This is a genomic window from Flavobacterium sufflavum (assembly GCF_004016525.1).
Taxonomy (GTDB): Bacteria; Bacteroidota; Bacteroidia; order Flavobacteriales; family Flavobacteriaceae; genus Flavobacterium; species Flavobacterium sufflavum.
In genome coordinates this window covers 1-57,671 of record NZ_SACJ01000009.1, presented here as the reverse complement: position 1 = coordinate 57,671, position 57,671 = coordinate 1, and the positions used below count along the sequence as shown (strand labels likewise).

The 57,671-nt window shown below is 35.4% G+C and carries 46 protein-coding genes and 1 pseudogene; 31 read left to right on the top strand and 16 right to left on the bottom strand.

Annotated features, from left to right (window positions below; translation table 11 throughout):
- Window positions 1-32: 32 nt before the first annotated feature.
- The 7 genes from EOD40_RS13525 (at window position 33) to EOD40_RS13495 (ending at window position 5,477) form a co-directional block, all read left to right on the top strand.
- Window positions 33-422, top strand: coding sequence for a nuclear transport factor 2 family protein (locus EOD40_RS13525; protein ID WP_128196414.1), 390 nt, complete (start codon window positions 33-35; stop codon window positions 420-422).
- Window positions 423-471: 49 nt separating this feature from the next.
- On the top strand, window positions 472-1,053 hold the full coding sequence (locus EOD40_RS13520) for a Crp/Fnr family transcriptional regulator (RefSeq protein WP_128196412.1): 582 nt from the start codon (window positions 472-474) through the stop codon (window positions 1,051-1,053).
- A 140-nt stretch (window positions 1,054-1,193) separates the two neighbouring features.
- Window positions 1,194-2,201 (top strand): zinc-dependent alcohol dehydrogenase family protein, encoded by a 1,008-nt coding sequence (locus EOD40_RS13515; RefSeq protein ID WP_128196410.1) that lies wholly within the window; start codon window positions 1,194-1,196, stop codon window positions 2,199-2,201.
- 156 nt (window positions 2,202-2,357) lie between these two features.
- Entirely contained in the window at window positions 2,358-2,720 is a 363-nt protein-coding gene (locus tag EOD40_RS13510; protein WP_128196409.1) for a DoxX family protein, read from the top strand.
- A gap of 5 nt (window positions 2,721-2,725) precedes the next feature.
- Window positions 2,726-3,610, top strand: a complete 885-nt coding sequence (locus EOD40_RS13505) for a pirin family protein (protein ID WP_128196407.1) — start codon at window positions 2,726-2,728, stop codon at window positions 3,608-3,610.
- Between the two features lie 81 nt (window positions 3,611-3,691).
- The gene (locus EOD40_RS13500; RefSeq protein ID WP_128196406.1) at window positions 3,692-4,615 is read left to right on the top strand and encodes a helix-turn-helix domain-containing protein; all 924 of its coding nucleotides are present in this window, start codon (window positions 3,692-3,694) and stop codon (window positions 4,613-4,615) included.
- Window positions 4,616-4,709: 94 nt separating this feature from the next.
- Window positions 4,710-5,477, top strand: a complete 768-nt coding sequence (locus EOD40_RS13495) for an SDR family NAD(P)-dependent oxidoreductase (protein ID WP_128196404.1) — start codon at window positions 4,710-4,712, stop codon at window positions 5,475-5,477.
- Window positions 5,478-5,595: 118 nt separating this feature from the next.
- Here the strand turns inward: EOD40_RS13495 and EOD40_RS13490 are convergent, their stop codons facing one another.
- Window positions 5,596-7,899 (bottom strand): DNA topoisomerase 3, encoded by a 2,304-nt coding sequence (locus EOD40_RS13490; RefSeq protein WP_128196402.1) that lies wholly within the window; start codon window positions 7,897-7,899, stop codon window positions 5,596-5,598.
- A 199-nt stretch (window positions 7,900-8,098) separates the two neighbouring features.
- Here EOD40_RS13490 and EOD40_RS13485 point away from each other — a divergent pair, with 199 nt between their 5' ends.
- Window positions 8,099-8,290, top strand: a complete 192-nt coding sequence (locus tag EOD40_RS13485; protein WP_128196400.1) for a hypothetical protein — start codon at window positions 8,099-8,101, stop codon at window positions 8,288-8,290.
- Window positions 8,291-8,293: 3 nt separating this feature from the next.
- Complete coding sequence (locus EOD40_RS13480; RefSeq protein WP_128196398.1) at window positions 8,294-8,566, top strand: type II toxin-antitoxin system YafQ family toxin; 273 nt, start codon at window positions 8,294-8,296, stop codon at window positions 8,564-8,566.
- A 131-nt stretch (window positions 8,567-8,697) separates the two neighbouring features.
- On the opposite strand, the gene hmpA is transcribed toward EOD40_RS13480, so the two are convergent.
- From hmpA to pcaH, 13 genes are all read right to left on the bottom strand, one after another.
- Window positions 8,698-9,897, bottom strand: coding sequence for an NO-inducible flavohemoprotein (hmpA, locus tag EOD40_RS13475; protein ID WP_128196397.1), 1,200 nt, complete (start codon window positions 9,895-9,897; stop codon window positions 8,698-8,700).
- Window positions 9,898-10,113: 216 nt separating this feature from the next.
- A complete protein-coding gene (locus EOD40_RS13470) occupies window positions 10,114-10,326 on the bottom strand; it encodes a hypothetical protein (RefSeq protein WP_128196395.1) in 213 nt (70 codons plus the stop codon).
- Between the two features lie 390 nt (window positions 10,327-10,716).
- A complete protein-coding gene (locus EOD40_RS13465) occupies window positions 10,717-11,304 on the bottom strand; it encodes a 5'-methylthioadenosine/S-adenosylhomocysteine nucleosidase family protein (protein ID WP_128196393.1) in 588 nt (195 codons plus the stop codon).
- A 300-nt stretch (window positions 11,305-11,604) separates the two neighbouring features.
- Window positions 11,605-13,137: a glycoside hydrolase family 43 protein gene (locus EOD40_RS13460; protein WP_196781451.1), complete on the bottom strand. Its 1,533-nt coding sequence runs from the start codon at window positions 13,135-13,137 to the stop codon at window positions 11,605-11,607.
- 91 nt (window positions 13,138-13,228) lie between these two features.
- Window positions 13,229-15,511 (bottom strand): NADP-dependent malic enzyme, encoded by a 2,283-nt coding sequence (locus tag EOD40_RS13455; RefSeq protein ID WP_128196389.1) that lies wholly within the window; start codon window positions 15,509-15,511, stop codon window positions 13,229-13,231.
- Window positions 15,512-15,638: 127 nt separating this feature from the next.
- Window positions 15,639-17,258 (bottom strand): phosphoenolpyruvate carboxykinase (ATP), encoded by a 1,620-nt coding sequence (pckA, locus tag EOD40_RS13450; RefSeq protein ID WP_128196387.1) that lies wholly within the window; start codon window positions 17,256-17,258, stop codon window positions 15,639-15,641.
- A 446-nt stretch (window positions 17,259-17,704) separates the two neighbouring features.
- Complete coding sequence (pcaF, locus tag EOD40_RS13445; RefSeq protein WP_128196385.1) at window positions 17,705-18,922, bottom strand: 3-oxoadipyl-CoA thiolase; 1,218 nt, start codon at window positions 18,920-18,922, stop codon at window positions 17,705-17,707.
- Window positions 18,923-19,159: 237 nt separating this feature from the next.
- A complete protein-coding gene (locus EOD40_RS13440) occupies window positions 19,160-20,506 on the bottom strand; it encodes a 3-oxoacid CoA-transferase (protein ID WP_128196383.1) in 1,347 nt (448 codons plus the stop codon).
- Between the two features lie 55 nt (window positions 20,507-20,561).
- A complete protein-coding gene (locus tag EOD40_RS13435) occupies window positions 20,562-21,740 on the bottom strand; it encodes a 4-hydroxybenzoate 3-monooxygenase (protein ID WP_128196381.1) in 1,179 nt (392 codons plus the stop codon).
- A gap of 4 nt (window positions 21,741-21,744) precedes the next feature.
- Window positions 21,745-22,872: a bifunctional 3-oxoadipate enol-lactonase/4-carboxymuconolactone decarboxylase PcaDC gene (gene pcaDC, locus EOD40_RS13430; RefSeq protein ID WP_128196379.1), complete on the bottom strand. Its 1,128-nt coding sequence runs from the start codon at window positions 22,870-22,872 to the stop codon at window positions 21,745-21,747.
- A gap of 19 nt (window positions 22,873-22,891) precedes the next feature.
- Entirely contained in the window at window positions 22,892-24,217 is a 1,326-nt protein-coding gene (gene pcaB / locus EOD40_RS13425) for a 3-carboxy-cis,cis-muconate cycloisomerase (protein ID WP_128196378.1), read from the bottom strand.
- Between the two features lie 27 nt (window positions 24,218-24,244).
- The gene (gene pcaG, locus EOD40_RS13420) at window positions 24,245-24,781 is read right to left on the bottom strand and encodes a protocatechuate 3,4-dioxygenase subunit alpha (protein WP_196781450.1); all 537 of its coding nucleotides are present in this window, start codon (window positions 24,779-24,781) and stop codon (window positions 24,245-24,247) included.
- 6 nt (window positions 24,782-24,787) lie between these two features.
- Entirely contained in the window at window positions 24,788-25,495 is a 708-nt protein-coding gene (gene pcaH / locus EOD40_RS13415; protein ID WP_128196376.1) for a protocatechuate 3,4-dioxygenase subunit beta, read from the bottom strand.
- A gap of 156 nt (window positions 25,496-25,651) precedes the next feature.
- Here pcaH and EOD40_RS13410 point away from each other — a divergent pair, with 156 nt between their 5' ends.
- Window positions 25,652-26,539 (top strand): helix-turn-helix domain-containing protein, encoded by an 888-nt coding sequence (locus tag EOD40_RS13410; protein ID WP_128196374.1) that lies wholly within the window; start codon window positions 25,652-25,654, stop codon window positions 26,537-26,539.
- Between the two features lie 86 nt (window positions 26,540-26,625).
- On the opposite strand, the gene EOD40_RS13405 is transcribed toward EOD40_RS13410, so the two are convergent.
- Entirely contained in the window at window positions 26,626-28,671 is a 2,046-nt protein-coding gene (locus tag EOD40_RS13405) for a glycoside hydrolase family 3 protein (RefSeq protein ID WP_128196372.1), read from the bottom strand.
- Between the two features lie 433 nt (window positions 28,672-29,104).
- Here EOD40_RS13405 and EOD40_RS13400 point away from each other — a divergent pair, with 433 nt between their 5' ends.
- The 21 genes from EOD40_RS13400 to EOD40_RS13300 all read left to right on the top strand — a co-directional run bounded on the left by EOD40_RS13400 (window position 29,105) and on the right by EOD40_RS13300 (window position 57,564).
- A complete protein-coding gene (locus tag EOD40_RS13400) occupies window positions 29,105-29,401 on the top strand; it encodes an antibiotic biosynthesis monooxygenase family protein (RefSeq protein ID WP_128196370.1) in 297 nt (98 codons plus the stop codon).
- A 26-nt stretch (window positions 29,402-29,427) separates the two neighbouring features.
- Window positions 29,428-30,723, top strand: a complete 1,296-nt coding sequence (hisD, locus tag EOD40_RS13395) for a histidinol dehydrogenase (protein ID WP_128196368.1) — start codon at window positions 29,428-29,430, stop codon at window positions 30,721-30,723.
- Window positions 30,724-30,758: 35 nt separating this feature from the next.
- Entirely contained in the window at window positions 30,759-31,499 is a 741-nt protein-coding gene (locus tag EOD40_RS13390; RefSeq protein ID WP_128196366.1) for an SDR family NAD(P)-dependent oxidoreductase, read from the top strand.
- A 26-nt stretch (window positions 31,500-31,525) separates the two neighbouring features.
- The gene (locus EOD40_RS13385; RefSeq protein WP_128196365.1) at window positions 31,526-32,281 is read left to right on the top strand and encodes a cyclase family protein; all 756 of its coding nucleotides are present in this window, start codon (window positions 31,526-31,528) and stop codon (window positions 32,279-32,281) included.
- A gap of 216 nt (window positions 32,282-32,497) precedes the next feature.
- Window positions 32,498-33,406, top strand: a complete 909-nt coding sequence (locus EOD40_RS13380) for a helix-turn-helix domain-containing protein (protein ID WP_128196363.1) — start codon at window positions 32,498-32,500, stop codon at window positions 33,404-33,406.
- Between the two features lie 202 nt (window positions 33,407-33,608).
- The gene (locus EOD40_RS13375) at window positions 33,609-36,959 is read left to right on the top strand and encodes a glycosyl hydrolase (protein ID WP_128196361.1); all 3,351 of its coding nucleotides are present in this window, start codon (window positions 33,609-33,611) and stop codon (window positions 36,957-36,959) included.
- 262 nt (window positions 36,960-37,221) lie between these two features.
- Window positions 37,222-38,961 carry a family 16 glycoside hydrolase gene (locus EOD40_RS13370; protein WP_128196359.1) on the top strand — a complete coding sequence of 580 codons (1,740 nt, stop codon included), beginning with the start codon at window positions 37,222-37,224 and terminating at the stop codon, window positions 38,959-38,961.
- Complete coding sequence (locus EOD40_RS13365; RefSeq protein WP_128196357.1) at window positions 38,958-39,269, top strand: Dabb family protein; 312 nt, start codon at window positions 38,958-38,960, stop codon at window positions 39,267-39,269. Before EOD40_RS13370 ends, EOD40_RS13365 begins: the two co-directional genes overlap by 4 nt.
- 772 nt (window positions 39,270-40,041) lie before the next feature.
- Complete coding sequence (locus EOD40_RS13360; RefSeq protein WP_128196355.1) at window positions 40,042-42,894, top strand: TonB-dependent receptor; 2,853 nt, start codon at window positions 40,042-40,044, stop codon at window positions 42,892-42,894.
- Between the two features lie 58 nt (window positions 42,895-42,952).
- Complete coding sequence (locus EOD40_RS13355) at window positions 42,953-44,194, top strand: MFS transporter (RefSeq protein WP_128196354.1); 1,242 nt, start codon at window positions 42,953-42,955, stop codon at window positions 44,192-44,194.
- 59 nt (window positions 44,195-44,253) lie between these two features.
- Window positions 44,254-45,636 (top strand): DUF1593 domain-containing protein, encoded by a 1,383-nt coding sequence (locus EOD40_RS13350; RefSeq protein ID WP_128196352.1) that lies wholly within the window; start codon window positions 44,254-44,256, stop codon window positions 45,634-45,636.
- A 58-nt stretch (window positions 45,637-45,694) separates the two neighbouring features.
- Window positions 45,695-47,128: a glycoside hydrolase family 1 protein gene (locus EOD40_RS13345; protein ID WP_128196350.1), complete on the top strand. Its 1,434-nt coding sequence runs from the start codon at window positions 45,695-45,697 to the stop codon at window positions 47,126-47,128.
- Between the two features lie 184 nt (window positions 47,129-47,312).
- Window positions 47,313-49,607: a glycoside hydrolase family 3 N-terminal domain-containing protein gene (locus tag EOD40_RS13340; RefSeq protein WP_128196348.1), complete on the top strand. Its 2,295-nt coding sequence runs from the start codon at window positions 47,313-47,315 to the stop codon at window positions 49,605-49,607.
- A gap of 32 nt (window positions 49,608-49,639) precedes the next feature.
- Window positions 49,640-50,518: an alpha/beta hydrolase gene (locus EOD40_RS13335; RefSeq protein ID WP_128196346.1), complete on the top strand. Its 879-nt coding sequence runs from the start codon at window positions 49,640-49,642 to the stop codon at window positions 50,516-50,518.
- Window positions 50,518-50,823: a DUF3861 domain-containing protein gene (locus tag EOD40_RS13330; RefSeq protein ID WP_128196344.1), complete on the top strand. Its 306-nt coding sequence runs from the start codon at window positions 50,518-50,520 to the stop codon at window positions 50,821-50,823. The genes EOD40_RS13335 and EOD40_RS13330 overlap by 1 nt, the downstream gene beginning before the upstream one ends.
- Before the next feature lie 13 nt (window positions 50,824-50,836).
- On the top strand, window positions 50,837-51,325 hold the full coding sequence (locus tag EOD40_RS13325) for a cupin domain-containing protein (protein ID WP_128196342.1): 489 nt from the start codon (window positions 50,837-50,839) through the stop codon (window positions 51,323-51,325).
- A gap of 265 nt (window positions 51,326-51,590) precedes the next feature.
- The gene (locus tag EOD40_RS13320; protein WP_128196340.1) at window positions 51,591-52,781 is read left to right on the top strand and encodes a multidrug effflux MFS transporter; all 1,191 of its coding nucleotides are present in this window, start codon (window positions 51,591-51,593) and stop codon (window positions 52,779-52,781) included.
- Window positions 52,774-53,544 (top strand): SDR family NAD(P)-dependent oxidoreductase, encoded by a 771-nt coding sequence (locus tag EOD40_RS13315; RefSeq protein ID WP_128196338.1) that lies wholly within the window; start codon window positions 52,774-52,776, stop codon window positions 53,542-53,544. The genes EOD40_RS13320 and EOD40_RS13315 overlap by 8 nt, the downstream gene beginning before the upstream one ends.
- Window positions 53,513-54,337: an SDR family oxidoreductase gene (locus EOD40_RS13310; RefSeq protein WP_231129631.1), complete on the top strand. Its 825-nt coding sequence runs from the start codon at window positions 53,513-53,515 to the stop codon at window positions 54,335-54,337. Before EOD40_RS13315 ends, EOD40_RS13310 begins: the two co-directional genes overlap by 32 nt.
- A gap of 451 nt (window positions 54,338-54,788) precedes the next feature.
- Window positions 54,789-55,400, top strand: a complete 612-nt coding sequence (locus tag EOD40_RS13305; RefSeq protein ID WP_128196336.1) for a helix-turn-helix domain-containing protein — start codon at window positions 54,789-54,791, stop codon at window positions 55,398-55,400.
- A gap of 133 nt (window positions 55,401-55,533) precedes the next feature.
- Window positions 55,534-57,564: a carboxypeptidase-like regulatory domain-containing protein gene (locus tag EOD40_RS13300; protein WP_128196334.1), complete on the top strand. Its 2,031-nt coding sequence runs from the start codon at window positions 55,534-55,536 to the stop codon at window positions 57,562-57,564.
- A 2-nt stretch (window positions 57,565-57,566) separates the two neighbouring features.
- Here EOD40_RS13300 and EOD40_RS18380 read toward each other — a convergent pair.
- Window positions 57,567-57,671 (bottom strand): annotated as a pseudogene (locus EOD40_RS18380) (IS982 family transposase); the annotation flags it as partial.

Sequence of the window (57,671 nt, the reverse complement as noted above, 5' to 3'; positions counted from 1 at the left end):
TGTTCTCAGGCTGTTCTTCAAATAGAAAGGCAATGACAAATCTTGATATTATAAAAAGTACTTATGAAGGAAAAACTTCAGAAGAAAACGGTAAAAATCTAGCGCAATATTCCGCTGAAAATATTTTCTGGACAGAAGCCAAAGGATTTCCATACGCAGGAACTTATATTGGATTAGAAGAAATTACCAAAAATGTCTTTAGCCGATTGGGAAGCGAATGGATTGATTATAAATTTACTCCTGAAGATTATGTTGCCAGTGATGATAAAGTGGTTGCATACGGCACCTATACTGGTACTTATAAAATCACAGGCAAATCATTCACAGCCAGAGTAGCTCACGTTTGGAAATTGAAAGACAGCAAAATAATCAGTTTTGAGCAATTTGTAGATAGTCAAACAGTAAATGATGCTATGAAATAAAAATCGTTTTTTTTTATACCTTGCATTGTTTTAATGAATCATCACACCAATGCACGAAAATCTATTAGCCTATATCAATCAACATATAGCTTCGCCACTTACAAGTGAAGAAGAAGCCTTAATTGTAGCCACTTTTCGCCCCAAAAAGTTAAGAAAAAAACAATATTTTCTGCAGGAAGGTGATGTGTGTAAATATGCTGGTTTTATTGTAAAAGGAGCTATGCGACAATACAGTGTAGATGATAAAGGAGTTGAGCATATTGTACATTTATTTATAGAAAACTATTGGGCAAACGACCGCGAAAGCGCTACGATGCTTACTCCTTCAAAATACAATATTGATGCGTGGGAAGATACCGAAATGCTCATTGTTACAAGAGCTGAGATGCTCGATTTGATGGAAAAAATTCCTGCTTTGGTACAAATGACAAGAGTTATGGACGAACGAAATGCGATTGCCAACCAACGCCGATTAAGTTCTACTATCAGTAACACGGCTGAAAAACGTTATGAAGAATTTGCTACTCATCATCCACAATTTATTCAGCGATTTCCACAACATCTTATTGCTTCTTTTTTGGGTATTACCAAAGAAACGTTGAGCCGAATCAGAAAACAGGGAACGAAATAAATTCCATTTAAGTTTTAACTTTTATAAAAACCGTTGATATATGTCAACGGTTTTTTTTATCATATCTCATTGTTGTGAGGCTTGCCTTTGGTGCAACTTTGCCTTATCAAAATCAATAAAAATATTTAAAAAATAAAACAATGAGTGATTTATCAAAAATGTCTAAAACGGTGGTTTTCCACGAAGCTGGAACTCCTGAAGTATTAAAAGTGGAACAAGTAAAAGTATCTTATCCTGGTCCTCAGGAAGTAAGAATTCAAGTGAAATCAATTGGTATAAACAGAGCTGATGCTATGTACCGCCAAGGAATGTACATAGAAAATCCTATTTTTCCGGCCCAATTAGGATATGAAGCAGCTGGAATTGTGGAAGCTGTTGGTTCTGAAGTTTCGAATGTATCAGTGGGAGATGTTGTAAATGTTATTCCTGGTTTTTCATTACATAACTATACTTCTTATGGTGAATATATCCTAATGCCAGCTTATGCAGTACATCAATATCCAGCCAATTTGTCTTTTGACGAAGCAGCCTCTTTGTGGACAAGTTACTCCACAATGTATGGGATGATCATAAATTCCGGAAAATTAAAATCAGGTGAATTTGTGGTTATTAATGCCGCTTCAAGCAGTGCTGGCCTTGCTGCGATTCAAATAACCAATTATGTTGGAGGAATTTCTATTGCCTTAACTACATCGGCAAAGAAAAAAGAAGCATTATTAAAAGCGGGGGCATCCCACGTAATTGTAACATCGGAAGAAGACATAGCCGCTTCAGTTTTGAAAATTACAAATAATGTAGGTGCTCATATAATCTTAGATCCTGTTGTGGGAGCTAAATTCAGTAATCTCTTAAGCTCTGTTGCCGAAAACGGAAAAGTATTTGTTTACGGTGCATTAAGTCACGAACCTGCAAGTTTCCCTGCTTTTGATGTGCTGATGAAAACTCCAACTATTCGGGGATATTCTGCAATTGAGGTTTTAGGCAATATGGAAGTTTTGATGCAAGCCATTGTTTTTATTGACAAAGGTGTAGCCGAAGGAAAATTAAAACCCATTATTGACAAGGCTTTTAATCTGGATGAAATTGTTGCGTCTCATAACTATTTAGAATCTAATCAGCAATTTGGTAAAATTGTAGTGAATATATAGTTTGATTATTGTTTGCATATACATTTTAATAACTTTTAAACCGTTGACATTTATCAACGGTTTTTTTTATCATATCGCATCGTTTTAGGGTTTGTTTCTGTTGCAATTTTACATCATAGAAATAAACAAAAATTAATCATCTAAAAATTAGAAAAAATGAACAAGAACAAAATTATTTATTGGACAACAACAGGAATTATTTCAGCTATGATGCTTTTTAGTGCATTCAGTTATCTTACTGATGCAAATATGAAAGCAGCATTCGTACATTTAGGATTCCCTGATTATTTCAGAATTGAACTGGCAATTCTAAAGGTTTTAGGAGCTCTAGCGTTGATACTTCCAATGGTTTCAGATAAAATTAAATCGTTCGCTTATTTTGGATTTGCACTAACATTTGTTTCTGCATCTATTGCACATTATGCAAGTGGTGACCCGATTTCTGCTGTTGTTACTCCTCTAGTTTTCTTAGTGATTTTAGGAGTATCCGATACTTTTTACGGTAAAATTAAAGCATAATTAAAATGAAAAAGCAAATAAGTTTTTCTGCCAAAGGACGTAGAGCCGATGTTGGGCCCTTAACCATTATGAGAATACTGCCTAATCGATATGCAAGCAAAGTAGGTTCATTTGTATTTCTTGACCACCTGCCTCCCATGTTGAAGGAAAAAGTACATCTAGGCGGAATGGGAGCTCATCCACACAGAGGAATTGCTACATTGAGCTATATTCTTCAAGGGCAAAATGAACATTTTGACAGTGCTGGAAATTATGCTAAAGTATCTTCAGGTGGTGCACAATGGATGAAAGCGGGTAATGGAATAATACACGATGAAAACCTGAACTATGATACTGAAACAGATAGCAAAATGGTGCATAGTTTCCAATTTTGGATTAATCTGCCTGCAAAAAACAAAGCTGAAAAACCTGAATATTTAGCAATACAAGCCATTGATGTTCCTAAAAAGGAATTAGCAAACGAAAGTGGTTTTATAAAAGTAGTCGTTGGGAATTATGAAGATTTGAGTTCACCGATTCCAAATTATTCTGAACAGTTTTTGTATCATATTCATTTGGAAGCAGGGAAACAATTTTCCATTAAAATGGCTGATAAAATTGAAGTAGCGGCATTTGTACCTTCGGAAAAAATTACGATAAACGATACAGAATTTGAAGCGGGAGAGTTTATAGAATTTGACAGAAAAGAAGGTGAAATTGAAATTAAAAACACCGCTCAAAATTCAGTTGATGTTCTATTATTTGGTGGTGAAGAATATACAGAAACTATAGTGGCAGAAGGTCCATTTGTAATGAACAGTCAGGAAGAAATAGTTCAGGCTTATCAGGATTTTTACGCTGAAAAATATGGTGAAATTAATTTAACAGCAAAAAATAAAACTTTAGAATAAAAGCTAATTGTTTCAAATTAATACAATTTCGTATCAATATCAAAAAAAGGTTTTACATTTGAATTTCGCAAATCGATTCACATGATAACCATCAAAGAATTTTACAAAGAGATTTTCGGAGATAACAATCCCGACTTAGAAGATATTCTTAATGAAAGTATCAATAAGGATATAGGACATTTCAATGTTTTTGATATTAAAAAAATGTACAAATCATCTAAGTTAAAACCTGAAATGCCTTATAATAAAAGAACTTATTACAAGATAAGTTTGATTTCAGGTAAAAATAAAGTAGAATATGCCGATAGAACTATTGAAATAGAAGAATTCGGAATTTTGTTTGCTTCTCCAAAAATCCCCTATAATTACACACCGCTGGACAATGAACAGTCCGGACATTTCTGCGTGTTTACAAAGGAGTTTTTAGCTAAATCAAAAATCGGATTTGAACTGGACAATCTTCCTATTTTTTCCAGTCAAAGTGATTTTGTCTATCAAATAACAGCAGCCCAGTTTGAAGAAATCAACAGAATTTTCAAAAAAATGCATCTGGAAATCAATTCGGATTACGCTTATAAATATGATTTATTGCGAAATTATTCGATGGAACTGATTCATTATGGTCAAAAATTAAAACCGATTACTCCGGTTGAAAACAATAAAACCGCCTCCTCCAGAATCACTTCCTTCTTTATTGAACTATTAGAACGTCAGTTTCCTATTGAAAACACAACACAAATTTTGATGCTAAAAACTCCAAAAGATTTTGCTGCCACTTTAGGCGTTCATGTCAATCATTTAAACAAAGTTTTAAAGGAAACCACGGGCAAGACAACGGGAGAAATTATAGCTGGCAGAATCAATCAGGAGGCCAAAGTATTACTGAAACAAACGCATTGGAACATTTCTGAAATAGCATACACACTGGGTTTTGAAGAGATTGCTCATTTTTCAAATTTCTTTAAAAAGAACAATAACCAATCTCCACTACTTTTCAGAGAATAATTGTTTGATTTTCGCAAACATCAATTTGATTATTACAAATGTCAAAACAGTAATAAGTAGCAATTTTGCATCGTAATCTTAAAACAACAGTACAATGACAACTCATTCAAACAAAATAGTCTTATTAACTGGCGGAAGTCGCGGACTTGGAAAAGAATCAGCATTACAATTAGCTAAAAAAGGTTTCGATGTTATTATCACTTATCAATCCAATAAAGCAGATGCTGAAAATGTAGTAAACGAAATTAAATCATTAGGGCAAAAATCGTCAAGTCTTCAATTGGATTTATCAAAAGTGAGTTCTTTCGATGGATTTGTTTCCAATTTAAAAGAAACTTTGGAGAAAGATTTTGGAAAAACTACCATTGATTCCCTTGTAAACAATGCGGGAACGGGATATTATGCTTCAATAGAAGAAACTACCGAAGAAGGTTTTGATGCCATGGCTACCACCCATCTGAAAGCACCTTTTTTCCTTACTCAAAAATTATTGCCAATGATTAATGAAGGTGGAAGTATCGTCAATACCTCCTCTGGTTTGGCACGTTTTAGCTATCCTAATTATGCTGCTTATGCCATTATGAAAGCGGGTATCGATTCATTAACGCGTTATCAGGCTTTAGAGTTTGGTTCTCGAAAAATTAGAGTCAATTCAATCGCTCCGGGAGCTATCGCAACCGATTTTGGTGGTGGTGCCGTGAGAGATAATCAAGCTTTAAATGATATGATTGCTAATGCTACAGCTTTAGGAAGAGTGGGGTTGCCTGATGATATTGGCAGCGTTATTGTGTTTTTGTGTTCGGATGATTCCAAATGGATCAATGCACAAAGAATTGAAGTTGCCGGAGGAATTCACATCTAAAATACCTCTACAAAAAAAATTCCGTATCAATCACATGGTACGGAATTTATTGTTTTATAATAAAATAGGTTTACACAAAAGTGTAAGTATTGGGTTCAAGACTTCAGAAAAATACTTATTAAACTCCTTCCTTCAAAATAGCATAAACCAGTTCCTTCGTTGGTTTCTGGTCTTTTAATTTTTCTCTAACTACATCAAAAGTAACTTTAAAATCACAGCCTGATTTATAATGGCTACAGCCATAGGCGGTGTTGCCTTTTATAATGGTTCCTTTTTGGCATTTCGGACAAGCTAATTCATCTGATGTTGGTGCAGATGTTGTCTTCGGGGCTGTTTTCTTAGGTTCTAATTTAAGTTGGAAATTTTCATCAAAACGAAGTAAACCTTCTACTATATCATCATTAATTTTAAAGTCTTTTAAATTGACTGTGGAGCCTTTTTGAAGCAATCGCAAATATTGGTTCTCTGATATTTTTTTGGTTCCAAAAGTAAAAGGCAATAGAAAATCGCAACCTGCTTTATAACCGCCACAACCATAAGCTGATTTTCCTTTTATCAATGTCGCTTTTTTACATTTCGGACAGGATTCAGCTTCCATTCCCGCCGCTTTCTTTTTCTCAACAGCAGCCACTTCTTTTTGAATACTTCCGGCATGCGAAATATTGGCACGGGTAGTTTCGCTCCGTACTTCATATACCAAAGCATCTACCATGCGTTTCATATTATTGATAAACGCAGCAGCAGTAAAAGTTCCTTTTTCAATATCCTTTAACTGCTTTTCCCAGGAACCCGTCAACTCAGCCGACTTTATCAATTCATTTTGAATGATGTCAATAAGCTGAATTCCTGTTGGTGTTGGTAGTACTTGCTTTTTATTTCGAACAATGTATTGGCGTTTAAACAACGTTTCAATAATATTGGCTCTTGTAGATGGTCGTCCAATGCCATTTTCTTTCATCAATTCGCGTAAATCCTCATCATCCACTTGCTTTCCTGCGGTTTCCATCGCTCTCAATAAAGAAGCCTCGGTAAACTGATTAGGTGCTTTGGTTTCTTTTTCTAAAAACGAAGGTTCGTGCGGGCCTTTTTCTCCCACAACAAAACTTGGCAATAAATCGGCTTCTTTTTCTTTGGCATTCGGATCTTCAAAAACAACTCTAAATCCCTTTTTTAAAATCTCTTTTCCGGTGGTTTTAAAAGTCACATCGGCTGCTTTACCAATTACCGTGGTATTGGCAACCAGACAATCGTCATAAAAAACGGCAATAAAACGCTTTACAATAATATCATACACCTGTTGCTGATTGTACGGTAAATTATTTTGTATTCCAGTCGGGATTATTGCATGGTGATCGGTTACTTTTTTATCATTGAAAACCTTTGGCGATTTTTTAATCTTTTTTCCTAAAAGAACTTCAGTCAATACACTGTAATTAGTCAACTTTTGAAGAATTCCGGGTACTTTAGGATAAATATCGCTTGGTAAAAAAGTAGTATCCACTCTGGGATAAGTAACTACTTTTTGTTCGTACAAAGTCTGAACTATTTTAAGCGTTTCATCAGCCGAAAATCCAAACTTGGTATTGCAATACACCTGCAATCCTGTTAAGTCAAAAAGCTTTGGCGCATATTCATTTCCATTCTTTTTTTCGACAGTAACAATTTCGAAATCACTTTCCTTTACTTTATCGGCTAAAATTTCCCCGTCTTCTTTTTTTAGAAAACGTCCTTCTTCATAACTAAAAAGTGTTTCTCTATACAAGGTTTGTAACTCCCAATAAGGTTGCGGTACGAAGTTTTCGATTTCTTTAAAACGATCCACAACCATTGCCAATGTTGGCGTTTGTACACGCCCAATAGATAATACCTGTTTGTAACCGCCGTGTTTTACAGTGTACAAACGGGTAGCATTCATCCCCAATAACCAGTCGCCAATGGCTCTGGAAAAACCGGCATAGTATAAATTATCGTAGTTGGTGGATGGTTTGAGGTTTTCAAAACCTTCTTTTATGGCTTCGGTGGTTAAGGAAGAAATCCACAGGCGTTTCACCTCTCCTTTATAATTGGCCTCATTCATTACCCAACGCTGAATCAACTCTCCTTCCTGTCCGGCATCCCCACAGTTGATGACCAATTCGGCTTTGTCAAATAAACTTTTTACAATTTTAAATTGCTTCTGAATACCCGCATTCTCCACTACTTTAGTTTCAAATTTTTCGGGAAGCATCGGAAGGTTATTCAAATCCCAACTTTTCCAATAGGGTCTGTAATCGTTGGGTTCTTTTAAGGTACATAAATGACCAAAGGTGTAGGTTACGGCATAGCCATTACCTTCATAATAGCCATCATGCTTGGTATTCGCTCCCAAAACGGATGCAATTTCACGTGCTACACTGGGTTTTTCGGCAATACAGACCTTCATTTTATCTTCCTGATTTAAGGCCGCAAATTAGGAATTTCAAAATTGGAAATAAAGAGAAATCATCAGGAGTTATGAACCACAACTTTTACAATAACCACAACAAATCCACAACAACAGCCGAAGCTTATACTAATTTTGCTTTTGTCAAGATTTTTAATTTGGAATATTTTATATCTTTGTAGTATTAAAAATTTATCTTATGGCCACAATAACATTATCTTATGATGCTCGTAACGTTATCGCAAAAAAAACTATTGCATATATACTCTCGTTGGGCGTTTTTAAAAAAATTGAGAAAACGGCAATTGATTTATCTTTAGAAGATGTAAAAAAAGGACGTGTTACTACTTATAAAAGTACTAGTGACCTTTTCAATAAAGTTTTAGGTTAATTAATGTATAAAATTTCAGCAACTAAGCAATTTGAAAAAGAATTAAAACTTTGCAAAAAAAGAGGTTACGATATGTCTAAACTAGAAGCTGTAATTTCTATTTTAGAAAAAACAGGAACTCTACCTCAAAAATACAGACCACATAAATTATCCGGGAATTATGATAATTGCTGGGAATGCCATATTAAAGGTGACTGGCTTTTAGTTTGGTTACAAAACGACAATGAACTTACTCTTTTATTTATCAATACAGGAACCCACAGCGACTTATTTTAGTCGCTTTTTTATACCAACTCTACGAAGTTTCCAAACTTCGTTACACACGCTAAGTATTAACCCTTTCAGAGTTTTGAACTCTGAAAAGGTTAATTTTTTTTTAAAACTTATTTATAACTAGCAACTAAATTTTAATTTAAAGAAACAGATTGAGGACCAAATTCTTCATAAAAAATATTCGATTTATCAATATTAAAACCAACTAATGATTCATAATGCGCTTTGATAAAAGGAGCCGGACCACATAAGTAATAATGGGCATTTTCCAGTAAAATGGCTTCTTTACATTTTTCCAAATCGACTCTTCCTTTTATAATTCGATTACTCTCATTATCATCCAAATCTTCATTAAAAACATAGCTTTCTAACCAGTCTGATTCTTCTTCGATAGTTTCTACAACTTCTTTAAAAGCATGAACAGCATTATTTCTACATCCGTGAATCCAAACGGTTTTGTTTTTCGCATTCTTTTTATTGGTTTCCAGCATACTCAACAATGGAGTCACTCCCACTCCGCCACTTATTAAAACAATTGGCGCATCAACATCCTGCAATGAAAAATTCCCTGCCGGTGCCGATACATTTACCGTGTCTCCTTCTTTCATTTGGTGTAAAGTATTCGAAACCATGCCTTCGGGCTGAGTTTCCAAAGCAGTTTCTTTTTTGACAGATATTCTATAATAATTTGGATTAAATGCTGTAGAAAGACTGTATTGTCTAGGTTGTAATAATCCCAACTGTTCTACAAAAACCTGCACACTTAAATATTGTCCAGCAGTGTAAGTTACAATTTCTTTTCCATCCGTTGGATACAAATAAAATGATTTGATTTCATCTGATTCGTTAACGATTTCTTTGATGGTAAAATTTCTCCAACCGTTCCAGGCTCCTGTTTTTTCTGTATTTTTAATATAGAATTCGGCCTCTATACCAATCATTATTTCTGCCAATTCATTATACGCAACAGTCCAGGCTTCTACTAATTCCGGCGTGGCTACATCTCCTAAAACTTCCTGTATCGAAGCAATTAAATGTCCTCCTACAATGGCATAATCTTCGGCCTGAATATTTAAACTTACGTGTTTATTTCCAATTCCTTTCAATACATTAATCAATACCGAAGGATTATCAATGTGCTCTGCATAAGCCAGAACAGCTCCTGCAAGGGCATGTTTTTGTTTGCCATTAGCCTGATTTCCCATATTAAAAACGGATTTTAATTCGGGATTGTGTTCGAACATTCGCTTGTAAAAATAGGCCGTGAGAACTTCACCTGAAGATTGTAAAATGGGGATAGTAGCTTTAATTAATTGTTTTTGTTCAATGTTCATAATAGAAAATTTAATTTTTTCCAAAATTAACTTAGAACGATAATTGACTTTTATGATTTGCATCATAAAGCCATACAAATTAACCTTAAATCATTTGCCAATTTAATTCGGAAATAACAATAAATTCCATTTCCCGGATAGGATGTTCTTGACGGAATTTCTTTCCAATGCTACAATAGTGCCAGAAAGAAGCAGCGTTTGAAGGATACGGAATTTTCAAAAGCAAAATAGATTCCAGTTTTTGATTTTCTTTCCAATACAACTGATTAATACGCCATAAACATAATTCATCACATCATAAATTCTAAACTGAAGTTTAAAATCCGCTCTTAGATCTTCATCATTGGCAAAACAAACGGAACCAGCCTCAAATTCATCTTCGATAAATGGAGTTTCAATTATTTTTTCTATTGTTTTTAAAACTTCCATCTTCATTTTTTTAATTATTAACGACAATAAAATTTATCCTCAAAAACGGTTTTCGATAACTGACAATGACGTTTTTATTAAAAGTGAAATTATAGGTTTAATAATTTTCTTTTTTGCTTGATCAAAAAAGAAACAAAAAAATCAAGTCTTACGCTTCCTCGTCGGTCAAATTAGTTTTCGAATACTAAAAGAAAATAACTCGCTACGCTCAAACAGATTTTCTTTTTACGTATTCTTCAAACATTTGACACTCGACTGCGAAAGCTAAGGACAATTAAAACTCACAAATAACAAAAGTTTTATTTTTAATTAAAAACAAAGTCAACGTCATTTATATTGTCTTTTTGGAATAAAATTAAGTCTCGAACTGACGTTTTTGATTTACAATTATTAGTTGTTAATTTGAAGAATTTCACCAAAAGCAACAGAGGCTTTGTGAACCAGAACCGTCCAGTCATCGGCTGCGTTGTCATCGGCACCGTCTGAAATATATTTGAGACATAAAAACGGAATCTTTTCTTTCATGGCAATGGTTGCCAGAGCATAAGCTTCCATATCCACAACATCATATTTCGTTTCGGTATGTCCCATCTCAAAATTATCTCCCGTACCGCAAATTCCCGTAGGAAGACTTTCCATTGGCAAACCATATTTCAATAACGATGGCACGTCCGAAAAAGGTGTTTCATAAAGTTCGAAACCCAAACCTGTTACATCCATATCGCGTTGTACAAATTGCGTACAACAAACAACATCCCCTTTACGGAACTGACTGCTTCCGGCAGAACCTAAATTCACAATTAAATCCGGCTTTTTTTGATGAATCGCCTTAGTCAACTCATAAGTAGCATTCACCTTCCCTATTCCGGTAAACAACTTATTTTGAGCATGAAAAACTTCACCTGCTTCCATTTCTAATGCAAATACAAAAAGGACATTTTCCAGTGAATATTTATGGTTTTGATTAATTGCTATCATCGGTATGGGTTGATTTATTATGTGATAAAGAACTTTTAAATAAAGTCTATCAAATTTTCGTCGGCAAAATTACAAATTATACCAATTGTATTTATTATTTAATCCATGACGTTCTGGTATAATGCCGATATAGTATGAAAATAGTCCTCTTTTTTTGGAGGGCTATATTGAATACATAATCAGTATTATAAAATCAACCTGAAAATTAAGCTTTAAATAAAAAGGCGAACCCAATTTCTTTACAAAATCAGGTTCGCCTTTTTGAAATTTATGACAATTCAGTTTTAAGAACTAAAGCGATTATTTTGAACTATTATTAGTATAAACAAAGCTATCAAAATCGGCAGCTGTTTTAGATTTTACACCATTGCCACTGGCAAAAAGGCCAATATACAAACCTGTAAAACCACCGGCAGTTTCAGTACTTAAAAAGCGGCTATCAACTTTTCCTAATATGGTAACGGCATCTTTTCCTTGGGAGAAACCAAATTCATAAAATTCCTGAGTCCCCTTAATAATCAGATTTACAGCACCGTCTTTAAGAACAATTTGTTTTGCAACAGCATTAATTTGTCCAATATTATAAGACAAAACCAGTTCGCGTTGCTTTCCTTTTTTTCGAATCGAAAGTTGGTAATGATACAAAGCCTCTTTAAACAAGGTGATTCCAGCCTCTTCATTGGCTGTTTTTGGATTAAAATCCAAAGATGTAGTGGCTGTAAAATCAAACAAATTTTGTCTGCGACCTACAAATGTCACTCCGTTATTTTGGCTCAATGATTTCGCACTTCCATAAAGTCTTAAATAGCCTTTTCGCTCCGAAAGTGAATAATTTCCTTTTATGGGATTGTTCAAATAATTCCAATCTAAACCTAATTTATCCGTATTGAAATCTTCATTCTGATTGTAATTTTCAGCTTTTACTTTTCCCGGAAGTTGATCTACTTTCATGTCTACAGAAATAGTTCCATTAGTATTTACCACAGGCCATTTGTCTTTTTCCCAAACCACAGGCGCCAGAAAAGTTTCTCTTCCCAGAGTTTGATGGTTGTTCAAAGGTCTAAAACCCAATGCCACCATAAACCAGGAACCATCATTAGCCTGAACTAAATCGCCGTGACCAACACCCTGAATCGGATTAGACGCTCCTTTTGCATTGGCATGAGACAAAATAGGATTAGCCGGATTACTTTCAAAAGGTCCCCAAATATTTTGACTTCTCCCAATAGTTACCCCGTGTCCATACTCCGTTCCTCCCTCGGCAATCAGCAAATAATAGAATCCGTCTTTTTTATAAATATGTGGTCCTTCAGGATATTTATTCCCGGAACCTTTCCAAATACTGACAGGTTCTGAAAGCAACTCTCCCGTTTTAATATCTATTTCTGACATCATAATACCATTTTGTACCGGTCCCCAATTTTGGGCAGAAGTGATATATACTTTTCCATTATCATCAAAAAACAAACTTGGATCGATGCCCGGAGTTTTTATCCAAACAGGATTAGACCATGGACCGGCAGGATTTTTGGCAGTGACATAAAAATTTCCCTTGTCAGAAATATTTGTCGTAGTCATATAAAACAAACCATTATGAAAACGAATTGTAGGCGCAAAAATCCCTAAAGTGGTTTGGGCATTCGCCAAAGGCAATTGTTCTTCCCTGTCTAAAACATAACCAATTTGCGTCCAATTGACCAGATTTTTACTTTGAAAAATGGGCACACCCGGAAAATAGCCAAAACTACTGTTGACCATATAAAAATCATCTCCCACTTTACAAATACTCGGATCAGGAAAAAACCCCGGTAAAACGGGGTTTTTGTATTCCACTTGAGCAAAAATTGAGATTTGAAAAAAGAGCAATAATGCGACAAACTGAAGCTTTTTTCGAAAGCTGTTTTTATTGTGAATAGCCATATTATTAAGCTTTTCTTGTTTTTTCACGCTCCTGGGCATCAACTACAGCTACAGCTGTCATGTTCACGATTTCGTTCACGCTTGCACCTAATTGAAGAATATGAACAGGCTCACTTAATCCCATCATAATAGGCCCAATAGATTCAGACTTATTCAATTCCTTCATCAATTTATAAGTGATGTTAGCCGATTCTAAATTTGGAAAAACAAGCGTATTTACTTTTTTACCTGCTAATTTTGAAAAAGGAAAAGTCTTTTCTAACAATTCGGTATTCAAGGCAAAATCGGTTTGAATGTCTCCATCCACTACTAATTCAGGATTGTTTTCATGCAAAATGCTAACTGCTTTTCTAACTTTAGCAGAATTAGGATGAGTTGATGAACCAAAATTAGAATACGAAAGCATCGCAATAACAGAATCAAAACCAAAAGTGGTAGCAACATTTGCCGTCATTTGGGCAATATCGGCTAATTCTTCTGCTGTTGGTTCGATATTAATAGCTGTATCAGCTAAAAACATTGGTCCTCTTTCGGTTGCCAAAATATTAACCGTAGCCACTTTTTTCACATTAGCAGCTCTTCCAATCACTTCAAAAATAGGTTTTACAACCGTAGGATAGGCTCTGGTATAACCCGAAATCATTCCGTCAGCATCACCTTCAAGAACCATCATCGCCCCAAAATAATTGCGCTCTCTCATTTTTGACTGAGAACTGTATAAAGTGGCTCCACTTCTTTTTCTGTTGTTCCAATATTTCTCAGCATATTGTGTTCTTTTGTCCTTAGATTCAGCATCTTTGGAATCAATAATCACAACATCGGCATTAAAGTCCAACTCTTTTTTAAGTTCTACAATAGTTTCTTTATTACCTAATAAAATAGGTATGGCAATTCCTTCTTCATAAACAATTTGGGCAGCTTTTAAAACATCTAATTGATCAGCTTCGGCAAATACAATCTTTTTAGGATTTGTTTTTGCTCTATTGTGAAGCATACGAACCACCTTATTATCATTACCTGAACGCAATAACAATTCTTCTTTGTAATTATCCCAATCTTCAATTGCAATTCGGGCTACACCTGAATCCATTGCCGCTTTAGCAACAGCCGGAGGAACTGAATAAATCAATCTTGGATCAAAAGGTTTTGGGATGATGTAATCTCTACCAAAAGCCAGACGCGTTTCGCCATAGGCAATATTTACCTGTTCAGGAACAGATTCTTTTGCTAATTCGGCCAAAGCCTTAACAGCAGCCATTTTCATAGGCTCGTTAATTTTTGTTGCTCTAACATCCAGTGCTCCTCTAAAAATATATGGGAATCCCAAAACATTATTCACCTGATTAGGATGATCTGAACGTCCTGTTGCCATGATAATATCTTTTCTGGTTTGCACCGCCAGTTCATAAGCAATCTCAGGATCCGGATTTGCCATAGCAAAAACAATTGGATCTTTTGCCATAGACAATAACATCTCCGGATTAACAACATCAGCAATAGATAACCCAATGAAAACATCGGCATCGACCATCGCTTCTTCCAGGGTATCAATCTTTCTGTCTGAAGCAAATTCTAATTTCTCCCCCGATAAATTTTCTCTGTCACTTCTAATTACACCTTTACTGTCTAACATCACAATGTTTTCAGCACGGGCACCAAAAGCTTTATATAATTTAGTACAAGAAACAGCCGCAGCTCCAGCTCCACTGACTACAATGCGTACTTCTTCTATTTTTTTATTGGTGATTTCCAAGGCATTCAATAAGGCAGCAGCCGATATAATTGCAGTTCCATGCTGATCGTCATGCATCACCGGAATGTCCAATTCTTCTTTAAGCCTTCTTTCGATTTCAAAAGCTTCAGGAGCTTTGATGTCTTCCAGATTAATTCCACCAAAAGTAGGCGCCATGATTTTTACCGTTTCAATGAATTTATCCACATCCTTAGTGTCTAATTCAATGTCGATACTGTCAATGTCAGCAAAAATTTTAAACAATAACGACTTTCCTTCCATTACGGGTTTAGAAGCTTCAGGACCAATATCTCCCAATCCTAAAACAGCAGTTCCGTTAGATATTACTGCAACTAAGTTTCCTTTGGCGGTATATTTATAGACGTTATTGACATCAGCAGCAATTTCTAAACAAGGTTCAGCCACTCCTGGAGAATAGGCCAATCCTAAATCACGTTGGGTAGCATAAGGTTTTGTAGGCACTATTTTTATTTTCCCGGGTTGCGGTTCAGCATGGTATAGTAAGGCGTCTCTTTTTAATTTTTCTTTACTCATAAATTCAATTATAAAATTTAATAAATTGTAATTCTAATTTGTCTTTTGATTGTGTAATAATTATTAATCATATAAAAATAACCATTTTAAAAATGCCTCCCAACATTTAAAAAATAGTTTCTCTAATTTAGAACAATACTGGTTCTAATGTTGGTCCCGAAACCACTAAACGTTTTCCTTCTTCGGTATCAGTGTAGCGTTCAAAATTCTGGATGTAACGGGAAGCCAAATCTTTTGCTTTTTCTTCCCATTCATTAACATCAGTATAAGAATCTCTTGGATCCAAAATTCCTTCACTTACATCTGTTAAAGAAGTAGGTACTGTTAAATTTAAAAAAGGTATTTTTCGGGTAGCTACTTCATTGATTTCACCGTTTATGATGGCATCAATAATAGCTCTGGTATTTTTAAGCGAAATTCTTTTTCCTGTTCCATTCCAACCTGTATTTACCAAATAGGCTTTTGCACCATGCTCTTTCATTTTACTGATAAGCGTTTGGGAATATTTCGTAGGATGCAAGGTCAAAAATGCTTCTCCAAAAGCGGGTGAAAACGAAGGTACCGGTTCGGTAATTCCTCTCTCAGTCCCTGCTAATTTTGAAGTATATCCACATAAAAAATGGTATTGCGCCTGATCTTCATCTAAAATAGAAACCGGAGGTAAAACCCCAAAAGCATCTGCCGAAAGATAAATAATTTTATTGGCATGTCCGGCTTTTGAAGGCAAAACAATTTTATTAATTTGGTATATCGGATAAGAAACTCTTGAATTTTCGGTTATCGAATGGTCGTAATAATCAACTTCGCCATATTCATTTACGATAACATTCTCTAATAAAGCATCTCTTTTAATGGCTCGCCAAATATCGGGTTCGTTTTGTTCGCTTAAATCAATCACTTTGGCATAACATCCGCCTTCATAATTAAAAACTCCATTTTCATCCCAACCGTGTTCATCATCACCAATTAAATAACGTTTAGGATCTGCCGAAAGCGTTGTTTTTCCTGTTCCCGAAAGACCAAAGAAAAGGGCAACATCTCCTTTTTCGCCCACATTTGCCGAACAATGCATCGATGCTAATCCTTTTAATGGCAAATAATAATTCATCATGGCAAACATGCCTTTTTTCATTTCTCCACCATACCAGGTTCCACCAATGATTTGGATTTTTTCCGTTAAATTGAATACTACAAAATTTTCAGAATTTAAGCCCTGTACTTCCCAATTTGGATTGGTCACTTTAGAAGCATTCATCACAATAAAATCAGGCTCTCCAAAATTTTCTAATTCGTATACCGAAGGCCTGATAAACATATTGGTTACAAAATGGGCTTGCCAGGCCACTTCCATCACAAAGCGAACTTTTAAACGGGTATCTTCATTCGCACCACAAAAAGCATCCACTACATATATCTTTTTAGAAGTAGAAAGTTGATTCAAAACCAATCCTTTCAAATCATCCCAGACTTCTTTGTTCGTTGGAAAATTAACGTTATCATCCCAATAAATGGTGTCTTTTGTAACCTCATCAAGCACTATATAGCGATCTTTAGGAGAACGCCCTGTAAAAACTCCTGTCTTTACGGCCACTGCTCCTGTATCAGTTACAGCTCCTTTTTCATATCCTTTACTACTATGTGAAACTTCGGCCTGAAACAACTCGTCATAAGAAGGGTTATAACATATTTCGTAATCACCTGTAATTCCCAAATCATGTAAATCCTGAATAACTTTTATATTTTTCATGGTATTCAATTTTTAAAAACGTATTATTTTATTATTCTAAACCCATTGGGTATAATTAGTTTTTGATGATAATTTTGCGTCAGTTCGAGTGTTTTTTGCGTAATGAAATGAAGCAAAAAATGTATCGAGAACAGTTTTTAATAATAAATTTTCTTATTCTCGAAACTATCCCTTTCAAAAATGGGATCACTACCAATGACGTTTTTATTAAATGTGAAATTATGGTTTACTAATTTTCTTTTTTGCTTGATCAAAAAAGAAACAAAAAAATCAAGTCTTACGCTTCCTCATCGGTCAAATTAGTTTTCGAATACTAAAAAAAAATAACTCGCTACGCTCAAACAGATTTTCTTTTTACGCATTCTTCAAACATTTGACACTCGACTGCGGAAGCTAAGGACAACTTAAACTCACTAAAAACTAATTACACCCAACAGCATAACAACCTACTTTATATTTACATTTTCGATAATCACGGCATATCCCATTCCCACACCAATACACATGGTACAAAGTGCATATCTCTTATTTTGTTTTTGAAGTTCAATCGTAGCGGTTTGTAAAATTCGGGTTCCTGACATTCCCAGTGGATGCCCTAAAGCAATAGCACCTCCATTTGGATTGATTCTAGGATCATTATCCGCTAAACCTAAAGCTCTGGTACAAGCCAAAGACTGCGCCGCAAAAGCTTCGTTTAATTCTATAATATCGATATCTTCTAATGTCAGACCTGCTTTTTCAAGTGCTTTTTGAGTAGCGCCAACAGGACCAATCCCCATAATTCTAGGCTCTACTCCCACTATTGCCGAAGCTACAATTCGGGCTTTTGGAGTTAAATTGTATTTTTTTATCGCTTTTTCAGAAGCCAAAAACAAAGCCGCCGAACCATCGTTCAAACCCGCGGCATTTCCTGCGGTAACGGTTCCGTTTTCTTTCTTAAAAACAGCTCGAAGCGTGGCTAATTTTTCTAAAGTGGTATTTCCCTTTACAAATTCGTCTTTATCAAATACCGTTATATTTCCTTTTTTATCAGCCAATTCAACAGCAACAATTTCTTCATTTAATCGTCCGTTTTGTTGCGCTGCAAAAGCTTTTTGTTGGGAATTGTAAGCAAATAAATCCTGATCTTCACGACTTATATTATACATTTCCACCAAATTTTCAGCAGTAACTCCCATCGCATCTGTTCCATACATGGCCTGCATTTTCGGATTCACAAAACGCCATCCAAAACTGGAATCAAACATTTGGGCATCGTTACCAAAAGGCTTTGAAGTTTTAGAAATCACCCACGGGCTGCGGGTCATGTGTTCCATTCCTCCTGCAATCATAATCTCGGCATCGCCTACCTGAATACTTCTTGAAGCATCAATAACGGCTGACATTCCCGAAGCACAAAGTCGGTTGACTGTTTGAGCGGGAACCGTAAAAGGTAATCCTGCCAATAATGACGCCATTCGTGCCACATTTCTATTGTCTTCTCCAGCTTGATTATGATTTCCAAGAATTACCTCATCAATCATTTCAACGGGTATATTAGGATTTCTTTTCACCAATTCCTTGATGGTTAAAGCCGCTAAATCATCGGCTCTTAAAGTGGATAAACTTCCTCCAAAACTCCCTATTGGCGTTCTGATTGCATCTATTATATATGAATGGTTCATGTCTTTATAGTTTGTTTTTTAATCTGAGTATAAAATGCTATTCTATTTTTACAGCTAAAAAATGTTTTTCAATTCTAAAAACCTTTGCAAAAGATACTTCATTATAATTAGACTGAATATTAAACAAAGGTAAATTTTAGTAGCGTATCTAGATATTCAAAAAAGATGCATTACTATTCAAAATAATGCATCCTTAATTTATTTCGTGTAAAAAAATCGTTTGAAACCCCTTTACTATTAATCTAAATCAATCCTGAACTGTGCCGTTGTTTTTGATTTTATTTCTTCCAATGAGCTTCCCGGCATAATTTCGATCAAAGTCAATTGACCCGCATTAAAAGAAAATACGGCCAAATCAGTAATAACCAAATCCACTACAGCCGAAGCCGTAAGCGGTAAAACACATTTTGGGACAATTTTAGAAGAACCATCCGGATTAGAATGTGTCATCGTGATAATTAATCGTTTGGCTCCTTTTGCCAAATCCATTGCGCCACCAACGCCCAAAAGTGGTTTTCCGGGAACAGCCCAATTGGCTAAATTCGCCGACTCGTCCACTTCTAAACCTCCCATGATAGCGGTATCCACATGTCCTCCGCGAATCATCGCAAAGGAATCGGCACTATCAAAATAACTACTTCCTTTAAGAGCCGTCACAGGAATTTTACCTGCATTAACCGGATAATCCATCGCCCCTCCTCCATCAGTAGGAACAGGCCCCACACCTAACATTCCGTTTTCGGTATGCAAAATAATGCCGTGTTCATCGGTAATTAAATCGGCTACCAAGGTTGGAATTCCAATACCTAAATTCACCACATCTCCTTTTTTCAATTCCGCCAATGCACGCTTAGCCATATTCATTCGGCTTTCATCCACTTTTTTAGAAGCCGAAACCGAAGCCGAACTTCCTAAGTCTTCTAATGTAATTTTAGCTTCCACCAAATAATCCACAAAACAACCTGGCGTATGAACAAATTCAGGTGCAATCTCACCTACAGCGACAATTTCCTCCACTTCGGCAATCACTAAATCAGCAGCAGTAGCCATAGCTTTATTAAAATTATTCTCGGTCATTCGGTATTGCAAATTCCCGGCAGTATCGGCTCTCCAGGCACGAATAAATGCGACATTTCCTCTAATTCCTTTGATAAAAACCTGTTCTTCGCCATCAATAATTTTGGTTTCCCGGCCATTAGCTATCAAAGTCCCGGCTGAAGTTGGCGTATAGAAACCACCAATTCCCGCACCTCCGGCTCTGATTGCTTCGGCAAGAGTTCCCTGTGGCAATAATTCATAATCTACTTCACCTGTTTGTGCCGCTTTTACCGCATCAGGATTGGAAGTAAAAAAAGAACCAATCATCTTTTTCAATTGACCGTTTCGCAGCAATCTGCCTCCGCCAATTCCAGCTTCACCCGTATTGTTTCCGATAAAAGTGAGCTCTTTTGTTCCAATTTCGGCCAAAGCATGCATCAGATGAACAGGATTCCCAGTCATACCAAATCCTCCCTGGAGTAAAATATCTCCCTCTTTCACCATCTTGGCTGCTGTATTTAAATCTATTATAGGTACTTGTTTCATTATCTTATTGTAATATTTAAAAATAGAATTGCAATTATTTCAAAAGCTTTGTTGATTATACAAAGGCTTCAAATGGCAATCCAACATAATTTTCGGCAATGGTTTTTTGATAGGCTTCTGACATTCTCAAATAATCAAACTTCGATTTTTGCAACTTGCTTTCAAAAGTTCCTTCTTCAGATTGTTTATGACATAAATACGTCATGAAATTGGAGAAATCCTGAGAACGCCAAACTCTGGCTAAACATTTTTGGGTATAATTAGTCAAGTCTTCCTCATTCCCCGATTGATAAAATGCGATTAATCCTTTCGCCAAATTATTAATATCGGCAATAGCCTGATTCAATCCCTTAGCACCTGTTGGCGGAACAATATGAGCCGAATCTCCCGCTAAAAACAAACGACCAAACTGCATATTGTCAATCATAAAACTGCGCATTGGAGTAATACTTTTTTCGAAAATTTCTCCTCGGTTTAAGGCAATTCCCAAACGTTTTTCTAATTGATCCCAAATCTTTTCATCTGACCAATTTTCGATTGAATCATTATTATCAACCTGCAAATACAAACGAGATACTACAGGAGAACGCAAACTAGCCAAGGCAAAACCTTCATTATGATACGCATATATCAATTCGTCATAAGTAGGAGCTGCATGTGCCAAAATCCCTAACCAACTAAATGGGTATTCGATTTTGTATTCTTTATAGGAATCCTTTGGTAGAGTCTTGCGGGCAATACCGTGAAAACCATCACAACCGCCTACAAAATCACAAGAAATAGTTTTCTTTTCACCATTATGTGTAAAATGAATAATTGGTTTATCAGTTTCCACTTCAGCAATTTCAGTAGCATCGGCTTCAAACAAAACAGGAATTCCACGCTCTTCACAAGACTGGATTAAATCCTTAACCACTTCTTGTTGCGCGTAAATAGTCACCTGTCTTTTAGTGTGTTTTTCAAAATCGATATGCTGACTCACTCCATTAAAATTAATGTAGCATCCGTGATGTACCAATCCTTCTTTATGAAGCCTTTCTGCAACACCTAAACTGTCAAAAACCTCTACGGTATTGTGTTCTAACAAACCAGCTCTAACACGATTCTCTACATAATCACGAGAGCGATTTTCAATAATTATTGACTTTATCCCTTGTTTTTCAAGCATCAATGCTAATGTAAGCCCTGATGGACCTGCACCTATAATTCCAACCTGAGTCTCTAAATTTTTCATCTCTTTAATTAATTTTTAATTCTTTAAACACTTCTTCCGCTGTATGAATGGCTTCATTGGCAGCCGGCAATCCACAATACAATCCCGATTGCATGATTACTTCTTTAATTTCATCTTTCGAAACACCATTATTGAAGGCTGCTCTAAGGTGCATTTGTAATTCTGCTTTTCTGTTCAGCGCAATCAGCATCGCAATGGTAATAAGGCTTCGATTGTGTTTGGATAATCCGGGTCTGGTCCAGATTTCACCCCAGGCATAATTGGAAATAAATTGCTGAAACTCTCCATTAAATTCGTTGATATTATTACTCGCTCTATCCACATGGTCATTTCCTAAAACCGTGCGTCTCACATGCATTCCTTTTTCGAAAGTGGTAGTTCCAACTATAAATTGAATCAAAAGAGAAGCAAATTGCTCTGGCAATTCTGTAGCCGACAAATGTCTGGCTGGAAGAATAGTAAGCTCCGCATCTGGAATGTGTTGAGCTAAAAATTCGGCATGGTCTACATTAGTCACCGCATCTTCATCACCAGTAATCACTAAGACTTTAGAAGTAATTTTATCTAAATCGGCTCTAAAATCAGCATCTCTTACCGCAGCACAACAATTAGAATATCCTAAGACATTGCTGCTCAAAAACATCTCCTTGGTTTCAGAAACCCGTTTGGGATTGTTAGCACGAAAATTTTCGGTAAACCATCTTTCCATCGTCGCATCAACAATCACTTCCATTCCTGATTTTTTAATGGTTTCCATACGGGAATTCCAAGTTTCCGCATCGCCAATTTTTGCTGCTGTATTCGCTATTATTATTTTCGAAAATCGTTCCGGATGATGTATTCCTAGCCATTGCCCAATCAAACCTCCCATAGAAAGTCCGCAGAAATAGGCTTTTTCAATTTTTAATTGATCCAATAAATCAATAACATCCTGCCCTAACAATTCAATTGTGTAGGGATTTTCAGTAATTTCGCTCCCTCCAAGACCACGGGTATCATACTGCAATACCTGAAAATAAGGCAACAGAAATGGAATGAGTTCATCCCACATACTCATATTAGCACCCAAAGAATTAGAAAAAACTAAAACGGGGCTGTTTGGCGTTCCTGATATTTTATAGTGTGTATTCATTATATTTTTGTAAAACAGATTATTTAAATCGAACGATTTCGTACTGCTTTAAAACTTGGCGCACTAATTCTAAACTTAAACCGATGGAATTTTTAGGATTGAATAATTCGTCTAAATCATCGATTTCAATATTCATTTCGAGAATAACTTCTTTTAAATGTTTCTTTTCCTGAATAGCGTTTTTACATGCTTTTTCTATCAACTCATGCGCAGCAGACTTGCCTATTTTTTTGGCTAAAGCCAAACTTAGATTTTCGGCATAAATCAAACCATTGGTTAATTCCAAATTAGTAAGCATCTTATTTTTATCTACTTCCAGTCCTTCAATTAAACCAATACTTTTCTCAATTGAACCCGCAGTTAATTGCATGATTTCGACCAAAACTTCCCATTCAGAATGCCATAAACCTACAGAACGTTCGTGCTCTTGCGGCATTGCCGAAAACAATGTCGCAGCCAGATGAGGCAATCTATTGGTATTGGCTAAAATGGCAGCACAACTTACCGGATTGCGTTTGTGTGGCATCGTACTGGAACCTCCTTTTCCTTCGGCAGCCCCTTCAAAAACTTCGGCTACTTCCGTTTGCATCAATAGCGAAACATCTTTTGCAATTTTCCCTAAACTACCGCCCAATATGCTCAAAACACTGGCTAATTCAGCTAAATTATCGCGATGGGAATGCCAGGTAAACGAAGGCTTCAAACCTAATAATTGAGCAAATTCATGTTGTATTTCAGTACTAATAGCAATGTTTCCATTCCCGACAGCTCCTCCTAACTGCACCACCAAAAGCCTTTTTTGAACGGCTTGCAAGCGTTGTTTACTTCTCGAAACGGCCTCTAACCAACCAGCAGTTTTATAACCAAAAGTTGTAGGTTTTGCATGTTGCAACAGTGTACGCCCTATCATAATAGTTTCCTGATGTTGCTGTGTAAGAGCAATCAACTGTCTCTCCAAAAAATCTATTTTGGCATTTGCCCAACCTATAAATTCCTTGATCTGTAATACCAAAGCCGTATCTACAACATCCTGACTGGTTGCTCCTAAATGAACATATTTAGCTGCTTCTGCATCTTTAGCAGCAACTATTTTTGTCAATTGTTTTACCAATGGAATGGCCGCATTTCCGCCTAACGGAATGTCATTTTTCAGCTGTTCAATATCAATTTCAGAACCTGTACAACAAGTTGAGATAACATCAGCTATCTCTTTTGAAAACAAATCTTTATTAGCCTGAGATTGAGCTAATGTTGCTTCAACGCGTAACAGTTGGCGAATAGATTCTGAATCTGAAAAGAATGCATTAACTTCTTTCGAATAAAACAATTGGGTATATAAACTCATAGCTAAAGTTTTAAAAGTAAGAGCTATTTATACTTCAAAGAAAACCGTTTCGTTTTCTCCTTGCATATAAATATTAAACTCGTAAATCGATCCTTTTTTTTGTGCAATAATTGTATTTCTTCTTTCATCCGGAATACTATTTAAAACCGCATCTTGCTGATTCAAAATTTCCTCATCCGAAAAATAAATACGGGTATAAGAATGAATTAATTGTCCACGCATGAAAACAATTAATGAAACATAAGGCGCCTGACCTTCAACCGAATTCGGTTTTATAGTTTGAAAAACAAAATGATTTTCGCTATCGGTGCCTGTACCAAATCTACCAAAAAATTGGTTCTCTCCGTCATTTTGCCACAACTCAATCATGGCATCCGGGATAGGATTGTTTTCTCCATCAAAAACTTTCCCTTTAATGCTAATTATTTCTTTTCCTTCGGGGATATTTTCTAAAACATTTGTTGCCAAATTTTTAAAATCATAACCATATTGTTTCGGAGTGAGACCGTAAGCAAAATAAGGACCTACCGTTTGTGAGGGTGTTTGTAACATTTTAGTGCTCATAATTTCTTATCTGTTTTCAAATGGTGTTGCTTGATTTCCTTTAAGTACAATATCAAAACGATAGCCTAAGGCAAAATTTGGTTCGGTAACTTCGAGGTCAAATTTAGATATCAACAGTTCACGACCTTTGGCTTTCACCGCTTTATAAATAGGATCATATTCTAACAAAGGATCTCCCGGAAAATACATTTGAGTCACTAAGCGACTTACAATTTGGTTACCAAATAATGAAAAATGAATGTGATTTGGCCTCCAGGCATTATGATGATTTCCCCAAGGATATGCTCCTGGTTTTATGGTGTAAAATTTATAATTTCCCTGAGCATCAGTCATGCAACGTCCCGTTCCCAAGAAATTTGGATCTAAAGGAGCATCATGCTGATCTACTTTATGAACATAACGACCCGCAGCATTGGCCTGCCATATTTCTAAAATGGTATTAGGAACTGGTTCGCCTTTCTCGTTTCTAACCGTTCCATGAACCACAATACGTTCGCCTAAGGGTTCTCCGTTTTTAATTGAATTCTTAGTTAAATCATGATCTAAAGCGCCCAAATTAAAATCTTGAAAAAGTGGCCCAGTACGCTCTGTTAGCGATTTTTTTAAAAGAATCATCGGCTTACTTGGAGCACGCAAAATAGTCGAAGTATATTCAGCATATAATTTCGGAGGATGTACTTCAATATCTAAAGGGGTATCAATAAAATCACTCATAATGTTGCTTTTATAATTAATCAAAATCTACTATTACAAAAGTAGCTGAGTAAAACATTCCAAGTTTGGATTAAAAACAAACATTCTTGCACAAAACAAACATTTTTGTTTTTTAATTATAAAAAAACGAGTATTATTGTTGAATCAAAAAATAAAATGAAAAAAAATCTTCTAAACTATAAAGGACTATATGGTGACAATGCCCAGCATGAGTTAGGCAATTTTGTACACCATGAATTGTTAGCTACCAGAAGTAAATTATACAATTGGGAAATCAATGAACATTTACACACTGATTTATTTCAAATTTTCATTATCTCATCCGGGGAAGGAGTTCTTATTCAGGATAATAATAAAATAATACTGAAGGCGCCATGCATTCTTTTAATCCCCACAAATACATTCCATGGTTTTGAATTTCAGTCAGATGTATGTGGTGAAGTACTTACCATATCGGAACAATTCATGGAAACTATTTTTACAAACAGCCCTCTGATACTCTTAGAACTAAACAAGGCCAAACAGTATAGTTTTAATTCAGATAATGAAGACAGCTTAAATGATTTACTCTACTTAAAAGACAAAATCGTAAAAGAAATTACCGAAAACAACACCTACAAACAACTCTGTTTACAATCCTTATTTCAATTATTTTTCGTTGGATTACACAATCTAAACAGCTTTGAAAATGAAAAAGAAACCGCTAACAACAGAACACTTACTTATTTCCATAATTTCCAAAAACTGATTAAAAAAACATTACCCGAATCCAAACTCATTAAAGAATATGCCAATGATTTAAGAATCACTCCGGTGCATCTTAATAGAATTTGTCAATCTTTGGTGCAAAAATCGGCTTTACAGGTTGTTCATGATTATGCTATTACCGAGGCAAAAAAATACCTGGTTTACACCTCCTATTCCATTTCTGAAATATCCTATTTATTAAATTTTAAAGACCCTGCCTACTTTTCGAGATTATTCAAAAAGCAAACAGGGTTTTCTCCGAATCAGTTTAGAAGCAGTACTATTCAAAAAGAATAAAAGCATCCTATTTGTAAAACAAAAAAACGGGGCACAAACCCCGTTTTCGTATTAAATAAAACAACTTACTTTTTTAAGAATAAAAATCAATATCCGTTTCTACCTTCTCCAAATTTAAAAAACTCATATCCCTTGCCTTCTAAATATCCTGGCACATCTGGTTTTTGATTCTGTGCTGCTTCGTCAGTAACAGGAGTAGAAAACGGCATTTTCCCTGTTGGTTTAAATTTTCCCGTAACAATATCTAAAACCGCTTCGGGCGTTGTTCCAAAAGTTGCCATTACAGCTTTTATGGTTTTTGAATTTCCTTTATAAATTTCATCAATTGCCCATGGGTTTGTATAGTTAACAACTAATATGGTAGGCTTAGAAGTAATCTGGTTCACATATTTCACATCTATGCCATTATTAGCCAAATTCACATGAAGAGGAGAACCATCAGAAGCAAACATAGATTTTCCTTTTGGAATCAGCCAAAGCAACACCACATCAGCTTTATCCGGAGTAGTTACAAACTCTACATCCCAAGTATTTTTATCCGTTTTAAAAACAGTTGAAGGAGTATTGCCTTTATTTGGCGAATAGATCTCAAAATAAACTTTTACTTTTGGTTTAACCGGAAGGATTTTTTCGTCATTTCTTAGCAACACAATAGACTTTCGCATCGCAAGATCTGCTGTTTCTTTAAATGTTGCATTACCTATAATTTGGGTTGCCGCTTCAACATTTACATAGGGATTTTCAAACAGCCCTAAGTCTAATTTTTCCATTAACAATTTATAAACCGACTCATCAACTAAAGCTGTTAATTCAGGATATTTTTTTATCGTTTCAATTAACTTTCCAGGATCTGCTGTTCCTGAAAATAAATTAACACCTGCTTCTAAGGCTTTTTTATACCTTTCTACGATAGTTAATTTTTCAACTCCCCAAGGCATCATTTCGATAGGTCCTGTATCTGAATTTATAATTCCTTTAAAACCCAATCGCTTACGCAAAACTTTCTGCAAGATTCTTTTATTATAAGCATAAGATACCTCCTCATATTCTGTGTTTACGGGATATGAATAATAAGGCATAATGGATGATGTACCTGCTGCAATGGCTGCTTTGAATGGTATTAGATTATTTTCAAACATTCCGCCTTTAAAAACTTCTCTTTTACCCCATTCAAAATGAGGATCCTGTCCTCCTTCAGTTGCTCCTCCTCCAGGAAAATGCTTTGTTGTTAACGCCACCGAATTGGGATTTACTTTCTTTCCCTGAAACCCAAAAATTACTTCACTAATCATATCAGCTGCCAACTTTGAATCTTCTCCAAAAGTACCCTCTACCCGTTGCCAACGTGGTTCAGTAGCCAAATCGGCCATATACATATATCCTTTTCTAATTCCGGCAGCAGTCCATTCTTGCCTGCAAATGTCAGCAAACTTTCTTACTAGCTGCATATCTCGCATAGCTGCCAGCCCCAACTCTCCGGGAAAGGTGGTAAAAGGCGTTTCAGAAACATTCAAACCTATAGCCACATCTGTTGAAATATGATTGCGAGTATTGGAAGCTATCAAACCTGGAATTCCCAGACCATCACTTTCGCATAAAGCCTGTAAATTATTTGCCCATTCCGCTAAAATTTTCGGTGAAGGATTTGCTCTTAGAATAAAATGCCTTTTATGAAATCCCTTTACATCTTTGGTCGTTCCGGCCGCTGACATAATGGGATAATCTAAATCTTTCCTGGTAAACATATTGGTGGTACTAAGCAAATCCTTTTCATTGAAACCACTTGTTATAGGTTCCGAATTCTCCGGTTTACCAAAAGACCAGTCATTTTCTAAACGCGTGGTACTGATAAGCATAAAACCTGCCTTTTGTTCCAGACTCATTTTCGAAACAAGATCCTTTGCTCTTACTTCATGAGACAAACGCCAATCTTCATATGCATCTAATGCATTGTTTTTGTTTAGATCTTTGAACTTATAGCCGTCTACTTCGATAAGACTTACAGAACGATAACCTAATTCGGCTTGGTTTTTCTTCCCTTCTTTGTTTTTAGTCACAACACAAGAAGAGAGACTAAATACAGTAGTTACACCAAAAAAAATCAATTTATATGGACTTATGCTGTTTTTCATTTTCTAAATTTACATTTATAACTATTATAATTTACTTGGTAAAAATAAACTAAGCTGGAAACATTCATTATTCAAAAACATTCTCTTACCATTCAAAATCAAGAATAAGTATTTTAAAATGAATCCGTTGAAGGCTAATTTCTGCCAAAGTGTTGAAATAAATTGATTTTTTGCGATTAATAAAGATATAAAAAAGAATACCTCTTTGCTCTAATTTTCTTTCATCAAACCTACATATTGAATACTACAAACACCTAAAACAAGTTCTAAACAATTAAAATGATTGATTTTGATTATTTCTGTCGTTTTAATGATTGTTTTTGCTTTTCTTTTTTTGTGAATTTTGTAAAAATAAAATTGATTAATTACCAAATGCGTAAAAAATCAAGCCATTAATTAGTATATAAATTCATTTTAACCTTATTCTACAAACATGATTTTAGAAATAGCAACTTTTGACATCAAAGAGCAATCACAAACTGCTTTTACTGCTGCTTTTCAAGAGGCAAAATTAGTGGTTTCAAAGTCTAAAGGATTTCTGGGACTGGAATGCCAACATTGTATCGAAATACCAACAAAATTTGTTATTTTAATACATTGGGAGACACTTGAAGATCACACTATCGGGTTTAGAGAATCTGATTTATTTGTCCAATGGCGAGCACTTTTATCTCCTCATTTTCAAAATCCTCCTGTTGCTGAACATTTTGAAATTATCACTAAAATATAAATTACACATTACTAAAATAAAACATAATGAAAAAAATAATTAAAGAAGGTATTGCTTTATTTGAAGCGGAAACTAATGATAAAAGAGTGCGAGAGATTGTTGAAAACCTTATTGAACAGGTAAAAACTGATGGCGATAAAGCTTTATTTGAATTATCTGAAAAATTCGATAAATGGTCTCCTGAAAACTTTCGCCTTTCAGCTGATGCACTTAAAGAAATTATCAGTACTGTGCCTGAACAAGTAATTGAAGATATCAAATTTGCGCAAGCTCAGGTTCGAAATTTTGCCCAACATCAAAAAGATTCTATGCATGACATTGAGGTAGAAACGCTGCCTGGTGTTTTCTTGGGACACAGAAACGTGCCTGTGAACAGCGTAGGTTGTTACATTCCAGGAGGTCGTTATCCAATGGTAGCCTCAGCGCACATGAGTGTTTTAACTGCAAAAGTAGCAGGTGTAAAACGTGTAGTTGCCTGTACCCCTCCTATCAACGGGAAAATTCCTGCTGCCACTATCGCTGCCATGGCTATGGCTGGTGCCGATGAAATTTATATCCTTGGTGGAGTTCAGGCTATTGCCGCTATGGCACTTGGAACTGAATCAATTGAAAGCGTAGATATGATTGTAGGACCGGGTAATTCTTATGTGGCTGAAGCCAAAAGACAATTATTCGGAAAAATAGGAATCGATTTATTGGCAGGACCAACGGAGACTTTGGTAATTGCCGACGAAACTTCTGATGCTGAAATTTGTGCAGTAGATTTATTAGGACAAGCAGAACACGGCCCAACATCTCCTTCTATTTTATTGACTAATTCAGAAAAATTAGCCTACGAAACAATCGCTGAAATAGAAAGACAACTAAAAGTATTACCTACAGCTGATGTGGCTAGTATTGCCTGGAAAGATTACGGTCAAATTATTTTAGTGGATACTATTGACGAAATGGTAGCCGAAGCTGATAGAATCGCAAGTGAACACGTTCAGGTAATGACAGCTGATCCAAGATACTTTCTTGAAAACATGACTAATTATGGTGCTTTGTTCTTAGGAAAATATACCAATGTAGCTTACGGTGATAAGGTTATTGGAACAAACCATACCTTACCAACTAAACACGGTGCTAAATACACAGGTGGTTTATGGGTTGGTAAATTTCTAAAAACCTGCTCTTACCAGGAAATCAGAACACCTGAGGCTAGTGCAATGATTGGAGAATATTGCTCTCGTTTGTGCGAAATTGAAAATTTCTACGGACACAAAGAACAAGCTGATATTCGTGTTAGAAGATACGGTTCTAAAGAAGTTGAAGTAAAATAATTTTTTATTTTTTCCTCACATTAAAAAACAAAACGATGCGTAAAACGGTAGTAATCACAGGAGGTTCAGGCGAAATTGGTTCGGCTATCAGTCGGAAATTTGCAAAAAACGGATACGATGTAATCATATCTTACAACTCTAATTCCAAAAGAGCAACCGAGTTCATAGCCACTTTGCCCAAAGGAAACCATGCTGCTTTTCATGCACCCACAACTGATTCGAAAAAGCTAAAAGCCTTTAGTGATTTTGTTAAAGACAACTACGGCAAAATAGATGTTTTAGTAAATAATGCAGGAATCACAACCCCGGTAGCTCACGAAAATCTTGACGATTTGACCGATGAATGGATTGATAAGATTATGCAAACTAATTTTAGAGGTTCTTTTTCTATGGTGCGAGCTTTTAAAGAGCTATTGCAAAAATCTACCGAAGACACTGCGCTTATCGTCAATATTTCCTCCATTGCCGGAATTTTTGGCATCGGTAGTAATGTGGCGTATTGTGCTTCAAAAGCGGCTTTAGATTCCATGACTCGTTCGTTAGCAAGGGCTTTAGCTCCAAAAATAAGAGTCGTATCCGTATCACCCGGTTTTGTTGAAGGCGAATATACTTCGAATATAGATCCTTCGTTTTTAAAAAACCAAAAAGACAACACCCCCTTGGGACGATTTGCTCTGGGGGAAGATGTAGCCAATGCCGTTTTGTCAACCGCCACAATGTTAAAATTCTCAACAGGAACAATTATAACCGTGGATGGGGGAAGACTTTTGAAATAATAAATAAAATATAAAAAATACGAATCATGAAAATAATTGATCTTTCAGTAACGATATCAGAAGAAATAAAAGAACCGCTACCAACCACTATCATTTATGAAGACCATAAGGAAGGGGCTAAAAAAATGGGAGGAAAACTTTTTGAAGGTTTGACCGATGTTTTTATCGAAGATAATGGTCCTGCTGGAGAATTGCTTACTGTTACCAGTCATTGCGGTACTCACGTTGATGCACCTTACCACTACTTCCCTACTTGCGAAGGAAAACCTTCCCGTACTATTGACCAAATGCCTTTGGATTGGTTTTTCCATGACGGTGTGGTCTTAGATTTCACAGACAAACCGGATGGTTATATGTTTGAACCGGAAGACTTGATTGAAAAATTGGCTGCCATCAATTACACCCTAAAGCCTTTTGATATTGTTCTTATCCGTTGTGATGCCGACAAACGCATTCATAATGATGACTTTGTACGCATTCATGTAGGTGCTTCAGCAAAAGCAACGCATTGGCTTATTGACCAAGGCATCAAAGTAATGGGAACTGATGGCTGGGGATGGGATATTCCATTGCACATTCAGGCAGAAGATTACCGAAACAATCCACGTCAGGGAATTATTTGGCAAGCTCATTATGTGGGAATTGAAAAAGAATATTGCCAAATTGAAAAATTAGCTAATCTGGAAGCCTTACCTCCTTTTGGATTTAAAGTGGCTTGTTTTCCTGCAAAAATTAAAGGAGCAAGTGCTGGATGGACAAGAGCCGTGGCTATAATTGAATAGGTTTCAATAATATCATAGATAGTTTTAAAAACAATTATCTAAAAAATACATTTCTTTGAAAGTGTATCAGGAATCTAAAAAAGAAATTTTAGTGATTCTTGGTACATTTTTTTTTCTACTTCTTTTTCGATTTTAAGTAATCATTTTGAATATGTAGGTTCAACAGATAAATTTTGTAAATTTATATTAACATAGTAATAAAAGTAAAATTTCAAAATGTCTAATAAAGAATATATCCCAACGCTGATTCCATCCGAAATGGATCGTTTTCATGCTGATAACACCAACTGGACTCCAAATATTCCAAATACCACCAATAGGGAATATCATATCAACAAATTAGATATTATCACCCAAAAATCTTCTTTTCAAGTACTACCCCATCGTAAAACAGTACATGATTTTATCTTTTTAAAAAAAGGGACCTCTAAAAGAAATAAAGGTTTGAATAAATATGAATTTGGCGCTTCTTCTATTTTTCTACTACCCGCTTACCAAATCACGCAACACGAAATGATTAGCGACGATGCAGAAGGTTATTATTGTCATTTTGACGAAAAGATTTTTGAATTTTTACCTAAAAATTATCTTAGTGATCAATTTTCGTTTTTCCAATTTCAATCCAGCCCGGTGATTCAGCTATCGGAAGAAACATTAAAGAACGTAGAATTTATTTTGAATAGGTTATTAGAAATTTACACTACTGGAGATCCCGAAAATAAAAACCTCATCGCTTATCATTTATTAGTGCTTTTTGAAGAATTAAAAAAAGAACTTCCTTTTCAAGTTAAGAAAACAAAAAACTCTTTTTTTGACATCACTGAGCGTTACAAAAACAAATTAAGCCAACATATTTACAAGTACCAAAACATCTCTGATTATGCTAATTTACTGAACATAACACCCAATTATTTAAACAAATGCGTAAAAACCTGTACCAATAAAACAGCACAGGATTTACTAAAAGAAATGATTATTCTGGAAGCTAAAACATTATTGAAATATTCCGATTTACACATTTCAGAAATCGCCATCAAACTCTGTGACCAAAACCCGAGCAACTTTGCACGTTTTTTCAAAAAACAAACGGGACTCACACCTATGGAATACCTGCAAAAGTATTGATTTTGAATAGTTACAGCCTTTTTTTGATTCACAAATATTTTTAAATAGTATCAAATTTGTATACTAAAATGTACGATATGTATATTTTACAAGACAATATTTAATTATTTATCAAAATCCAAAAGACAGCCTACATCAACAATGGGTAACAAAATTTGGATTTCGAAGCGAAATAAAAAATCAAAACATTAAAATTTCACTTATGAAAAAAATCACAGGAATTGTTTCCTTATTTTCTTTGATGTTAGCCTGCAATGCCAGTTATGCACAAGACAACAACAATACCCTATCAAAAGGTTTTAGCAATCCGCCTAATTCGGCTAAACCAAGGGTTTGGTGGCATTGGATGAATGGTAATATCTCAAAAGACGGTATTGCTAAAGATTTAGCCTGGATGAATCGTATTGGAATTGGTGGTTTTATGAACTTTGATGCAGCCATGATGACTCCACAAATAGTAGCTAAGAGATTATCATACATGGATCCCGAATGGAAAGACGCTTTTAAATTCACTACCAAATTAGCCGATTCATTACATTTAGAAATGGCCATTGCCGGTTCTCCGGGTTGGAGCGAAAGTGGTGGTTCCTGGGTTCCTGCCAAAGACGGTATGAAAAAATTAGTCTGGAATCAAATCAATATTAAAGGAGGACAAAAATTCTCAGGTGTATTGCCTAATGCAGTAAAAACAACGGGAAGCTTTCAAAATATTCCGTTTTTTGATGCCTTATCTGATCCTACACATGCAGTAACTCCGCCAGAATATTACCAAGACATAGCGGTAATAGCTTATAAATTACCTGAAACTGATAGAACATTAACAGAACTAAAAGCCAAAATAACTTCCAGTGCCGGTAATTTTAATCTAAGCCAACTGACGGATGGCAATCTTGCTGCCACAAACCTGTTACCAGCTACTACCAACGGTGAAAATGCATGGATTCAATTTTCTTTCGACAAACCACAAACCATCAAAGCGGTAACCGTTGTAGGTGGTGGAGACAAAGGTCCTTTTGGAATGTTTGGCGAACTAGCCGATACGCGCAGTATTGAAGCTAGTGATGATGGCGTAAATTTCAAACAAATTTCATTTATTCCTGCAGGAACCGTTTTACAACAAACCATTAGCATTCCTGCCACTACGGCTAAATATTTTAGAGTTACTTTCAAAAACCCGCCACCACCATTTAACCTTGCTGCCATGATGGGACAAGATATCGGTACACCAAAATCTTCTCCGGGAACAGAAATTGCCGAAATTGTATTACACACCGAAACACGAATTGACCGATTTGAAGAAAAAGCAGCCTTTGCTCCTGCTAGTAGCGTAAATCTAAAAGGAACTCCAAGCACTACTAATGGAATTGCCTTAACTGACATAATTGATTTGACCGATAAAGTAACTAAAGATGGTATTTTAAACTGGACAGCACCAAAAGGCAATTGGACTATTGTACGTTTTGGTTATTCATTAATTGGAATCACGAATCATCCTGCATCACCTGAAGCAACCGGATTAGAAGTAGACAAATTAGATGCTGTAGCGGTAAGGGCTTATTTTGAAAATTACTTAGATCAATATAAAAGTGCCACTGCCGGATTGATGGGAGACAAAGGCGGTTTACAGTACATGGTTACTGATAGCTGGGAAGCCGGAGCACAAAACTGGACTGCTAATTTACCTGCTGAATTTGCTAAAAGACGTGGCTATAACTTACTTCCCTGGATGCCCGTATTAACAGGACATATTATAAAAAGTTCAGAAGACAGTGAGCAATTTTTATGGGATTACCGTAAAACACTTAGTGAGTTAGTAGCTGAAAATCATTATGATAATCTGACTAAAATTCTTGATGAACGTGGTATGAAACGTTACTCTGAATCACATGAAAACGGAAGAGCACTTATTGCTGATGGTATGGAAGTGAAACGTACAGCAGCGGTTCCTATGTCAGCCATGTGGACTCCGGGCGGATTGTCAGGAGGAACTATTTTACATGAAGCCGATATCCGTGAATCGGCATCAGTTGCCCATATTTACGGTCAAAATTTAGTAGCTGCTGAATCATTGACAGCCATGGGAAATTCCTTTGGTTATTCACCGGAAATCTTAAAACCAACAGCTGATATGGAATTAGCGAGTGGTTTGAACCGCTTTGTAATTCACACTTCGGTACACCAACCTACAGATGATAAGTTCCCTGGTTTAGGATTAGGGCCTTTCGGCCAATGGTTTACGCGTCATGAAACATGGGCAGAACAAGCGAAATCCTGGACCGATTATCTTGCCAGAAGTTCTTACTTGTTACAACAAGGTAAATTTGTAGCCGATGTGATTTACTATTACGGAGAAGACAACAATATCACTTCTCTTTTCATGAAAAAATTACCTGAAGTGCCAGAAGCTTATAATTATGATTTTGCCAATGCCGACGCCTTAATCAATGTACTTGCTGTTTCTAATGGGCAAATTGTAACGCCAAGCGGCATGCAGTATAAAATTTTAGCCTTGGACAAAAACAGTCAACAGATGACTTTAAAAGTAGCTAAAAAAATAAAAGAATTGGTTGAAGCCGGCGCTGTTGTAGTAGGTCCAAAACCTATAAATATTCCTAGTTTAACTGATGATAAAACAGCATTTAATTCGATTATAAATGAATTATGGGGAGCTGAAAACACAGTTAAAACTATCGGAAAAGGAACGGTGTACACTGGACAAAGCATTCAGGAAGTATTGAATAAAATGAATATCGCTCCAGATTTTGAATACACTAAACCACAGGCCGATACTCAATTACGTTATGTTCACCGTACTTTGCCTGAACAGGAAATCTATTGGATCAATAACAGAAACAACAGGGTTGAAAACATAGAAGCTACTTTTAGAGTTTCAGGAAAATCAGTTGAAATTTGGCATCCCGATACAGAAAAAACAGAAGCCGCTTCTTATTCGTTTGCAAATGGCGCTACCAAAGTTGCTTTACATTTAGAACCTAACGATGCCGTGTTTGTAGTTTTTAGCAACAATACAACGCAGTCAACTCAAGTTGTTGCTGTTCCAACAGAAACCAAAATAGCAACCATTGATGGAAATTGGAATTTAAGTTTCCAAAAAGAACGTGGCGCACCTGATTCCATTACTATTGATAAATTAACTTCCTGGACAGAAAATGCAACAGAAGGCGTTAAATATTTTTCAGGAACAGGAACCTATTCGAAGACAATTGACGCCCCGAAAAATTGGTTCAAAAAAGGAACCCAATTATGGATTGATTTAGGAGAAGTAAAAAATCTGGCCGAAGTAATTGTGAATGGAAAATCATTAGGAATAGTTTGGAAAAAACCATTTAGAGTTAACGTGAGCGAAGTCTTAAAATCTGGTAAAAATATCTTAGAAATAAAAGTAACCAATCTTTGGGTTAACAGACTTATCGGCGATGAACAAGCCAATGCTAAAAAGATAACCTATACCACCATGACATTTTACAAAGCAACTTCACCACTACTCCCTTCCGGTTTATTAAGTGAAGTAAGCATCTTATCTATAAAGTAGACCGTATTAAAAATAGTTTTTAGTTTTTGTTTAAAAAAGGGTGAATCCAATTAATTAGGATTCGCCCTTTTTAAGTATCAATCATTTATAAAACAATCCAATACTTTAATTTTCACAAACTTAGTAATTATTTTGAATAGTTACAGCCTTTTTTTGATTCACTAAGTCAGTTTATAATCCTCAATTTTGAATAATAAAATTATACTACCTAATTTATTTCCCAACTAAAACAACCAATTTAATTAAAGAAAATTCAAATTTCATGAAAACAGTATACACTATAAAAAAAGCAATTGCCTTCACGGTAATACTAAGTCTTTCTATGACAATAAATAGTCAATCACAAACAAAAAGCAAACCTATCAATCTTTTAGATAAAAATTTGAGTTATTGGTATAAATGGCTAGGCGCTCCACATACAAGTGTCAAGGGGTTACCAGAAGGTACTATAAAAGGAAATGGAATGGATGGAACACCTTTAGGTATGAATGATCCCAAAGATGTCTTCAAAGTTGTGACTATTAATAACGAAAAAGTTTTAAAGGTTTCTGGCGAAATTTATGGAGGACTGACCACCAAATCAGCATATACCAATTATCATTTGCAATTAAAGTATAAATGGGGCTCAAAAAAATGGGCACCTCGTCTAGATTTACCAAAAGATTGTGGTATCATGTTTCACCTTACTGGTACAAATGAAGACGGTCTTTGGAATGTATTCATGATGGGGCTTGAATTACAGATTGCCGAAAAAACAACTGGCGATTTATTTTTAGTAGCCAATAAAGATTTTTCTCTTCGGCCATTTGCTGATGTAAGAGTTAGTGATACAAAAAAATGGGATTCCAACGCAGCTTTCCAACTTATGGGAGGCTACTCACCTACACTTAATAATGCCGTGAGCCGCTCTCAAGATTTTGAAAGCGATGCTACCAAATGGACAACAGTAGATTTATATACCATCGGTAGTTCGGCAGTATATTTAGTGAACGGTCATGTTGTGATGGCTTTGCAAAATGCAGGTGTTCAGAATGCTGACAAATCAACAACTCCATTGACCAAAGGAAAAATTTTATTACAATCAGAAGGTGCTGAAGTATTTTATAAAGACATTACTATTCAAGAAATTACTGACTTCCCTAATGACATCAAGAAAATTGCTGCTTTAGCCCCAACTCCTGGTTGGAAATTTGGAGTTTCTTTATGGGCATTTCACACCCCTTCAGCTGAAGAAAAAGAGAAAAGCAAAGAGCGATTCCTAACTTCTTCTGTTAGCAAACAACTAGATGAAGCTGCTAATACAGGATTAAAATATATAGAAGGTTTTACTTTTAGCAAAGCAGGAAAAGAATTTAACGATTCTTTGGTAATGAACCTATCTCCTTCTAGCATCAAAAAAATAGATGCAATGATTAAAAACAAAGGGTTGAAAATGGAATCTATTTATGCTACTGGTGGAAAAACAGTAAAAGAATGGATTAGAGATTTTGAAATTGCAAAAGGATTAAATGCTAAATACATTGCCGCCGAACCAGCTCCTGACATGTTAAAAACCGTTGATAGTTTAGCTGGGATTTACGGAATCAAAGTAGCTATTCACAACCATTGGAAAGCTGTTAGCTCTTTTTGGAATCCTGATACTTTGCTAATTGCTTTAAAAAAATACCCTAATTTAGGAGCTTGTCCAGACTTAGGTCATTACCCTAAAAGCGGCATAAACCCTGTAGAAGCAATAAAAAAACTAGAAGGACATATTATTGCTCTTCATTTAAAAGACATTACAGCCTACAATAATCCTGAATTAAAAGATGTTCCGTTAGGCGCTGGAATAATAGATTATCCTGCTGTTTTTGAGGAATTAAAACGCCAACATTTTAAAGGTAACATCATTCTGGAAAGCGATATTGAAGATGATGAAAACTCAAGTGTTAATAAAGCCATTAATCAATCTATTGATTATTATAACAAATTAATGAACAGCGATTCAATTAAAAAAAAATGATAGATCATTCCGTAATTTTTAAATTTAAACCAGCCATTTCTGAAATTGAAAAACAAGATTTTTTTAAAGCTGCTCTTGAATTATCTCAAATTCCAGGTGTACAAAAATTTAAAGCATTAAAACAAACAAGTTCTAAAAATAAGTTTGAGTTTGGTTTATCAATGGAATTTGATAATTATAAAGTTTACGAAAATTATAATAATCATCCAAACCACAAATTATTTATTCAAAATTATTGGTTAAAAATGGTGGAGGATTTTTTAGAAATAGATTATGAGTCAATTATTGACATTTCTAAATTAAAATAACTAACGTAAAAAACTTGTATAAAAATGGGAACTCATCAGAGGTAATTTTTAATCTTATAAATGATCTTCAGTTTTATCAAGTAAATAAGCATCTTATCCATAAAGTAGACCATATTAAAAATAGTTTTTAGTTTTTGTTTAAAAAAGGGTGAATCCAATTAATTAGGATTCGCCTTTTTTTTTGCAACAAACAAAAAAAGGACATCCTAATTTTCTATTTCATCACATTTATTTTAACAAAAAAAGACCTAACTTTATTATAGATTATAATGATTTAACGAAATCACACAACTACAGAGCAAATTATAATTTAGGAGAGAATTTATTTTGAATAGCTTATATAAACTTCATAAAAGTAAAAATACATTTAACAAATAGTGTAATTCAGAACTGCTGTTATTTTTTAAACAGAACAAGAGCCAGCATCCGAAATCAAAACCATCACAAACCATAAAACCATCACAAACAACCAATTAACAACAACTAAACTAAAAAACACACAAACTCATTCAATCCAGTCATTAATAATAGAATCTGTTTGTATATGGTATTTTCTAATACCTATTCAAAACAAACTCAAAACTGTGGATGCGATTAAAAAAACAACTCCTTTTTCTGCTTTTTTAACTAAAAGTATTGATTTTGAATAGTTGTGGCCTTTTTTTGATTAACCAAATCGTTATTTAATCCCCAATTTTGTCTTGTAGATTTTACGATATACATATTTAATCAAACCAAAAAAAACTAATCTAATTAAAAAAAGTGCAATTTTATGAAAACATCACAATTCATTAGGATTCTAATCCTTACCATCAGCACCAGTTTCTTTAGCTTAAGCATATATGCTCAAGAAGGAAAAATTCAAGGAAAAGTATCCGATTCAGGTGGAATGGGATTAGCAGGGACTTCAGTATTAATTGAAGGAACTACTAAAGCTCAGAATACCGATTTTGATGGAAACTTTACTTTAACTGGTCTTAAAAACGGAACATATCAAATCTCAGTTTCTTTCATTGGATTTAAAACTCAAAAACTAAGCGTTAAAGTTCCACAATCAGGACCATTAAATATTACTTTATTAGACGATCAGGCTGTACTTGACGAAGTCGTTATTACCGGAGTTTTTGACAAACGTACTAAAATGCAATCATCTGTAGCTATTTCTACAATGAATGCAAAACAAATTGAAAGAACTGCTGCTACCAGTGCCGGGGATTTATTGAAAAACATACCTGGCGTTTATGTAAATCAGGCCAGAGGTGAAGTATCAAATACCGTATATTCCAGAGGTATTTCAGCCGGTTCTATCGAAAATGCTAATGGTTACTATTATGTTTCTATGCAAGAAGACGGTTTACCGGTTACCAACCTTAATTTAGGAGTAGATTATTTCCTTAGACCTGATGCAGGAACTGCAAGAGTGGAAGCAGTAAGAGGAGGAACAGCCTCAATTTTAGGAGCCAATGCCCCGGGTGGAATTTTTAATTATGTTTCTAAAGAAGGTGGAAAAACTTTTGCTGGAGAAATAAGATCAAAATTTGGATTGGAAGGAAATCTAAAAAATCCTTACTACAGAACCGATCTTAATTTAGGTGGATCTTTTAACCAATCAGGTTCTTTAACTTATAACTTAAGCGGTTTTTACAGAGAATCTGATGGTGCCAGACAATTAGATTATCCTATGAATAATGGTGGACAAATCAGAGCCAATATTATGAATAAATATAAAAAAGGAAGCATAAAAATATCTGCTAAAATATTAGATGATAAAAACGCTACAGCCGAATTTACTCCAACAATAGGATGGAATGATCCCAAAATTCCTGCCGGTTTTTCAGCTACTGATTCCTACTATCTTCCAAAATTAACAATGCAAATCCCTATCAATGATACCGATTCAAGAACATTTGATTCCAAAGATAAATCACATTCAAGACAACAAGCTGTAACTGTAAACTGGAATCATGATCTTGGTGCAGGATTTAAATTAAAAAATGATTTCCGTTTACAAAAAATGAAATATGATAGCAATTCACCGGCAGTTGTTACTCCATTTGCCACAGATAATTTATTATTTTATGCTATCGGACATACATTAGGGAAATTTGGAACTTATAGTTTCACCGACCGAGTTACAGGACAACTTTTAGGAACTGTTACACAATCTCCTAATATCATCAATGGAAACTTTGCAGGATTTAATTTTACTCCGGGTGCTAACAATAATTTCCCTGGAAGTAATGTACAGAAAAACTCTTTATTCTTTTTGCCTCTTTTCTACACTGAACGTAAAACGAATGAGTTCATGGATAATTTTAGCATCAGCAAAAAAGTAAAAAACATGAATTTCATTTTGGGTGGTTTTTATGCAAATTCACAGATAAGTAGAATTGGTGGATCTCAGGATTTCGGTTTTGCAGTAGGTACCATGCAAGACAAACCGCATTTGGTTGACATTAGCTTAGCCGGTTTTGACGGAAAAACGTATCAGGTAACCGATCCTAATGGAGTGCAACTTCCGGGAAGTGCTGGAGCCAGTACTGCCTCATTCAGACAAACACAATCTGCAGCATACTTTGGACACGAATGGAATATTTCTGAAAAATTGATTTTTGATTGGGGGATCCGTTATGAATCATTACATGTTTATGGTTATAATTCACAACCTATTGCTAATGCTGAATCAGCAGGTCTTGACAACAATCCATTAACAATATATGACAATTTTGGAGGAACGGCCGGTCCACGTTTAAATGTTGACAAAACTGTGAATACTGTTTCATTTTCAGGAGGTTTAAACTACAAACTAGCTGATGATCAGGCAATTTATTTTCGCTATTCTAATGGAAAAAAATCTCCGGATATTAATTTCTATTTAGACCAGACATCTCAATTCCTGGTTGACAACTCTAAACCAAATGCTCAAAAAATAGAGCAATTTGAAATAGGATATAAAATAAATACTCCTAAACTTAAAGTATTTGCAACACCTTTTTACAGTACATTGAGCAATGTATCTACATCACAAACTTTCTTAAATACTAATGGAACTTATTACAATCCTGGTAACCAATTTAATGCATACAGAACTTATGGACTTGAACTAGAAAGCAACTATGCTTTTACTGATCAATTTGCTCTAAAAGCAGGTGCTACAATTCAAAATTCTAAAGCAACAACTTACAAAACATGGATTGCCAATAGTGCTGGACCAAATGATGATGTACTACAAGATTTATCCGGAAACGAAACGGATAATAATGCTAAATTAATCTTTAATGTTAGTCCAAGTTATAATTACAAAAATTTCTATAGCTCTTTAAATGTTGGTTACATGGGTGCCAGACAGGCTAATCTTCAAAACGCTTTCAAGTTACCCGCATTCACTACATTAGACTTAGCTATGGGATATGATTTTAATAAAAAATTCGGAATCCAAGCTAACGTAAACAATCTTTTGAATACCTATGGAGTGATGGGTTGGTCCGGTACAGGAGGTTTCCCTGCTGCCTTAGACCGCCAGTCAGTTACAAAAGAATTTGTAGCAGCTAATCCTAATGCAGCTTATTCTACTCAGGGAAGTATGCCAAGAGCTTTTTTCCTGACTGCTTCTTATAAATTTTAATTAAATTATTGAGTTTTAATCAAAATCCCCCTTTCGGGGGATTTATTCATTTTTGATTATGAAAAAATCATTATTCACTTACGAAAACGGAATGGTCGGCTTAATGGCTTTAGTATTTGGCTGCCTCTTTTTTGACCGTTTAGCACTTAATTTCCTGATGCCTTATATTGCAAAAGACCTCGTATTGAGTGACACCCAAATAGGATTACTAGCTGGGTCTCTTTCATTAGCCTGGGCTTTTTCAAGTTATTTTACAGTGGCATGGGCAGAAGTCAAAAACCGAAAAAAATTGGTTTTCCTGACCGCGGTAATCACTTTCTCACTGTGTTCCTTCGGTTCCGGAATTGCCCTTTCCTTTGCCGGACTATTTTTAGCCCGATTCATCATGGGATTTTCGGAAGGTGCAGTGATTCCATTGGCACAGAATTTTGTAGAAAGAGAATCCTCTCCCAATCGTCTGGGACTTAATGCAGGAATCCTGCAAGGTATAGGTTCGGCTCTTTTTGGTTCCATCCTCGCCCCGATTATTTTAGTAGCAATCGCTGAAAGTATGGGTTGGAGAAAAGCTTTTTTTGTGGCTGGAATCCCAGGGATTATTTTGGCACTACTCTCCTGGCGTTATGTCAAAAAATCAACGGCTGAGAGTACTGAAAAAAAAGCTGATGCTTCGATAAATTTCACCGAACTTTTGCAATACAACAATATAAAATGGGAAATTCCTTTGGCCTGTTGTGCTTTCGGATGGTGGTTCGCCACACTTCCTTTCATCTCTAAGTATTTTGTAAATGTACAGGGGATGACTCCTGATGAAATGGGGAAAACAATGGGACTCCTTGGACTATCCGGTTTAATAGGCTCAATAATTGTTCCGGGACTTTCTGATAAATACGGACGCAAACCCATCATGTATATCTTTATAAGCCTGGGTATTCTATATCCTTTCGCAGTATTCTTTCTCAAAGGCAATATTTTTCAGCTTCCTTTAATGTTTATCAGCTATTTTGCGATGGGCTGTGTTGCGATGGTAGCCGCGGTAATTCCTTCGGAAGCGGTGCCAATCCATTTAAGAGCCAAAGCCATGGGACTCGTAATGGGACTTGGAGAAATCGTGGGAGGTGTAATTATTCCTTCAATAGCGGGTGTCCTTTCAGATAAAACAGATCCATCGGCTTTTTTATGGGTGTCTGCAGCAATGGCTGCCTTAGGTTTGTTTTTTGTTTCTAAATTACTGGAAAGCAATAAAAGCTTAAGTAAAAAAGAAAGTTTTTCGGAAATTGAAACAGCATTTGAAACAAATTAAACACAAACAAGACACGCAAAATCATATTGACTTGCAGATTACAATTTTAAAATCGTTTTATGAAAAAACATATAATCTTAACGCTTTCTCTAATCCTTTTTTCTTGTTTATCATTTGGTCAAAAACAACGGATTTTAGTATTAAGTGATATCGAAAATGAACCGGATGACACCGAATCATTGGTTCGTTTTCTAACATATTCAAACATGTGGGATATAGAAGGGCTAATTGCAACAACTTCAGCACATATGAAGGATAAAATTGCTGATTGGCGAATGCACGAAATTGTTACAGCTTATGGAAAAGTCCGAAACAATTTAATTTTACATGAAGAAGGTTTTCCTAAAGAAGATTATTTACATGGAATTATCAAAAAGGGAATTCCTGTTTTTGGAATGGAAGGCGTTGGAAAAGACAAAGATTCAGAAGGATCTGACTGGATAATTTCAGTGGTTGATAAAGAAGATAACAGACCTGTTTGGGTTACTGTATGGGGTGGACCAAATTGTTTAGCACAAGCTTTATGGAAAGTAAGAATGACCCGATCAGCATTTGAAGTAGAAAAGTTTGTTTCAAAACTAAGAGTATATGCAATAAGTGACCAGGATGACTCCGGTTATTGGATTCGAAAAACCTTTCCCAATTTGTTCTATATATTTAGTCCGGGTTATTATGATTATTCCACTTGGGCTGGAATAAGCGGTGAGAAAATGGGGCAATTTTCCGGACCAGATTCTAATTTGGTTAGCAACAAATGGTTATCAGAAAATATACGTACTAACCACGGTGCCTTAGGTGCAGAATATCCGGAATGGAAATTTATTATGGAAGGTGACAGTCCAAGTTTTTTGTACCTTATTAACAATGGCTTAGGAAGTCCTGAAAATCCAAATTATGGCAGTTGGGGTGGTCGATATGAACTGTATACTCCCCGCCATCGAAATTGGCATACGGAAATTGAAACCCGACCTATTTGGACTAACACCGAAGATAAAGTAAAAGGCTTTGATGGCAATTTCTATTTTAGTGACAAAGCCACTATATGGCGTTGGAGAAATGCCTATCAAAATGATTTCGCCGCCCGAATGGATTGGTGTGTAAAACCATATAACGAGGCTAATCATCCACCTATTCCTAAAATTACGCATACTGATTTAATAACAGTAAAAAGTGGTGAAACCGTTTATTTAGATGCTTCAAACAGCACTGATCCTGACAAAAACAATTTGCAATTTGAATGGATGTATTATCAGGAAGTAGGTACTTATATGAATTGGGGACCTATTGAAATTACAAATAAAAATGCTGCTAAAGCTTCTTTTGTGGCTCCAAATGTATCAAAACCAGAAACTATACATGTCGTATTAATTTTAAATGATGATGGTACTCCCTCATTAACACGTTACAAAAGAGTTATAATAACCGTATTACCTTCACTTTAAGTAATCAATTCATAGAACTTACTAAAACAACACCCAATCTTTAAAAACAATAAGAATCATGAACAAATTTTTTATCACATTCAGCTTAATTGTACTCACAGGGCTTACGGTTACTGCTCAGAAAAAAGACAACTTTTTATGGGGTGTGGCTTCTGCAGCTTATCAGGTTGAAGGTGCCTATCAAGCAGATGGTAAAGGCGAATCAAAATGGGATTTCCTTGCCAATAAAGTAGGTGTAACCCAATTTACTATTGGAAAAAAAGAAACAGGAAACGTGGCTATCAACATGTATGACCGTAACCAATACCTAAAAGACATTCAATTAATGAAAAAGCTGGGTGTAAACTCCTATCGTTTTTCATTAGACTGGAGCCGTATTATCCCGGATGGTATTGGTGCCGTAAACGAAAAAGCATTAGCCCATTATGATCTCCTGATTGATGATTTGAAAGCTGCAGGAATTGAACCTATTGTTACCCTTTATCATTTTGATTTTCCTTTTGCCCTTTTACAAAAAGGCGGTTGGGGAAATCCAGAAATGATTAACTGGTATAAAAACTATGCATCGGTTGTATTTAAGAGATATGGAAAAAAAGTAAAGAAATTCATTACGTTCAACGAACCTTATATTGAATTTTTCTTAGCCGAATATCTAATGAATATTGACCAAAGTAAAGAACCGATGAATGTTCGTTATGCCAAGGGAATCACAAAAGTACACAATCAATTATTAGCAAACGTAACGGTTATAAAACTATATCATGACATGAAATTGGGTGGAAAAATTGGAATTACCCTCAACTTATCACCCTGTAGTCCAGCAGATAAAAACAATCCAAACGATGTAAAAGCAACTGCATTACAAGATCAGCTATTAAACACAATCATGTTAGATCCTGTGTTAAAAGGAACTTACCCAAAACAGGCAACTGATTCTCTAAAAAAATACAATCCTAATTTTAATCCTACTGACAAAGAAATGGCTTTATTGGCTTCGCAAAAACCAGACTTTTTAGGTATTAATTTTTATGCTCCGGGATTCGTAAAAGCAGATCCAAACAGTCCTATGGGAACAAATTGGATGGACACAAATCCTGATGCTGTAAAATCAAATAACGGACCTGTAAGACCGGAAGCCTTATACCAATTATTGATGCGAATTAAAAAAGAATACAATAATCCTGAAATGATGATTACCGAAAATGGTGCTAGTTTTAATAATGGTGAGGATGAAATTGTCAATGGAAAAGTAAACGATTCCTATCGTGCTGATTATATAAAACGCCATATTGATGCAGCTTTGAAAGCTAAAAAAGAAGGAGTTAAATTAATTGGATATATGGTTTGGAGTGGTTGGGATAACTTCGAATGGGTTTTTGGTTATTCCGTTCGTTTTGGATTAATACATGTCAATTTCGAAACACAGGAACGTATCCCAAAACAAAGTTTTTATGAATATCAAAAAATAATTCAGCAGAACAAAAAACTGTAATTAGTCAGCAAAACACAAACCCTAATTTTTCAAGTGTTCATTGGATATTATTTGCTTTAAATAATATCCAATACACTTCCTATACCTATAAGTAATTTAATTTCATGAACTTAAATTACTTCAGAAGGTAAAATCATTATCTCCATCAAAAGATCATTCTTACTATTATAAAATCATAATTCTCATGAAAAAAACTCTTCTTCTAATAAGTTTTACTTGCCTTAGTGTGATCGCTTCGGCACAGCAAAAAGCATTACCCCAACTAAACAAGAACAACATCAAACAAGTAATCAAAGCTTTGACGCTTGACGAAAAAGTGAAGTTAGTAATAGGAATGGGTATGAATGTACCAGGAATGCCACCGGGAATATTGCCTCCAGCAGATCCTGAAGACGACAAAATTGAACCAAAAGTACCGGGAACTTCTGGTAGAACTCATGCTATTGAGCGTTTAGGGATACCAAGTTTAGTTTTAAATGATGGTCCCGCCGGTGTTCACTTTTTAAATTATAAATCAACTCCACCTAAGACTACTGCAATCCCAATAGGGACATTATTGGCTTGTACTTGGAATCCTGAATTAGTGCGAAAAGTAGGTGGAATTATTGGTAGTGAAGCTAAGGAATTTGGAATCGATATTATGTTAGCTCCTGCATCCAATATTCAGAGAAACCCTTTAGGAGGAAGAAATTTTGAATACTATTCCGAAGATCCTTTTTTATCTGGAAATATTGCAGCCGCAGTTATTAATGGAATTCAAGATTATGGTATTGGGGCATCGCTCAAACATTTTGCAGCTAACAATACCGAAACCAATAGAATGAAACTGAACACCTTGGTTAGTGAGCGTGCTTTAAGAGAAATCTATTTGAAAAATTTTGAAATCACAATCAAAAAAACCAGCCCATGGACAGTAATGTCTTCATACAATCTTATTAACGGAACTTATACATCAGAAAGCAAAGATTTGATAAGCAAAATTTTACGCAAAGAATGGGGATTTAAAGGTCTTGTAATGAGTGATTGGTTTGCTGGAAAAAATGTAGTTAACTCATTAAAAGCTGGAAATGACCTGCAAATGCCGGGAAGGCCAGACCAAACACAAGCCTTAATTGCTGCTGTAAAAAATGGCACTTTACCCCTAGCTACTTTAGATTTAAGCGTAGAAAGAGTATTGAATCTGGTTTTAAAATCATCCACATTCAGCAAATACAAATACTCTAACAATCCTAACCTAAAAGAGCATGCTGTAATTTCTCGAAAAGCAGCATCAGAAGGAATGGTTTTATTAAAAAACAACAATACTTTGCCTTTAAGTAAATCCGTAACCGTTGCTTTATTTGGAAATGCATCCTATGATATCATTGCAGGTGGTTCAGGAAGTGGTGATGTAGTTAAAGATTATACTATTTCCCTTGATAATGGATTAGTAAACTCTGGTTTTAAACTTATAGAAAATATCAATTCAAGCTATCAAAATTATTTAAAAATAGAAAAATCAAAATTACCTCCAACATCACTTGAAACCGTTTTTAATCCTACGACTATCAAAGAAATGAGTGTTGAAAAAGAGCTGATACTACAAGCAGCAGATAACGCTGATGTTGCTATAATCACAATTGCTAGATTGTCTGGAGAATCAAAAGATCGTAAAGTAGAAAATGATTTCAATTTAACCGAGGCTGAAAAACAAACACTTCAAGCACTTTCTGAATCATTCCATGCTAAAAATAAGAAAGTTATTGTAGTGATCAACGCGGGTGGTGTTATTGAAACCGCAAGTTGGAGTCCTTGGGTAGATGCTATTCTGATGGCTTGGCAACCGGGTATGGAAGGTGGAACTGCAATGGCAGATATCCTTGATGGAACTGTAAACCCATCCGGAAAATTAACTGCTTCATTTCAAATAAACTATAGCGATGATTCTTCTGCTAAAAATTTCCCTGGAAAACTATCAGGTATTAAAGACGATGCCCCTTTAGACCCTGTGATGCCTACTTATCCTTCCGAAATTTCATATGAGGAAGATATTTATGTGGGTTACCGTTATTTCAACACTAAAAAAGTAAAAACTGCTTATGAATTTGGTTTCGGTTTGAGTTATACCCAATTTGAATACAGCGCTATCAAACTCAGTTCAACTGAATTTAAAGATAAAATTACAGCAACCATTACCATAAAAAATAGTGGTAAAACCGCAGGTAAAGAGGTAGTACAATTGTATTTAAGCGCTCCATCTGAAAAACTAAAAAAACCTTCTGAAGAGTTGAAAGGCTTTGCAAAAACTAAATTATTACAAGCGGGAGAATCTCAAACCATCAGCTTCACCCTTACTCCTGCTGAACTGGCTTCTTTTGATTCGTCTCTATCGTCTTGGATTGCCGAGGCTGGAAAATACAGCATCCGAATAGGAACTTCTTCATTGGATATCAAACAAACAAAGGAGTTCAATCTTTCAAAAGATTTGATAGTTAAATAAATGATTTTCGAAAAATAAAAAACATAGAAAAAATGAAAAATAAATTTTTAATCTTACTGGTATTTAGTGCTTTTGTATCAAATGCACAAAAAGTAATTCCACTCTACCAAGGTAAAGCTCCCGGTTCAGAAAACTGGAATTGGCAGGAAAAAGAAATGTTTTCAGAAACGTTTCAAACCCAGGTAATATACAATGTTTCCCAACCCACACTTACGATGTATGCGCCGGACAAAGCCCTGGCAAACGGAACAGCAGTAATCGTTTGTCCCGGAGGTGGTTTTCATACCTTATCGATAAACAGCGAAGGAATTGATGTGGCGAAATGGTTAAATTCTAAAGGGATAACTGCCTTCGTTTTAAAATACCGACTCGTAAAAAGCGAAACTGACGACCCCGTAAAAGAGCTTTTTCCTTTATTCGAAAACAGAAAAAAATTAGATTCTATCAATGCGCCAGTTGTCACATTAGCCATTGCCGATGGGCAGGCAGCGATAGAATATGTAAGAAACCATGCAGCTGAATTTAACATCGAGAAAAACAAAATTGGGATTATAGGTTTCTCAGCAGGAGGAACTGTAGCCGCTGGTACTGTTTACAATTCGAAAGGAAATAACCGTCCGGATTTTGCTGCCCCTATTTATGCCTATACCGGAGCCTTAAAAAACACGGTGGTTCCTGTTGATGCTCCTCCTCTATTTATCGCGGCTGCATCGGATGATCAATTGGGCTTAGCGCCAAATAGTGTGCAAACTTATTCCAATTGGTTAGCGGCTGGAAAATCGGCAGAATTGCATATTTATTCTAAAGGAGGCCATGGTTTTGGGATGCGTAAAATGAACTTACCGGTTGAAAGTTGGATTGATCGCTATGGAGATTGGTTAGAATTACAAGGATTTTTAAAAAAATTATAATGGAAAAGAGAACAAATAAATACAAACTAAGACTGGAGCTATTAGAAACATCTAAAGTTGATGATACAGTCTACGCTCCTATTGAATTAGCATTTGATAATCACGATAACATTTTTACGATAATCGAAAGAATGAAAAACAGGGACATTTTTAAAACTAAAGATCAGGCTGCTGAATTTGCCATTGGTTTAAAAATGTTTAGCGAAGTGATGCTAAAAAACAGGGAGAATGAACTTTTTAGTGAGTTTAGACCCGCTTTCAGTGAGTTTATGAAAAAGTTAAAATCAACTCCAACTAAAGAATAAAAACAAAGGCAAAATGGACTTACCAATTAGAAGAATTGTAACCGGTCATACTTCCGAAGGCACTGCGGTATTCACTTCCGACGAAGAATTTGAAACCCTTATTATCCCAACCGGCGATGCTGCTATGGCTACAATATGGACAACAGCTAGCGTTCCTGCAGATTGTAATGATACCATTGATGGTGCCAAAAGAGATGCCGGAACAACTCTAAAAGGAGGTTCTGTAATTCGCATTGTAGATATGTTACCTGGTGCCAGTTCTCCCCTTCACCGAACGGACAGTATTGATTATGGGATTGTAATTAGTGGCGAAATCGAACTTGAACTAGAAAATGAAGTCTCAAAGAGAATTGGTCCAGGACAAATTATAGTGCAACGCGGAACACTACACAAATGGAAAAACCCAAGTAAAACTGAAGTTTGCCGGATTGTCTTTGTACTTATTGAGGCAAAACCTTATGAGATCAACGGAATGCCGCTTCCTGAATATATGCAACATTAGAATCTATTAATAAAACCCGTTGGGTGAAATTAGTTTTTGATGATAATTTTTCGTCAGTTCGAGTGATCCCGCTTTTGGGCGGGATTGTATCGAGAACAAGAAAAATTTCATTAAAAACGGTTCTCGATACATTTTTTGTTCCGTTTTACTCCACAAAAAACACTCGAACTGACAATTTTAATAATTACACCCAATGGATTATTATAAACTAAAAAACTCCTCTTCTATTTTAAAAGCATGGACTAATGGTAAATGATACAATGAAATGAGCGAAGACAACAAAAAAAACAAACAACTTATTATTATTTTAGGTTTACTGAATGGGCTCATGCCTTTTTCAACCGATTTGTATTTGCCCGCATTTCCTGAAATGGCCAGAGTACTGGGAACAGACATAGGACAAATCACTTTGTCAATGAGTACTTTTTTTGCAGGTTCCTGCTTAGGTCAGCTGATAAATGGACCTTTACTGGACAAATTTGGCCGTAAAAAACCAATGCTGTTAGGTCTTAGCCTATTCCTGCTCACTTCTTTAGGATGTGCAGTAGCATCGAATGTTAGCTTCTTAATCGTATTGCGTTTTTTTCAAGCCATAGGAATTAGCATTTGTACTGTGGGAAGCCGCGCCATCGTAAGAGATAATTTTCCTGTTGAAAAAACAGCTAGTATATTTTCATCAATGGCTCTTGTTATGGGCGTCTCACCTATAATTGCTCCATCAGTTGGTGCATTAGTGCTTCAATTTTATTCCTGGAGAGCTATTTTTATCATGCTTGCTATTATGTCCGGTTCTTTAATTATTGCCTTGTCCTTTTTCTTATCAGATAATTATATCCCTGAAAAACAATATTCCCTGAGACCAAAATCAATTTTAAATACTTATACCTCAGTATTAAAAACACCAACATTTTGGAGCTATTCATTTGTGGCAGCTTTAGCAAGTGGCGGACTTTTTACCTGGATTTCAAGCTCTTCTTTTGTTTTTATTAAATTATTAGGATTAACCGAGAGTCAATTTGGTTGGCTTTTTGCAACAACAGGCTCTTGTTTATTAATTAGTAATCAATCCAATAGATACTTTTTAAAACATTTTCCCAGTAGTCAAATAGCTATTGTTGCTGCCTTTACCCAATTATTTATTTGTGCCTTACTGGTATTCATAAGCATTCACTTTTTTTCTGTTCCCTTTATGTTGTTTGGAATAAGCTGCTACATGCTGTCGTTGCATTTAATCACACCCAACACTATGGCTCTGGCGATTCGTCCTTTTTCGGAAAATATTGGAAGTGCCGCTGCATTAATGGGAAGTATCCAAATGGGTTTAAGTACAATAGTTACAGTCATCCTGAGTAATTTCCAACAAGCATCGGCATTACCCATGGTGATTACGCTGAGCGTTATTGCACTGATAAGCTCGTCAACATTATATCGTCTAAAACAAAAAAATTATGCGTAATCTTTTTTCTGTTGAAAATAAAGTGGCTCTTATAACTGGCTCCACAAGTGGTATGGGTAAAGCCATTGCAGAACTTTTAGGTATTCATGGCGCCACAGTAATCGTGTCAAGCAATGACGAGCAAGGCTGTTTAAAAACTCAGGAGAAATTTCAAAATAAAGGAATCAAGGCTATTGCAATTCCTTGTGATGTTTCAAAAAAAGAAAATATTGATGCATTAGTATTGGAAACAAAAGAAAAAGCAGGAGAAATTGACATTTTAATTCATTGTGTAGGGATTGCAATTCCGGGATCTTTTTTAGAAATAGATTCTGCAACTTTTGAAAAAACAATGCAAATCAATTTACAAAGCGCAATTTATATCACTCAAAAAGTGATTCCGAAAATGCAGGACAAAAAAGAGGGCATTATCATTTACCTATCCAGTTTATCCAGCGTAAGAGGAAATAAAAACTTAGGATTATATGGTATTTCAAAAGCAGGATTAGCACAATTGGCACGTAATCTCGCCGTAGAATTCGGACCGGATAACATTCGTGTAAATGCGATTTCCCCTGGAGTAATAGACACCGAATTTGCAAAAGCCATGACTAATAATCCGGAAGTAATAGAAAAAAGAATTTTACTGACTCCGTTACGAAGAATTGGAAAAGTAGAAGAAGTTGCCGGAATGGCACTCTTATTAGCCTCTAAAGCTGGTGGATTTATAACGGGTCAAAATATCATTATAGATGGAGGAACAACCATTAGTGACGGAAATTGAATTAGATAAAATAAAACGAAATACAATGAAACGATTTGAAAATAAAGTTTGTCTGGTAACAGGTGCTTCATCAGGAATTGGAAGAGCTACGGCTATTTCTTTTGCTAAAGAAGGAGCGAATGTGGTGGTTTCAGATGTAAATGAAACCGCAGGAGAATTGGTGGTAAACGAAATCAAAGCATTAGGAAAATCAGCTTTTTTTGTAAAGTGTGATATTTCGAAAAGAGAAGAAGTGCAAAACATGATAGAACAAACCATTAAGACATTTGGACGTTTGGATTGTGCCGTTAATTCAGCTGGTATTGCAGGCACTCTGTCCTTACCAACACATGAATACCCTGAAGATGCCTGGTTGCAACAAATCAATATTAACCTAACCGGAACCTGGTATTGCGTGAAATATCAGTTAATAGAAATGTTGAAACAAGGCGGTGGAAATATTGTATGCGTAGCCTCGGCGGCCGGATTAGTGGGACAACCGGACAATGTTCCTTATTGTGCCTCAAAACACGGAGTCATTGGAATTGTAAAAAGTGCCGCTATAGAAAATGCGACCAAAAACATTCGCATCAATGCAATTTGCCCCACAGCAATTGAAACTCCAATGATTATGGAAGGGCGAAGAAAACTGGCTCATAATCCTGAAGCCCTGGAAGCTGCAATCAATCTCCAAAGAATGAAACGTATGGGACAGCCGCAGGAAGTAGCCGATGTGGCTTTATGGATGTGTTCTGACCAATCTAGCTTCATTACCGGACACGCTATGGCAGTGGATGGAGGCGCATTTGCGTAGAAAAATAACCGATTTAGAAATTTAACTCCTTTTGGTTTTAAAGTTCCCAGCTTTCCTGCAAAAACAAAAGGTGTCAGTGCCAGATGTACTAATAGCATTGCGATTATTGAATATTTTTTTTTGTAATTTTATGTAAATAATAAAAATATCCGAAGATGTCTAATAAAGAATACGTACCAACTCTGATTGCATCCGAAATAGATCGAATACATGCTGACAATACGATTTGGAGCCTTTTTAAGTCCAGCCAGACTCATCAAGAATATCATATTAATCGAATAGAAGATCTCTCCAATAAATCCAGTTTTCAAGTACTGCCACATCGAAAAACGGTACATGATTTTATATTTCTAAAAAAAGGACTTTCAAAAAGAACTAAAGGACTAAACAAATATGAATTTAGTACTTCTTCTATATTTTTTTACCAGCATATCAAATTACCCAACACGAAATGATGAGTGATGATGCCGAAGGTTTCTATTGTCATTTCGATGAAAAAATATTTGACTATTTACCTAAAAACTTCCTTAGCAAACAATTTCCTTTCTTTCAATATCAGTCCCATCCAGTAATTGAATTGTCTGAAAATACATTGAACTATATAGAACTTATTTTGAATAGAACGCTAGAACTATACAAAGAAGAAAAAACATCTAACAAACAACTTATTTCATGCAATTTGTTAGTGATTTTTGAAGAGATAAAGAAAGAGATTCCTCTTCAAACAACGAAAACAAAAAACTCCTTTTTAGATATTACAGAACGTTACAAAAATGCTTTAGAAAAAAACATATATGAACACCAAAACATATTGTATTACGCTAAATCAATGAACATAACTCCTGACTATCTAAACAAATGCGTAAAAAAAAGTACCAATAAAACTGCACAGGATTTACTAAAAGAAATGCTGATATTAGAAGCCAAGACCCTTTTAAAATATTCAGACCTCAATGTGTCTGAAATAGCCATAAAACTCTGCGATCAAAACCCTAGTAATTTTGTTCGTTTCTTCAAAAAACAAACAGGAATGACTCCACTAGAATATCAGCAATTGAACTGATTTTGAATAAAAGTTGTCTTTTTTTGAATCACAAAGTATTTTTTTGTTGCCCATCTTTGTAATGTAAAATATTATCATATCAATATTTTATGCAACCAAAAAAAACTAATGTAATTTTAAAAAGCCAAAAATTATGAAAACAATGCAATTAATAAAGGATTACTTCCTTTTTATCGCAATTATCAGTTGTAGCCTTACTTCATTTGCACAACAGGGGAAAATTCAAGGAAAAGTGACTGATGACAAGGGAATAGGTTTACCTGGTTCGACAGTTATTATAGAAGGAAACAACAAGAGTGCAGTTACTGACATCAATGGTGATTTTACCATTGGAAATCTAAACGATGGAACCTATAAAATCAATATTTCTTATATAGGATTTACTACTCAAAAAACTACTGTAAAAGTACCTCAAAGTAGTAAATTGAATATTAGCTTAAAAGAAGATCAGGCTACATTGGACGAAGTAGTTGTAACAGGTGTGTTTGACAAAAGAACAAAACTGGGAGCATCAGTGGCTATTTCGACAATAAATGCCAAAACATTGGAGAGAATAGCGCCAGCTAGTGCCGCAGACATGTTAAAAACAGTACCCGGAGTATATGTGAATTCTGCTTATGGCGAAGTAAAAAATGTTATCTATTCAAGAGGAGTATCTGCCAATTCTGTAGGGGGATTAGCAAACGATCCTAATGGATATTATTACGTTTCTCTACAAGAAGACGGATTACCAGTAGCAGCAGTAAATAGTGCTTCCTTATCTGCAGACTATTTCTTTCGTTCAGATGCTACTATCTACCGCGTTGAAGCTGTAAGAGGAGGAACTTCTTCAATTACATCTGCAAATGCACCTGGTGGAGTTTTTAATTTTTTATCAAAAACAGGAAGCGGTTCTAAAGCCAATGAATTTAGACAAAAAATTGGTTTAGAGGGAGATGGTAAAAACCTATATACCAGAAGCGATATTAACATTGGAGATACTTTTGGAAAAGACAAGAAGTGGTCTTATAACATTGGTGGATTTTACCGCTATTCCAATGGAGCCCGTTATGCTGGCTATGCTCAAAACAGAGGTGGCCAAATTAAAGCTAACGTTATGAAATCTTACAATAGTGGTTCTGTTAAATTTTATGCCAAATATCTGGATGATCACAATGGTTCAAATGTTCCATTGATTGGAAAAGGATTTGGAAATGATATCACTTTAGCAGATGGAGTAAAAAAAACAGACTCTTATGCATTAACTGCTACTAAAGTTACTATACCTAATAGATCGGATTCAAAGACTACCGTTTTTGACCCAACTAATCTTAATCATTCAAAAGATGCTTACTTCGGTATTGACTGGCAACAAAAAATTGGAGATAGCTGGGTAATAAATAACAATATCAGATACTCTTCAAAATTAGCAGATGTAGATAGTCAAACCGCTACTAACTTTGGTTATTTAGATGATCCTACCACAAATTTTTTAATGGGAACATTACAAATTTTCAGACCAGGGGTTATTACATACAAAGACAGGGAAACAGGACAGGTACTTGCTCAAGTAAAACAAGATTTTGCAGGTAGAACACCAGTATACACTGTATTAAACTCTACTTTACCTGCAACCGTTCCCGAAAAACCTGCCATAAGATATGCTGGTTCAGTAAAAAATTATACCACACTTGATGAATTGATGAATCAATTTACAGTTACCAAAAAGATTAAAAAAGGATCTATTACCGGAGGTTTCTTTTACACCAATTCCAGAATTATTTCGGATCCTAATATTACCGCTCCGGTACTTTCAGTATCTGCAATAGGAAATAAAACTGCTCCTTTGGATGTTAGTTTTGTACAAGACGGTACAGGAACTGCATATCAAGTTTCAGATCCCAATTCAGGATACTTAAAACTAGGTGGTTCATTTGGTGGTGGTACTTATGATTATAACTCTAACCAACTTTCATTATTCCTTGGAAACAATTTAAATCTAACGGAAAAACTTAATTTTGATTGGGGAATTCGCTACGAAACAGCCAGCATTAAAGGAAACAATAACAGAGCCGCTAGAACAACAAAAAGCGGAGGATTTGATGGCAACCCGTTAACTATCTATGACAATTATTATTCTGTATTAGGAACAGATATTATTAATTTTAACGTGAGTTCGATATAAACTTATTGAAAAAGTACTAATTGTTTTGTGTCTAGGAAATTATTTTTCAAAGACGGTTTTTTGTCTGCAAAGTTGTAAGCAATCAGAGCGGAAAAAATATTATTGAA

Excerpts from the sequence above, each read along its gene's own strand:
- EOD40_RS13525 (WP_128196414.1), top strand. The coding sequence starts at position 33 with ATGACAAATCTTGATATTATAAAAAGTACTTATGAAGGAAAAACTTCA.
- EOD40_RS13520 (WP_128196412.1), top strand. The coding sequence starts at position 472 with ATGCACGAAAATCTATTAGCCTATATCAATCAACATATAGCTTCGCCA.
- EOD40_RS13515 (WP_128196410.1), top strand. The coding sequence starts at position 1,194 with ATGAGTGATTTATCAAAAATGTCTAAAACGGTGGTTTTCCACGAAGCT.
- EOD40_RS13510 (WP_128196409.1), top strand. The coding sequence starts at position 2,358 with ATGAACAAGAACAAAATTATTTATTGGACAACAACAGGAATTATTTCA.
- EOD40_RS13505 (WP_128196407.1), top strand. The coding sequence starts at position 2,726 with ATGAAAAAGCAAATAAGTTTTTCTGCCAAAGGACGTAGAGCCGATGTT.
- EOD40_RS13500 (WP_128196406.1), top strand. The coding sequence starts at position 3,692 with ATGATAACCATCAAAGAATTTTACAAAGAGATTTTCGGAGATAACAAT.
- EOD40_RS13495 (WP_128196404.1), top strand. The coding sequence starts at position 4,710 with ATGACAACTCATTCAAACAAAATAGTCTTATTAACTGGCGGAAGTCGC.
- EOD40_RS13490 (WP_128196402.1), bottom strand. The coding sequence starts at position 7,899 with ATGAAGGTCTGTATTGCCGAAAAACCCAGTGTAGCACGTGAAATTGCA.
- EOD40_RS13485 (WP_128196400.1), top strand. The coding sequence starts at position 8,099 with ATGGCCACAATAACATTATCTTATGATGCTCGTAACGTTATCGCAAAA.
- EOD40_RS13480 (WP_128196398.1), top strand. The coding sequence starts at position 8,294 with ATGTATAAAATTTCAGCAACTAAGCAATTTGAAAAAGAATTAAAACTT.
- hmpA (WP_128196397.1), bottom strand. The coding sequence starts at position 9,897 with ATGAACATTGAACAAAAACAATTAATTAAAGCTACTATCCCCATTTTA.
- EOD40_RS13470 (WP_128196395.1), bottom strand. The coding sequence starts at position 10,326 with ATGGAAGTTTTAAAAACAATAGAAAAAATAATTGAAACTCCATTTATC.
- EOD40_RS13465 (WP_128196393.1), bottom strand. The coding sequence starts at position 11,304 with ATGATAGCAATTAATCAAAACCATAAATATTCACTGGAAAATGTCCTT.
- EOD40_RS13455 (WP_128196389.1), bottom strand. The coding sequence starts at position 15,511 with ATGAGTAAAGAAAAATTAAAAAGAGACGCCTTACTATACCATGCTGAA.
- pckA (WP_128196387.1), bottom strand. The coding sequence starts at position 17,258 with ATGAAAAATATAAAAGTTATTCAGGATTTACATGATTTGGGAATTACA.
- pcaF (WP_128196385.1), bottom strand. The coding sequence starts at position 18,922 with ATGAACCATTCATATATAATAGATGCAATCAGAACGCCAATAGGGAGT.
- EOD40_RS13440 (WP_128196383.1), bottom strand. The coding sequence starts at position 20,506 with ATGAAACAAGTACCTATAATAGATTTAAATACAGCAGCCAAGATGGTG.
- EOD40_RS13435 (WP_128196381.1), bottom strand. The coding sequence starts at position 21,740 with ATGAAAAATTTAGAGACTCAGGTTGGAATTATAGGTGCAGGTCCATCA.
- pcaDC (WP_128196379.1), bottom strand. The coding sequence starts at position 22,872 with ATGAATACACACTATAAAATATCAGGAACGCCAAACAGCCCCGTTTTA.
- pcaB (WP_128196378.1), bottom strand. The coding sequence starts at position 24,217 with ATGAGTTTATATACCCAATTGTTTTATTCGAAAGAAGTTAATGCATTC.
- pcaG (WP_196781450.1), bottom strand. The coding sequence starts at position 24,781 with ATGAGCACTAAAATGTTACAAACACCCTCACAAACGGTAGGTCCTTAT.
- pcaH (WP_128196376.1), bottom strand. The coding sequence starts at position 25,495 with ATGAGTGATTTTATTGATACCCCTTTAGATATTGAAGTACATCCTCCG.
- EOD40_RS13410 (WP_128196374.1), top strand. The coding sequence starts at position 25,652 with ATGAAAAAAAATCTTCTAAACTATAAAGGACTATATGGTGACAATGCC.
- EOD40_RS13405 (WP_128196372.1), bottom strand. The coding sequence starts at position 28,671 with ATGAAAAACAGCATAAGTCCATATAAATTGATTTTTTTTGGTGTAACT.
- EOD40_RS13400 (WP_128196370.1), top strand. The coding sequence starts at position 29,105 with ATGATTTTAGAAATAGCAACTTTTGACATCAAAGAGCAATCACAAACT.
- hisD (WP_128196368.1), top strand. The coding sequence starts at position 29,428 with ATGAAAAAAATAATTAAAGAAGGTATTGCTTTATTTGAAGCGGAAACT.
- EOD40_RS13390 (WP_128196366.1), top strand. The coding sequence starts at position 30,759 with ATGCGTAAAACGGTAGTAATCACAGGAGGTTCAGGCGAAATTGGTTCG.
- EOD40_RS13385 (WP_128196365.1), top strand. The coding sequence starts at position 31,526 with ATGAAAATAATTGATCTTTCAGTAACGATATCAGAAGAAATAAAAGAA.
- EOD40_RS13380 (WP_128196363.1), top strand. The coding sequence starts at position 32,498 with ATGTCTAATAAAGAATATATCCCAACGCTGATTCCATCCGAAATGGAT.
- EOD40_RS13375 (WP_128196361.1), top strand. The coding sequence starts at position 33,609 with ATGAAAAAAATCACAGGAATTGTTTCCTTATTTTCTTTGATGTTAGCC.
- EOD40_RS13370 (WP_128196359.1), top strand. The coding sequence starts at position 37,222 with ATGAAAACAGTATACACTATAAAAAAAGCAATTGCCTTCACGGTAATA.
- EOD40_RS13365 (WP_128196357.1), top strand. The coding sequence starts at position 38,958 with ATGATAGATCATTCCGTAATTTTTAAATTTAAACCAGCCATTTCTGAA.
- EOD40_RS13360 (WP_128196355.1), top strand. The coding sequence starts at position 40,042 with ATGAAAACATCACAATTCATTAGGATTCTAATCCTTACCATCAGCACC.
- EOD40_RS13355 (WP_128196354.1), top strand. The coding sequence starts at position 42,953 with ATGAAAAAATCATTATTCACTTACGAAAACGGAATGGTCGGCTTAATG.
- EOD40_RS13350 (WP_128196352.1), top strand. The coding sequence starts at position 44,254 with ATGAAAAAACATATAATCTTAACGCTTTCTCTAATCCTTTTTTCTTGT.
- EOD40_RS13345 (WP_128196350.1), top strand. The coding sequence starts at position 45,695 with ATGAACAAATTTTTTATCACATTCAGCTTAATTGTACTCACAGGGCTT.
- EOD40_RS13340 (WP_128196348.1), top strand. The coding sequence starts at position 47,313 with ATGAAAAAAACTCTTCTTCTAATAAGTTTTACTTGCCTTAGTGTGATC.
- EOD40_RS13335 (WP_128196346.1), top strand. The coding sequence starts at position 49,640 with ATGAAAAATAAATTTTTAATCTTACTGGTATTTAGTGCTTTTGTATCA.
- EOD40_RS13330 (WP_128196344.1), top strand. The coding sequence starts at position 50,518 with ATGGAAAAGAGAACAAATAAATACAAACTAAGACTGGAGCTATTAGAA.
- EOD40_RS13325 (WP_128196342.1), top strand. The coding sequence starts at position 50,837 with ATGGACTTACCAATTAGAAGAATTGTAACCGGTCATACTTCCGAAGGC.
- EOD40_RS13320 (WP_128196340.1), top strand. The coding sequence starts at position 51,591 with ATGAGCGAAGACAACAAAAAAAACAAACAACTTATTATTATTTTAGGT.
- EOD40_RS13315 (WP_128196338.1), top strand. The coding sequence starts at position 52,774 with ATGCGTAATCTTTTTTCTGTTGAAAATAAAGTGGCTCTTATAACTGGC.
- EOD40_RS13310 (WP_231129631.1), top strand. The coding sequence starts at position 53,513 with ATGGAGGAACAACCATTAGTGACGGAAATTGAATTAGATAAAATAAAA.
- EOD40_RS13305 (WP_128196336.1), top strand. The coding sequence starts at position 54,789 with ATGATGAGTGATGATGCCGAAGGTTTCTATTGTCATTTCGATGAAAAA.
- EOD40_RS13300 (WP_128196334.1), top strand. The coding sequence starts at position 55,534 with ATGAAAACAATGCAATTAATAAAGGATTACTTCCTTTTTATCGCAATT.